Genomic DNA, 57,671 nt, shown 5'->3' with positions numbered 1-57,671 from the left:
TATTCACAGGGAGCCGATCACATGAGGAAGGTCATTCGCGCAGGGCACGTCGTCGCGTTTCAGGATGGTGGACACAAGAACCTGCGCAACGGCACGATCGTTATCGAGGATGATCGCATCGTTCATGTGGGCGGCGGCGAGTTCGAAGGGCAGGCAGACGAGTTCATCGACGCCAACGACAAGATCGTCACGCCGGGCTTCATCAATACCCATACCCATATCAGCGAGGGCTTTTTCGACCGCTCCTTCGTCGAGGATCGCGGACCGCGCAATTTCTATCTCTCGGGCCTCTTCGAATTCCTGACTGCCCGCAATGGCGCGATTACTGAGGAGGCGCGGGAGGCTTCGATCCGCGCCTCGATGCCGGAGCTGATCCGCACCGGCACGACGACGGTGGTCGAGATGGGCCTGAGCGGCCGCTACGTCGCCGAACAGGCGGAGAAGGCGGGATTGCGCGCCTATATCGGCGAATTCTACCGCTCCGGCCGCTGGTACACGGACGATGGCCGAAGCGTGAAATACGAATGGCTGGAAGACGATGGTGCCGCCGCGATGAAGAAGGCGGTCGATTTCGTCAAGGAGATCGACGGGCGCGCCAATGGCAGGATCAAGGGGTTTCTTACGCCCGCGCAGGTCGACACCTGCTCGGAGGCGCTTCTTCGCCGTTCCCGCGAAGTAGCCGAAGAACTGAAGGTGCCGATGGCGCTGCATGTGTCGCAGTCGGTGCCGGAATTCCAGGAAATGGTCCGCCGGAACGGCTGCTCGCCGATCGAGTGGCTGGAAAAGATCGGCTTCCTCGGCAATGACGTCATTCTCGGCCATGCCATCATGCCGGGCGGCTCGAGCTGGGTGAACTACTATGCCGACGATCTCAGCATTCTCGCGGATACCGGTACCAACGTTGCCCATGCCGTCTGGGTCTTTGCCCGCCGCGGCATCGCCATGGAAAGCTATTCGAAATATCTCGCACGTGGCATCAACATGACACTTGCAACCGACACCAGCCCGCAGAGCATGATCGAGGCTTTGCGCTGGACGGCGGTCATTTCCAAGATCATGGACCGGCGCACCGAAGTGGCGACCGCCGCCGACGTGTTCAACTCGGCAACGCTTGCCGGGGCGAAATCGCTGGGTCGCGACGATCTCGGGCGTATCACCCCCGGCGCCAAGGCCGATCTGCTCTTCTGGGAAGGCGCCAGCCTGTTCATGACGCCGATGCGCGATCCCGTGCGCAACATCGTCTACTCGGCGCAGCCGGAGGACCTGAACGCAACGATGGTGGACGGCGCCTTCATCATGAAGGACCGCATCGTGCCGGGCTTTGACATCAAGGCGATCACGGCGGACCTGCAGAAGGGTGCCGAGCATATGTGGGCGAACATGCACCACCAGGACTGGGCGCATCGCGACATCAATGCCCTGTCGCCGGACAGTTATCAGGAATTCCGGGTCTAGCCGCGGATCGGCGGCGCGTAATGCTGCCGCCGGATTTCTGCGCGCCTGGTCTGACCCATGGGTCACCTCCTCCGAGTACGGAGGAATGATACTGCAGGCCATCGGTTTATTCATTCGCTTCGGCAGGAAGCAAGCGCTCGCAATTGGCGATTGTGGGCGCCTCAGCGATGTTGCCGTGAACAACCAACTGGTGAATGCGCAATAAAACCCCGAGATCCGAGGGATGTCGGCAATAAAAGATTACGCCTGAGTCTCATTTACATACCGATTGATATGTATGTAATAGCATGATTATGAAAAAGGCACAGACATCCCGTCGCTCACAAATTGAGCGCACTGCTGAAACCCAGTCGGTGCTGATCCAGGCTGCTGTCCGGCTGTTGGCAACGGCCGGCTACGGCAAGACCACGACCCAGTCGATCGCCAAGGAAGCGGGCGTCACCACCGGCGCCCTGCACCATCATTTCCCGACCAAGGACGATCTGATGCTTGCCGTGCTGGACCAGTCGGCCATCACCGTCGAGGCGAAACTGGAGGCCGAGAACGCCATGCCGTTCACCGGCAAGGCGAGCATCCGCGATGTCGTCGATCACCTCTGGCAGATCTACGGCCAACCGGATTACTGGGCGGTCTGGGAAATCATCATCGGCACGCGTGTCGATGCCGGCGTGCACCAGCGGGTTCTGGAGCATCGCGCCCAGTCGATGGCCAATGTGATGTTGCCGTGGCTGAAGCGCGTCGACAGCCTGACCGGTTCCGTCACGCGCAGCGCCGCCGCCGGGATCTTCGAATTCATGCTGATCACCATTCGCGGCCTCAGCCTCGAGCGCTTCATGGACAAGGACGCCGCCTATTTCGAGCGGCACCTCTCCATGCTGGCGGATTTCGTGAGCTTCCGTCTCCAAAGCCTGGAGCAGCAGCTCGCTCACCAACAAACCAAACTTTGAGATCCATATAAGAGGGGACTTCAAGACCATGCATTCCAGCATCGACCATACGGCGGGCGCACCCGCCGGCGTCAACGGGCGTCTCAAGACGCTTGTCGGCGGCTCCATCGGCCACTTCATCGAATGGTTCGATTGGGCCATTTATGGCCTCATGGCCGGCGTCATCGCCCACCAGATGTTCCCGGCCGACGATCCGGCTGTCTCGCTGATCGCCAGCCTTTCCGCTTTCGCAATCGGCTTCATCGGCCGCCCGATCGGCGCGATCATCCTGTCGCCGATGGCCGACAAATACGGCCGCCGCACCCTGCTGGCGGCAACGATCATCATGGCCGGCATCGGCAGCTTTGTGATCGGTATCATGCCCAACTATGATCAGATCGGCATTCTCGCTCCGATCCTGATCGTCTGCGCCCGTCTTCTGCAGGGCCTTGCAGGTGGTGCCGAGTATCAGATCTCCGCGACCTTCCTGAACGAGCATGCCTCGGTGAAGAACCGCGCCTTCAACGCCTCGCCGCAGCAGATCGCGATCGGTCTCTCGGTTCTCGCCGCCACCGGTGTCGCCACTGCAACGACGACGTTCTTCACGCCTGAGACGCTTGAGGCCTGGGGCTGGCGCGTGCCGTATCTGCTTGGTGCCGCGATGTCCGTCTACGGTTTCTTCATGCGCCGCGGTCTCGACGAGACGCCGTCCTTCGAAGCCAATGCCAAGAAGATGGCCAACCGTTCGCTTGGCTCCATCCTGGCGGCTGTCGCCAAGTATCCGAAGGAAACCTTCATCGTCTTCGTCCTGCAGATGAACGGCGTCATGTATTACCTGTGGCTGATCTTCCTGCCGACCTATGCCAACATGATCGGTGGCCTCAGCCGCTCGGAAGGTTTCGCCGGCAACATGTTCTCGACGGTCGTCTACATTCTCGGCGTTCCGACCTTCGCCTATATTTCCGACCGCATCGGTCGCAAGCCGCTGCTGTTCGCGACGGCCATCCTGTTCCTGCTGTTCGTCTATCCGCTGCTTTCCCTGCTCAATGGACAGGTCTCGTTTTGGACCTTCACCTTCGTGTCCGCCGTCGGCGCTCTCTTCCTGTCGATGAACAATGGCGTTCTCGGCACGGTGCTGTCGGAACTCTTCCCGACGGAAGTCCGCACCTCGGGCATCGGCATCCCTTATGCCATCTGCGCGGCTCTCTTCGGCGGCACGGCTCCGCTCGTCGCAACCTGGCTGCACGGCCAGGGTGGCGTTCTCTATGTGTCGCTCTATGCCATGCTGATCTGCGTCATCAGCATTCTGACGCACTTCTTCCTGACGCCGGAAACCCGGGGCCGGTCGCTCGATTGAGCGGCCGTTCCCAAACCGCAGCATTGTAAAGACTGCGCATCCTAAAGGCCGAAAGCCGATCGCGGCTTTCGGCTCGATGTGCGGGTGACGGGAGTAATCTGATGAAGACCCTTCTCAAGGCCGACCGCGTCATCGTCGGCGATGGCAGTGCGCCGCTTACCGGCGCTACCGTTGCCATCGAAGACGGAAAGATCACCGGCGTCTACCAGGGCGACGTGCCGGAAAGCGCTGCTGCGGGTGCCACGACACGCGAGTTCGCCGGCGCGACGATCATGCCGGGCATGATCGATACCCATGTCCATCTCAACCTACCCGGTGATGGCACCTCGCTCGAGGATGCCGTCACGGAAGACGAAGGGGTTCTTGTCGCCACCGCGACCTTTACCGCCGGACGGGCACTTGCCGCGGGCATCACCACGGTGCGCGATCTCGGCGCGATGAATTCCACCGTCTTCAACCTGAAGCGGGCGCTCGCTCTCGGCCACGGCACGGGACCGCGCATCGTTGCCTGCGGCCAGCCGATCACCATCACCGGCGGTCACACCTGGTATCTCGGCGGCGAGGCAGACGGCGTCGATGGACTGCGCAAGAAAGTGCGCGGCATGGTCAAGCAGGGTGCCGACTTCATCAAGGTCATGGGATCGGGCGGCGGCACCGTCGGCACGCTTTCCTGGCGCGCTGCCTTCACGCGTGAGGAAATGCAGGCGCTTGTCGACCAGGCTCATGCGCTCGATCGCAAGATCGCCGTTCATTGTCTCTGCGCCGAATCCACCGAACAGGCCATTGATGCCGGCGTCGACCATATCGAACACGCTGGCTTCCTGACCGACGGCAAGGGCAACCAGAAATTCGATCCGCGCGTTGCTGAAAAGCTGGCGAAGTCCGGCATTCCGGTCACCGGCACGCTGGCCGTCTCCGGCGCCGTCGTGAAGATGATGTCGGCCAGGGAAGACCTAACGGAAGCCGAGCAGGCCTTCCTTACCCGCTGGCGCGGCATGATGGCCGATAATATCGAACAGTTCCGCAAGCTGCGCGAAGCGGGCGTGCGGTTCGTCGCCGGTACCGATGCCGGCTGGCGTTTCACGCCTTTCGACGGCCTGCCGCTCGAAATGGAAATGATGCAGCAGGGCGGCATGTCCACCCTTGAGGCGATCACCGCAGGGACCGGCTTTGCCGCCAAGGCAATCGGCATCGACGGCAAGGTCGGAACGCTGACAGCGGGTCTCGCCGCCGACGTCATCGTCGTCAGAGGCAATCCGCTCGATGATCTCGATCGCCTGCGCCATCTCGAACTGGTTCTGCAGGCCGGCATCGTCCGGCCTCATGCCTAGGCTCCGGCCGCCTGAGGGCGACCGGGCTACTTTCCAATTCCATGAATGAAAGGCAGAGCCGGTGAAAATCTCCGACTGCAACTGGCAGCAAATCGAAGCCTATCTGAAGACCGATGATCGCGTGATCCTGCCGCTCGGCAGCACCGAGCAGCATGCGCAGCTTTCGCTCTCGGTCGATTCCATCCTCTCCGAACGCGTCGCCGTGGAAGCCGCCGAGCCCTTCGGCATTCCGGTCTTTCCGGTGCTTGCCTATGGCATCACGCCCTATTTTATGGCCTATCCCGGCACGATCAGCCTGCGGATGGAAACCTATGCGGCGATCATCCGCGACATTCTCGACGGCCTGAAGCGCCAGGGCTTTCGCCGCATCCTGATTGTCAACGGTCATGGCGGAAACCAGCCGGGCGGCAGCCTGGCGGTCGAATGGATGACCGATAATCCGGGCGTGGCGGTCAAGTTTCATAACTGGTGGAACGCGCCGAAGACCTTCGCCAAGGTGCAGGAGATCGACAAGGTCGCCTCGCATGCATCCTGGATGGAAAACTTCCCTGGACGCGTCTCGCCGGTCAGGTCCTGCCGAGCGAGCAGAAGCCGATGATCGATTTCGGCCGCATGCGCGTCATGGATCCGGATGCGGTCAAGGCCTATGTCGGTGACGGCAATTTCGGCGGCTATTACCAGCGGCCGGATGACGAGATGCAGGCGATCTGGGATGTCGCCATCAGTGAAACCCGCGAATTGCTGGAAGGACCGTGGAAATGACCTCTCCCATCGTCATCTGGGGCGCCGGCGCCATCGGCGGCACGCTTGGGGCCGCCTTCATTCGCGCCGGTCATGAGGTCGTCTTTGTCGACAATGTGAAAGAGCATGTCGACGCGATCAACGCTCGCGGCCTGCAGATCAAGGGACCGATCTTCGAAGACACGGTCAAGGCCAGGGCCTATCTGCCGGAAGAGATCGAAGGCGTCTATGAGCGCATCTTCCTCTGCGTCAAGGGGCACCATACCGAGGCCGCCGCAAAGACGCTGGCGCCGCATCTGGCAGAAGACGGTTATGTCGTCTCGGCGCAGAACGGTTTGAACGAGGCAGTCATCGGCCGCGTGGTCGGTGATGAGAGGGTCATCGGCTGCTTCGTGAATTTCGGTGCCGACTATCTGGAGCCGGGCATCATCAACTACGGCGGCCGCGCAGCAGTCGTCGTCGGCGAGATGGACGGCAAGACCACCGAGCGGATCAAGGCGATCCACGCGATGATGCTGCAGTTCGAGGAACGGGCGGTGTTGACCGACAATATCTCCGGCTATCTCTGGGGCAAGCTGATCTACGGTGCGCTGCTGTTCGCGACAGCCGTCACCAATGACAGCATTGCCGATGTCTTCGCCAACCCGGCCTATCGCCCGGTGCTGACACGGCTTGCCCATGAGGTCGGCCACGTCGCCAAGGCCAGCAATGTCCGTCCGGAAGCCTTTGACGGTTTTGATCCGGCCGCCTTCGCGCCGACGGCGCCGGCTGAAGAAACCGGGCGTTCCTTCGACGGAATGGTCGCCCATAATCGCCGTTCGACCAAGTCCCATACCGGCGTCTGGCGCGACCTTGCCGTGCGCAAGCGCAAGACCGAGGTGGACGCGCAAATCCTGCCGATCGCCGAGACCGGCAAAGCGCTTGGCATTGCCACCCCGGTGACGTTCAAGCTGGTCGAACTGATCCATGAAATCGAAGAGGGCAAGCGCCCGCTCGATACCGCAAATCTCGACGAACTGGTGAGGATCCCCGCATGAATATCGACTTTATCGGCAAGACCGTCATCGTGACCGGTGCGGCTCACGGCTTCGGCCGGGCGATCGCGCTCGGTTTCGCGGAGCGCGGTGCCACCGTACATGCCTGCGACGTCAACGAGGAAGGTCTGGCGGAAACCGTGCGGCTCTGCGGCGACAAGGCCAAGGCGCACAGGCTCGATGTCGGCGACCGCAGCGCGGTGCAGGCGACGGTCGCCTCGATCGGCGATGTGGACATCCTGATCAACAATGCCGGCGGCGTGCGCGGACAGGTCGGCCGCCCGATCGAGGAAATTTCGGAAGAGGACTGGAAGGCGATCTTCGACGTCAACCTCTCCGGCGCATTCTTCGTATCCCAGGCCGTCGCGCCGGGCATGAAGGCCAAGAAATCCGGCCGCATCATCAACATTTCGAGCGGTGCGGGCCTCGGTATCTCGCTGACCGGCATTCAGGCTTATGCCAGCGCCAAGGCGGGGCAGATCGGCCTGACACGCCAGCTCGCCCACGAACTCGGCCCGTTCAACATCACCGTCAACAACGTCGCCCCGGGCTTCGTTCTCTCCAACCCCGCGACCGAACGGCAATATGAGGCCATGGGTGCGGAAGGTCAGGCAAGGTTGCTGCAGAACATCGCCCTGAAGCGCCTCGGCGCGCCGGAAGATATCGCCGCGATGGTGATGTTTTTCGCTTCGGATTTTGCAGGCTGGGTGACCGGCCAGGTCATCAGCGTGGACGGCGGCAAGTAACTGCCTTCTGCCCCAGGCAGGAGGTCGAGGGCGTTGCCGCCGACCGATTAGGCCCGTGCCCTAACGTGTTATAACTTCCATATTCGGACCCGCGCATGCTCATAGCCATGCGCGGGTTCTGCCGTTTCAGCGAGCTTTATGCTTCCAGCGACTTCGTCGGACGGGCCTTGCGCTTGCGAAGCCAGAACATGGCGGCCAGCAGGACGATCACCGCGGCGGCGGCACCAACACCCATGCCTATGCGGGCCATCTGGATCAGATTGGACTTGGGCCCGCCTTCGCGGATCACCTGTACGTCCTCCGGCGTCACCTTCAGCTTGTCGTTGCCGTATTGCGCCAGCAGATAGGTGGACAACGAGGCGACCTCGACATTGGAAAGCTGCACGACGGCATTCGTCTGGTCGCCGAAGGGCGGCATGAAGACGTGGCCCGCTTCCGTGTGGCGGTCGACGCCGTTGAGGATCGCCGAGATGACGTTGACCGAATTGTCGCCGGCCGTCGCGGCATTGTGGAACAGGCTCGGGTAATAACCATCCTTTGTGCCTTGCGCGTTTGCGCCGTGGCAGGAGGCGCAGTTGGCGGCAAAGATCTGCGCACCGGCGTGATCGCCTGCGAGACCATTCGCATACTTTCCGCCGCGGAAGGCAGCCATGTCGTTGCCGGCAGCACCCTTGTCGAAACGGGTGGTGCCGGTTGCCCCCGCGGCCTTGGTCGAGGAGACGCTTCGCACATAGGTGGCGATCGCGTTGAGATCAGCATCTGTCAGGTGCTGGAAGGAATAGCTGATTGCCTCCGCCATGCTGCCGGCCGCCTGCGCCCGGTTATCGAGCTTGCCAGTCTTCAGATAGGTGACGAGATCCTGCTGGCTCCACGAGCCGATGCCGTGCACCGGATCATTGGTGATATCGGGCGCATACCAGGCGCCGACCTGACCGCCGGTCAGGTTGAGGCTCTTGTCTTCCTGCATGAAGACGCCGCGTGGCGTATGGCAGGTGCTGCAATGGGCTGCACCTTCCGCCAGATATTTGCCGCGGTTCCATTCGGCGGACTGTGCCGGATCATCCTTGTGCATTTCGTTCGGGCGGAACAGCATGTTCCAGCCCATCATCGAGGCGCGGATGTTCATCGGAAAGGAAGCTTGGTTTCCGGCGCCTTCTCGTCGATCTGCTGCACGCCCTGCATGAAATAGGCATAGAGCGCGTGAATGTCCTCATCCGTCATGTTGGAATAGGAGACGTAGGGCATGGCGGGGTAGAGGTTGGCGCCATCGCCGCGAATGCCCTTGCGCACCGCATCGGCGAACTGGGCTTCGGAATAGTTGCCGATGCCGAATTCCTTCGACGGGGTGATGTTGGTCGACATGATCGTGCCGACCGGGGAGGCCATGGGCAGGCCTCCAGCCATGGGCTTTCCACCGGCATGGTTGGTATGACAGGCGACGCAGTCGGATGCGGTCGCCAGATAACGGCCCTTCTCGATCAGTTCTTTCGAGAATTGGCCGGATGCTTCCTGGGCCGATGCCGGAGCGAGGGCTGCAAGTGCGAGCGGTGCCGCGAGGACAAAGGTTTTTATGGTCTTCATGATCATGCGCCCCGCATCTGGTCGACCATCGCGTCGCCGGCCTTGAGGGCGAGCGCGACCATGGTGATGGTGCTGTTGCCGCAGGCGCCGGCGGCCATTGCACCGCCGCCCGGGATGAACAGGTTCTCGTGGTCATGGGCGCGGCAATCCACGTCGACAACCGAGTTTGCGGCATCCGTGCCCATGATGGTGCCGCCCATGATGTGCTTGCTGTTGTTGAATTTCGGCGAGATCTTGATGTCTGTCGCACCCATTGCCTCGGCGAGCTGCTTGCCGATCGGCTGGGAATAGGCCTCCCAGGATTTGCGGACGTAATCGCCGACGTCATAGTGGATCGACGGCCGGGGCAAGCCGAGCCAATCCTTCTTGTCCGACAGGGTAAGGCGGTTATTCGGATCCGCGAGGATTTCGTGCGCTGCTACGATATCGGCCGTGCAGGCCGTCATGCGGCGGATTTCCTCGTCCAGCGCCTTGCCGACGAGGCCCTTCTTCAGTGCCGCGAAGGTGATGTAGCGGTTGCGCGCGAAATTGTTGTAGCGGAAATAGGCGCCGGCATGTTCGGAGCGGAAATCGCCTTGCGAAGTCTGCATGATGCCCGAATTGACCACCGGGCCGACGCCCGACCAGAAAGGCTCCTTGGTGGTGACGGTAAAGGTGCGGGCCGGATGGTCCATCATGTTGCGGCCGACCTGATCCGACGAGTTGGCAACCCCGTTCGGGTTGCGGTCGTCGGTCGACATCAGGAGCAGTTTCGGGTTTTCGAGACCGTTGCAGGCGAGCACGAAAAGCTTGCCGGTGATCCGGTGTGTTTCCTTGTGCTGGTCGTAGAAGTGGACGGCCTCGATCTTGTTCTGTGCGGATGTCTCCACCTTGTAGACGACGGAATCGACGAGCAACGTTGCGCCCTTCTTTTCCAGGCGATGCAGGGCGGTTTCCGCATCATACTTGGCGGCAACGGGACAGACGGGCACGCAGTTGTTGTTGGCGCAGCAGGCCGGGCGGCCATCATAGGGCATGCCGCTGTTGCGGGCCTGCGAGACGGGAATGTTGTTGTAGCCGAGCGTCTTTACGACCTCGGTGAATTTTACCTCGCCCGGCGAAAACGGCAGGGCCGGCATCGGATAGGGAGCGGAGCGGGCACCGGTTTGCGGCCATTGCTGGGCGCGGTCGGAGGGGCCGCAGATGCCGAGCTTGTGCTCGGTGCGGACGTAATAGGGCTCCAGTGTATCGTAGTCGAAGGCCCAGTCGCGGCCGACGCCATAAAGCGAGTTGATGCGCATGTCTTCCGGCGTCAGGCGCCAGGACGTGCCGGCCCAGTGCCAGGTAGAGCCACCGGCATAACGGATGTAGGTCTGGTCGTAGGCGTCGGGGCCGCTGAATTGCAGATAGGCGTCCTCGGGCTTTTCGCCGCCCATCGGATGCGGCGCCCAGGGGCGGATGGGGTAGGCGACGGAAGTGTCGCCCTTGACGCCGAGCGGCGCGTTGCGCCAGTTCTCGACCACTTCGGCGCGAGTAACCCGCGGGCCGGCCTCGATCATGAGGACGGAATGGCCTGCATCGAGCATCTGTTCGGCGATCACGACGCCGACGACGCCCGTTCCGACGATGACGACGTCGGCACTAGTCTTGGTAACCATGGGAAAGCTTTTCTTCGCTGGGTTTCGTCAGAAGGTCGGCATCGGAGCCGAGAGCGGCAGGTTCGGACGCATCCACTGGTTCGGGCCGGAAATGCCGTAGGAGGGGATGGTGAGGATGTCGCTGGTGGGCTTGAAAACGAGCGCTTCTTCATAGGTGAAGACGGTGGCGTTGCGCTTTTCGGAGGAACAGCCGGAATACCAGGCGAAGATCACCCAATGGGCGAAGTCCTTCAGTTCCCCATCCGGGATGTCGGTGAAGAAGGCCTCGACTTCGGTTGCTTTCTTCGTCTGCGCAATCTTGATGATCGCGTCGAGCATCTGGGGCAGGTTCTGGTACTGGCCGGATGCCGTTTCGGCGATCTTTGCGCCCACTGCCGGGTTGAGCTGGTGGTTGATCAGCAGGTTCGACAGTTCCATGAAGCGGGCCGCCAAACCGCTGTCGACTGCCGCCAGCGACGGGGTGGGACAGAGCGATGCGACCATGCCGGCGCCAAGCACAATGGCGCTGCCGAGCAGCAGTCCGCGTCGCGACATCAATAGTTTTTCGTTGGGATCTCTCGTCCGTCCGCTCATATCATCTACCTGACAGGAAGGAGGCATCTGCCTCGGGGGTGGGGTCCGGCAATGCCGGCATGCTGCATGGGCAAGAGATGCCGGCCGGAAATTCCTTTTGTGCCCGCCGGTGACCCGGCAGGGTTTTCCGATGCGGAAAAGGAAGATAGAAGGGGCGTCTCAGGCATGGGTGTCACCATGGCGCAAGCGACAGCGTTTGCGCCCTGTCGCATGACGATGAGCACATTCTGCCTCCGCACCATAATAGTTGGATAGCTGATTATCAGCTATCCAACTAATTGACCCTTGTCAATTAGCCAAGAGGAAGCACCCGCCTGTGGCCCTGACTGCCGATTGGATGTTGAACACGCATGGAATTCTGCTGAGGCGCTGCCAGCAGGTCGCCCTCGCGCTTTTTACCGAAGAAGCCGCCGAACTCGGCTTTTCGCCGACCCAATTCAGCGCGCTCGCTTTCATCCAGATCGAGCCCGGCATCCATCAGAACATGCTGGGAGAACGGATCGCTCTGGACCGCTCATCCGTCACCAAATGCGTCGAAAATCTCGAAGCACGCGGTATGATCTCGCCGCGAGGTCGACAAGAACGACAAGCGTGCTAGGCTGCTTTACATCACTGCCGATGGCGAGACGATGCTCGAACAGGTCGCTGCAGCTGCGGCGCGGGCGAGGGCACGTATCGAACAGTCGCTGGGCCGGGAACGCTTCCTGAATTTCGTCAAAGACATGAAGGCCTTCAGCTCTATCCTCGACAAGGAAAGCTGAGCTCGCGCCGCATCAACCATGCGGCGCCTCATTCCATTGCTCCAGCGCGCGGGCAAGCGCCGAGAAGCTGCCGTCTTCCATGTCCATCGGCATCGAGGCCAGCAGGCTGTCGGAGAAGAGTGTCGGCGCATATTCGGTGCGCTGGTCGCTGACATGGTCGATGACCGCGCCCGTATGCAGGTCGATACGGATCGTGTCGGAGATCACGCCGTCCGACGACGTACCGTAGATGCGAAGATCAATGAACTGCAGACCGACCGGCGGACGGCCGATGACGAGCCCCTGTCGTGTCGGCTTCAGCCAATCCGGCAGCGGGCTGCCGTCGGCCAGCGTCACCCCGAAGGATGCTTCTTCGACTCCGCCCTGGGACGACGGCATGATGTAGAGGTAATCGTTGTAGACCATCGTATCGATCTGGAACCAGGTGCTTTCCGCCCCTTCGCGGGCTAGGTGGATGTTCGAACCACCCTTGAAGAAGCCGGCGGTCAGTTCATCGATGATGTAGCCACTCTCCTTCCAGTCGCCGATCTGGCTCGCGACATAGAGCACGGCGCCCTGTTCCGGCAGGTAGCCCATGCCGTTCAGCGAGCGGATCGAGTTCACCACATTGACGATCGGACCCTGAGCAGTCAGATCGGCGATGCCGTCCAGGTCGTCCATGATCGATGAGATCGGCGACGGAGATCCGGCCGGGATGCCATCGTACGTCGATGGCGGCTGCCCTGGATCTGTTGGCTCTGCGGTGATCGGTGGTGGCGGATCGACCTCCAGCGGCGGCCGGGGCTCTTCCGGCGGCTCGGCCGGGTCGATCGTGATGCTGACCGTATAGGTCGCGACACTGGTGCCGTCGCTGATCGTGTAGGTGAAGCTGTCGGAACCGCTGTAACCATCGGCCGGCGTGTAGGTGTAGGTGCCGTCCGGGTTGATGGTCACCGTGCCGTGGCGCGGACCGGTTCCGAGACCGTAGACAATCGGCTGGCCTTCAGGATCGGTGGCGGGCGGCAGTGCCCCCGTGATCGTTTCGCCTTCCGGTACCGAGACCGACGTATCGGAGCCGACTGGCGGGTCGTTGACCGGATCAACCGTGATCGTGACGGTATAGGTCGAGGTCGAGCGGCCGTCGCTGACGGTATAGATGAATGTGTCGGTGCCGTTGTAGTTCAGCGTCGGTACATAGGTGTAGGTACCGTCGCGATTGACGGTGACCGTGCCGTGAACCGCCTGCGCGCCGAGGCCATAGGTCAGCGCGTCGCCATCGGCATCGGTCGCAACCGGCAGTCGACCGTTGAGCGGCGTGTCCTCGAAGGCCACGACATTCGCGTCTGCACCCACCGGCGGCTGGTTGGCCGCGCCGACCGAGACGGTGACGGTGTAGGTCGAAGTCGCCTGGCCGTCGCTCACCGTATAGGTGAAGCTGTCGCTTCCTACATAGCCGGCTACCGGTGTATAGCTGTAGCTGCCATCGGCGTTGATGGTGACCGTGCCGTGCTGTGCCTGGGTTCCAAGACCATAGGTGACGGGTGAGCCTTCGGGATCGGTTGCCGACGGCAGGCTTCCTGTCGTCGTCGAGCCCGAGGTTGCCGAGATTGCCGTGTCGGAGCCGATCGGCGCGTCATTGACCGGTGTCACGGTGACGGTAACCGTATAGGTCGAGGTCGCCGTGCCATCGCTCACCGTATAGGTGAAGCTGTCGGTGCCGTTGAAATTCCGGTTCGGCGTGTAGCTGTACGTGCCATCCGCATTGACGACGACAGTGCCGTGGGTCGCCGCAGCGCCGAGACCGTAGGTCAGCGTGTCTCCATCCGCATCCGTTGCGACCGGCAGGCGACCCGTCGTTACCGTGTCTTCCGGCGTAGTAATCGCGGCATTCTCGCCAACCGGCGCATCATTGACCGGAACGACCGTGATAGCGATCGTATAGGCGACCGTCGTCGTTCCATCGCTCACGGTGTAAGTGAAACTGTCGGTGCCGGAGAAGTTCGCGGCCGGGACATAGCGATAGGTGCCATCGGCATTGATCACCACTGCGCCATTGCTTGCCTGGCTGCCGAGGCCGTAGACGAGCGTATCGCCATCCGCATCGGTCGCGACCGGCAGGCGGCCGTTGAAGGCCGTGTCCTCGTTGGTGGTGATCGCGCCGTCCGAACCGACAGGCGCATCCTGAACGGGATTGACGATGATCGTGACCGTATAGCTGACGATCGTCGTGCCGTCGTCGACGGTATAGGTGAATGTGTCCGTACCGTTGAAATTGGCGTTCGGAACGTAGCTATAGCTGCCATCGGCATTGACGGTTGCCGTGCCGTTTCCGGCCTGGGTGCCGAGCCCGTAGGTCAGCGCATCGCCGTCCGGATCGGTCGCCTGCGGCAATTGTCCCTGCGCCCTGCCGTCTTCATCGATCGTGACGTCGAGGTTCGCTCCGACCGGAGGATCGTTTTCGCCACCGACCGTGACGGTGACGGTGTAGGTCCGCGTCGCCGTGCCATCGGTAACGGTGTAGGTAAATGTATCGGTGCCGTTGAAGTTGGCGTTCGGAGTGTAGGTGTAGCTGCCGCTTGCATTGACCGTGACGTTCCCGTTGGCGGGGTCGCTGCCTTTCGCATAGATGAGCGCATCGCCATCGGCGTCGGTGGCAGCCGGAAGCTGGCCGTTGATCGGTGTATCCTCATTGGTAGAGGCAGTGCCATCGCTGCCGACCGGCGGATCGTTGACCGCACCAACCGTTACGGTGACTGCGTAGCTGACGGTCGTCGTTCCATCGCTGACGGTATAGGTGAAGCTGTCCATGCCGTTGAAGTTGGCATTCGGTACGTAGCTGTAGCTGCCGTCTGGATTGACGGTCACGGTGCCGTTTCCGGCCTGGGTTCCGAGACCGTAGGTCAGCGCATCGCCATCCGGGTCCGATGCCGTTGGCAGCTGGCCGTTGAAGGTCACATCCTCGCTGGTCGAAACCGCATCATTGCGACCGACCGGCGCGTCGTTGACCGGCGCGACGGTGACCGTGATCGTATAGGTCTGCGTCGCTGCGCCATCACTCACAGTATAGGTGAAGCTATCCGTGCCGTTGAAATTGGCGTTCGGCGTGTAGGTGTAGGTGCCGTCCGCATTGACGATCACCGTGCCGTTCGCCGGATCGCTGCCCTTGGCGTAGATGAGTTGGTTGCCGTCGGCGTCGGTTGCGGCGGGCAGCTGGCCTTCAAAGGGGTGTCTTCAATGGCCGAGGCCGTCCCGTCCTGGCCGACCGGTGGGTCGTTGACGGCGCCGACGGTAACGGTGACGGTATAGCTGACGGTTGCCGCGCCATCGCTGACGATGTAGGTGAAGCTGTCGGCACCATTGAAGTTGGCGTTCGGCGTATAGGTATAAGTGCCGTCCGTGTTGACGACGACCGAGCCGTGCTCGGGCAGCGTTGTGCCGAGACCGTAGGTAACTGGCTGGCCTTCCGGATCGGTCGCCGGCGGCAGCGTGCCGCTCGCCGGTACATCCTCGGTCACCGAAATGCTGATGTCCGAACCGACCGGCGCGTCGTTTACCTCGGCGACATTGATGGTGATCGTATAGACGGACGATGCCGAGCCATCGCTGACGCTATAGGTGAACGAGTCCGTGCCGCTGAAATTCGGGTTCGGGGTGTAGGTATAGGTTCCGTCCGCGTTGACGATGACCGAGCCGTTGATGGCATCCCGGCCGAGCGCATAGGTGACCGGCGATCCTTCAGGATCGGTCGCTACTGGAAGTTCGCCGGACAGCGGCTCGTCTTCTATCGCATCGACAGTGTCGTCGTCAGCGGTCGGTGGCTGGTTCGCCGGACCGACATTGACGGTGACCGTGTAGGTCGAGGTCTCGTCCCCGTCGCTGACCGTATAGGTAAACGTATCGGGACCGCTGAAGCCCGGAGGCGGCGTGTAGCTGTAGATACCGTCCGCATTGACGGTCACCAATGCACCCGGCGTTACTGTGCCGAGCGCATAGCTGACGGGCGAGCCCTCCGGATCTGTTGCCGGCGGCAGGGTGCCGGTCGCGGTTCCGTCATTCTCGACCGAGATCTCCAGGTCGGAGCCGACCGGCGCATCATTTACCGGATCGATCGTGATGTTGACGGTATAGGTCGCGGTCGCCGTTCCGTCGCTTACCGTGTAAGTGAAGGAGTCCGCGCCGTTGTAATTGGCGGCCGGCTGGTAGGTGTAGCTGCCATCCGCATTGACCGTGACGGTGCCGTGCAGAGGCTGGCTGCCGACAGCATAGGTTAGCGGGTCGCCATCGGCGTCGGTCGCCGTCGGAAGCTGGCCTTCGAAGGTCACGTCCTCGTCGGTTAAAATGTCGTCATCCTGGCCGACCGGTGGATCATTGACCGCGCCGACAGTGACGGTGACGGTATAGCTGACGGTCTCGGTTCCGTCCGTGACGGTGTAGGTGAAGGTGTCGGTGCCGGCGAAATCGGCGTTTGGCACGTAGCTGTAGCTGCCGTCCGCATTGACCGTAACGGTGCCGTTTTCGGCCTGTTCGCCCAGACCGTAAGTCAGCGTATCGCCATCCACATCGGTCGCGACCGGCAACTGACCATCGAGAGGCGTATCCTCGGCCGTCGAGACGGCATCGTTTCTGCCGACGGGCGCATCATTGACCGGCCGAACGGTGATGGTGACGGTGTAGGTCGATGTCGAGGCACCGTCACTTACGGTATAGGTGAACGAGTCGCTGCCGTTGAAAACGGCATTCGGCGTGTAGGTATAGCTGCCGTCTTCATTGACGGTGACGGTACCGTTTTCTGGGTCCCTGCCCTTGCCATATACCAGGGCATCGCCATCGGCGTCGGTCGCTGTCGGAAGCTGGCCGTCAAAGGCCGTGTCTTCGTCCGTTGCGACCGCATCGTCCTGGCCGACCGGCGGATCGTTGACCGCGCCGACGGTGATGGTGACCGTGTAGGTGACGGTCGTGGTGCCGTCGGTCACTGTATAGTCGAAGCTGTCCGTGCCGTTGAAATTGGCATCCGGCACATAGGTGTAGCTGCCATCGGTGTTGACTGTGACGGTGCCGTTCGCCGCCTGCTCGCCGAGGCCGTAGGTTAGGGTCTCGCCATCAACGTCGGTCGCAGCCGGAAGCTGGCCGTCATAGGCTGTATCCTCATTCGTCTCGACCGCATCGTCGCGGCCGACCGGGGCATCGTTCTCCGGCGTCACCGTCACGGTGACGGTATAGGTGCGGATCACCGTGCCGTCGCTGACGGCATAGGTGAACGCATCGGTGCCATTGAAATTGGCGTCGGGCGTGTAGCTATAGCTGCCGTCGGCATTGATCGCGACGATGCCGTTTCCGGCCTGGACGGCAAGGCTGTAGCGCAGCGTATCGCCATCCGGATCGGTCGCAACCGGCAGCACGCCTTCGAACGGCGTGTCCTCGGCCGTCGTGATCGCATCGTCGGCGCCGGTGGGCGGGTCGTTGACGGCATTGACGGTGATTGTGACGGTGTAGCTGACCGTTACGGTGCCATCGGTCACCGTATAGGTGAACGTGTCTGTGCCGTTGAAGTTGGCATTCGGCACATAGGTATAGCTGCCGTCTTCGTTGACGGTGGCCGTGCCATTGCCGGCCTGCGTACCGAGGCCGTAGGTCAGCGGGTCGCCGTCCGGATCCGTTGCCTGAGGCAGCTGGCCCGCCGCCGTGCCATCCTCATCGATCGCGATATCCAAGTCTTCGCCGACCGGCGGATCGTTCTCCGCGCCGACCGTGACGGTGATCGTGTAGGTGCGTTCGATCCGGCCGTCGCTCACCGTATAGGTGAAGCTGTCCGTTCCGTTGAAGTCGGCATTCGGCGTGTAGGTATAGCTGCCGTCGAGATTGATCGAGACGGCACCGTTTTCTGCCTGCGTTGCAAGGCGGTAGGACAGCGGATCGCCGTCCTGGTCGGTGGCGGTCGGCAGCTGTCCGGTGAACGGCGTATCCTCGTCCGTGCTGATCGCGCCATCCGAACCGCTCGGGGCATCGTTGACGGCATTGACGGTGACCGTGACGGTGTAGCTGCGTGTCGCGATGCCGTCCGAGACGGTGTAGGTAAAGCTGTCCGTGCCGTTGAAATTGGCGTTAGGCACATAGGCATAGCTGCCGTTCGCATTGACCGTGAGCGTGCCGTTCGCCGGATCACTGGCCTTGGCATAGGTCAGCGCATCGCCATCGGCATCGGTCGCCGTCGGAAGCTGGCCGTTATAGGCCGTGTCCTCGTCGGTCGAGACGGCGTCATTGCTGCCGACCGGCGCGTCGTTGACCGCACCCACCGTTACCGTGACCGTATAGGTTGAGGTCGCTGTGCCATCGGTGACGGTATAGGTGAACGTGTCGGTGCCGTTGTAGTTGGCAGCCGGCGTATAGGTATAGGTGCCGTCGGCGTTGACGGTGACCGTGCCATGGGCCGGTAGAGTGGTGCCGAGGCCGTAGGTGAGGGGCTGGCCTTCCGGGTCGGTGGCGCGGGGCAGGGTGCCGTTCGCAGGCACGTCCTCGGTCACGGAAATGCTGGTATCGGATCCGATCGGCGCGTCATTCACCTCCGTGACATTGATCGTGACGGTGTACGTGGACGAGGCCAGGCCATCGCTGACCGTATAGGTGAAGGAGTCGCTGCCGCTGAAATTCGGGTTCGGGACGTAGCGATAGATGCCGTCCGCATTGACGGTGACGGTGCCGTTCACCGCCTGGGTGCCGAGTTCATAGGTAAGCGGATCGTTTTCCGCGTCGCTTGCAGGCGGCAGCTCGCCGTCGAACGGAGTATCCTCGACGACCGTGATCGCATCGTTCGAGCCGACCGGCGCATCGTTGACCGCGTTGACGGTGATGCTGATCGTGTAGGTGGATGTCTCAGCACCGTCGCTGACGGTATAGGTGAAGACATCCGATCCGTTGAAATTTGCATTCGGCGTGTAGGTATAGGTGCCGTCCTCATTGAGCACGATCGTGCCGTTGGCGGGGGCCGTCTCTAGGCTGTAGCTGACCGGATTGCCTTCCGGATCGGTGGCAGCCGGCAGCGCGCCGTTGAAGGGCACGTCTTCGGTGACGGTGATCGCGCCGTCCGAGCCGATCGGTGCATCGTCGACCGCCGTGACGGTGATCGTCACCGTATAGGTCGAGGTCGCTACGCCATCGGAGACGGTATAGGTAAAGCTGTCGGAGCCGTTGAAATTGGCGTTCGGCACGTAGCGATAGCTGCCGTCGGCATTCACGGTGACCGTGCCATTGGTCGCGGCGCTTCCCAGCGCGTAGTCGAGATCGTCGCCATCGGCGTCGGTGGCCGCAGGAAGCTGGCCGTCGAAGGGTACATCCTCGGTGACAGTGATCGCATCACCCGAGCCGACGGGCGCGTCATTGACCGGCGTGACGGTGATCGCGACGGTATAGACCGCCGAGGTCCCGGCGCCATCCGTCACGGTATAGGTGAAGCTGTCCGTGCCGTTGAAATTGGCATTCGGCGTATAGGCGTATGTCCCGTCGGCGTTGAGCACGAGGGTGCCATTGGAAGGTCCGTCGCCCAGGACGTAGGTGACGTCGTCGCCCTCGACATCGGTCGCCTGGGGAAGCGAGCCGGCGAAAGGCGTGTCCTCGGTGACCGAGATCGCCGTATCGGATGCGACCGGCGCATCGTTGACCGCATTGACGGTAATCGTCACCGTATAGGTGCTCGTCGCCGTGCCGTCGCTCACCGTGTAAGTGAAGCCGTCGGTACCATTGAAATTGGCGTCCGGGACGTAGGAGTACGTGCCGTTCGCGTTGACCGTGACGGTGCCGTTCAGGGTATCGCGGCCGAGCCCGTAAGTGACGGGCGATCCTTCCGGATCGGTGGCGGCCGGCAGCACGCCATTGGTGATCGGCGTGTCTTCATCGGTGGTCGCCGTCGCGTTGTCAGCTATCGGTGCGTCGTTCACCGCGCCGACCGAGATGGTCACGGTATAGATGTTCGAATCCACCCCATCGCTCACCGTATAGGTAAAGCTGTCCGGGCCATTATAGTCGGCATTCGGCGTGTAGGTGTAGGAGCCGTCGGCGTTGACAACGATCGTGCCGTTCGTCGGGCCGGTGCCAAGCGCGTAGGTAACATCGTTGCCTTCGACATCGGTTGCCCGCGGCAGGTCGCCCGCGAACGGCGTGTCTTCGGTGACCGAGATTGCCGCATCGGCCGCGACCGGTGCATCGTTGATCGCATTGACCGTGATCGTCACCGTGTAGGTGCTCGTCGCCGTGCCGTCAGTCACCGTGTAGGTGAACGAGTCGGTGCCGTTGAAATTGGCGTCCGGCACGTAGGAATAGGTGCCGTCCTCATTGACTGTCACGCTACCGTTCAGTGCATCGCGGCCAAGCCCGTAGGTGACGGGCGATCCTTCTGGATCTGTCGCGACCGGCAGCACGCCATTGGTGATCGGTGTGTCTTCATCTGTCGTTGTCGTCGCGTTATCGGCGATCGGCGCGTCATTCTCCGGTCCGACAGTGACGGTCACCGTATAGGTGTTGAAGGAGACGCCGTCGCTGACGGTATAGGTGAAGCTGTCGGGCCCGTTATAATCGGCATCCGGCGTATAGGTGTAGGAACCGTCCGCGTTGACGACGACCGTTCCATTCGCCGGACCGGTGCCGAGCGCGTAGCTGATGTCGTCATTTTCGACATCGGTTGCCGGCGGCAGTTGGCCATCGAGCGGCGTGTCTTCGGTGACCGAGATCGGCGTATCCGAGGCGACCGGCGCATCGTTGATTGGATTGACCGTGATAGTGACCGTGTAGGTGGCGGTGGCGGTGCCGTCGCTCACGGTATAGGTGAATGTATCGGTGCCGTTGAAATTGGCGTTCGGCACATAGCTATAAGTGCCATTGCCGTTGACGACGACCGTGCCGTTGGCGGCCTGGCTTCCGAGTGCATAGGAAATCGTATTGCCATCCGCATCGGTCGCGGCCGGCAATGTGCCGTTGGTGATCGCGGTGTCCTCGTCGATCGTGACCGAGGTATCGGATGCGACCGGTGCATCGTTCACCGCACCGACGGAGATGGTAACCGTATAAGTGTTGGAATCGATGCCATCGCTTACCGTGTAGCTGAAGCTGTCCGGGCCGTTGTAGTTGGCGTTCGGCGTGTAGGTATAGGAGCCGTCGGGATTGATGCTGACGGTGCCGTTGGTTGCCTGGCCGGCGATCGAATAGACGACATCGTCGCCTTCGGCATCGGTTGCCGTCGGGAGGTTGCCAGTGAACGGAACGTCTTCGGTGACCGAGATCGATGTATTGGAGGCGACCGGCGCATCGTTGATCGGGTTGACGGTGATCGTCACCGTGTAGGTGTTCGAAGCCGTACCGTCGCTGACCGTGTAGGTGAACGTATCCGTGCCATTGAAATTGGCGTTCGGGACATAACTGTAGGTGCCATTGCCGTTGACGACGACCGTGCCGTGGGCGGCCTGGCTTCTGAGCGCGTAGGAAACCGTGTCACCATCCGCATCGGTGGCGGCGGGCAGGGCGGCATTGGTGATCGACGTATCCTCGTCGATCGTGACAGAGGCGTCGGATGCGACCGGTGCATCGTTCACCGCGCCGACCGAGATGGTGACGGTATAGGTGTTGGAATCGACACCGTCGCTCACCGTATAAGTAAAGCTGTCCGGACCGTTGTAGTTGCCGTTCGGTGTGTAGGTGTAGGAACCATCGGGATTGATGCTCACGGTGCCATTGGTTGCCTGGTCGGCGACCGCATAGACGACGTCGTCGCCTTCGACATCGGTTGCCGTCGGCAGGTTGCCATTGAACGGAACGTCCTCCGTGACGGAGATCGACGCGTTGGGCGCCACCGGCGCGTCATTGACCGGATCGACGGTAATGGTGACCGTATAGGTGTTCGAGGCTGCGCCGTCGCTGACGGTATAGGTGAAGGTATCGGTGCCGTTGAAATTGGCGTTTGGCGTGTAGCTGTAAGTGCCGTCAGGATTGACGGTGACGCTGCCGTTCAGCGGGCTGTTGCCGAGCGCATAGGTGATGTCGTCGCCTTCCGCATCGGTGGCTTCCGGCAAGGTGCCGTTCACGATCGGCGTGTCTTCGTCGATCGTCACCGCGAGGTCGTCGGCGATCGGCGCGTCATTCACGGCACCGACATTGATCGTCACCGTATAGGTGTTGGAAGCCGCACCGTCGCTGACCGTGTATGTGAAGCTGTCGGTGCCGTTGAAATTGGCATTCGGCGTGTAGCTGTAGCTGCCGTCGGCATTGACGGTGACGGTGCCGTTCGCGGCCGTAGTCGCCAGCGCGTAGGTGATGGCATCGCTCTCGGCATCGGTCGCCGTCGGTAGCTGGCCGGTGAAGGGCGTGTCCTCGTTGATCGAGATCGATGTATTCGAGCCGACCGGCGCGTCGTTGACCGCAGTGACGGTGATCGCGATCGTGTAGGTGGTCGTCGCCGTTCCGTCACTCACCGTAAAGGTGAACGAGTCAGCGCCATTGTAGTTGGCGGCCGGGCTGTAGCTGTAGCTGCCATCGGCATTGACCGTCACCGTCCCATGCGCCGGCTGGCTGCCGACCGCGTAGGTGATCGGTGATCCTTCCGGATCTGTCGCTGCCGGCAACTGTCCGGTGAAAGGCACGTCTTCCATTACCGTGATCGCACCATCGGACCCGATCGGCGCGTCGTTGACCGGCGAGACATCGATCGTGACGGTGGCCGTGGTCGTGCCGCCCTGGCCGTCGGAGATGGTGACGGTGAAGCTGTCGGTGCCGTTGAAATCGGTGTTCGGCGTGTAGAGATAGGCGCCGGAGGCATCGATCGTCACGCGGCCATTGGCCGGCTGGCTGGTGACGACATAGGTCAGCGGATCGCCATCCACGTCGGATGCGGCAATCGTCCCGGCGATCGGTGTGTCTTCCGGCGTCGAGATCAGCTGGTCGGTTGCAACGGGCGCATCATTGACCGGATCGATCAGGATCGAGGCCGTGCTGGTGGCGGAAAGGGCACCGCCCGCGCCGCTATTGCCGCCGTCATCGGTCGTCATCGTCAGCGCGACTGCGGCGCTGCTGTTGGCGACCGGCCGATAGACCGGAGCCGTCGGGCCCGCGAGCCAGGCGTTGATGTTTGCGACCGATCCGGTGAGCGTGATGCTCGCCGAGCCGCTGCCGGCAACCGTGACGCCGCCTCCCGAAAATGCGATCAGCGAACCGGCATCGACGCCAAGCGTCACCGTAACCGGCGCATTTCCAGCGTCGACATCGGTGATCTGGATGCCTGTGAGGGCCAAGTCCGTGTCTTCGGAACCGGCAAAGCTGCCAGGCAGCGTGTTGACCGGCGCGTCGTTGATGGCGCGGACGATGCCGGAGACGATCGCGTCGCGGCTGACTGTGTCGTCCGACACCGTGTAGCTGAAGGACGGGCTGCCGTTGTAGTTCGCTGCCGCGGTGAAGGTCAGCGTGCCATCGGCGTTGAGCGAGACACTGCCACCGGTGACCGAGACCGGATTGCCGGCTGAGATCGCCTGGCCGTTGATGGCGGTGACTGTCAGCGTGTCGTTGTCGGGATCGCTGTCATTGCCGAGCACGTCGATGACGGCGCTGCCATCTTCGTCGATGGCGAACGTATCGTCGGCCGGGACCGGCGGATCGTTGACCGCGCCGATATTGATGGTCACCGTCGCGGTATTTACACCGCCATTGCCGTCATCGACCTGATAGGTGAAGCTGTCCGTGCCGTTGAAGAAGGCATTCGGCTGGTAGGTGAAGGTGCCGTCGGCATTCAGCGTCAGGGTGCCGTTGGCCGGGCCGTTGACCAGCGAGACGGTCAGCGGATCTTCGTCCGCATCGGCGCCGTTGCCATTGTTGGCCAGCACGTTGCCTTCAAGCGTATCGCCTTCGTCGATCGCAAACGTGTCGTCTTGTGCCACCGGAACCGGGTTGGTGACGGTCCAGGTGAAGCTGCGCTCCACCGAGCCGCCATTGCCGTCGCTTGCCGTCATGGTGACGGTGAAGGCGAAGGTGCCGGTCGGACCGGAGGCGGAGGGATCGATCGTGCCGGTGATCGCGCCGGCTGCGGGGTCGTAGGTCAGGCCGGTCGGCAGGCCGGTGACGGTATAGGACAGCGTGTCGCCATCAATGTCGGAGAACTGGCTGCCAAGATCGAGATTGATCGTGGCGCCGTCGATATTGCTGCGCGGCGGCAGGGTGGGCGCGGTCGGGGCATCGTTGACACCGGTAACGGTGACGGTCAGCGTCGCGGTGGCCGTGCCGCCATTGCCGTCGGAAATCGTGTAGGCGATCGACGTCGTGCGGCTTTCGCCGGCCTGCAGGTCCTGGAAGGCCGCGCCCGGGTCGAAGCTGTATGAGCCGTCGGCGAGAATGACGAAGCTGCCGCCATTCGAGCCGGCAAGCGTTGCGCCAACTCCATTCGGGCCGGCACCGACCTCGATCACCGTCAGCGTATCGCCATCCGGATCACTGTCGCTGCCGATGATGACATTGCCTTCGATCGCGGTGTTCTCATCGGTCGTCGCTGCATCATCCACCGCAACAGGCGTGTCGTTGACCGCATCAACCTGGCCGGAGACCGTCGCCGTCGAGGTCGTCGTGCCATCCGAGACGGTGTAGGTGAAGGTCAGCGGGCCGTTGAAATTCGCAGCCGCCGCGAATGTCAGCGTGCCATCCGCATTGAGCGTGATCGTGCCGCCGGTGACAGGCACGGTCCCGCCCACACCGATCGCCTGGCCGTCGATCGCGGTGATCGTCAGCGGGTCGTTGTCGGCATCGCTGTCGTTGGCAAGAACGTCGATCGTGGTGCTGTCGTCTTCATCCAGCGTGAACGTATCGTTGCCGAGTACCGGTGCGTCGTTGACCGCGCCGACATTGACGGTGATCGTATAGGTGACGGTCGCGGTGCCATCGGAGACGGTATAGGTGAACGAGTCCTCGCCGTTGAAGTTCGGGTCGGGCGTATAGGTATAGGTGCCATCGGCATTGACGACGACGCGGCCATTGTCGGGCTGGCTGCCGGCGGCATAGGTCAGCGGCTGGCCTTCCGCATCGGTGGCAACGGGCAGGGTGCCGCTGAAGGGCGTATCCTCGGTCACGTCGATCGTGGCGTCAGCACCGATCGGCGCGTCGTTTGCGCCAGTGACCGTGACCGTGAAGGTCGCCGTCGAGGTGCCACCCTGGCCGTCAGAGATCGTGTAGGTCACGCTTGTCGTGCGGCTTTCGCCGGCGGCAAGATCGTCGAAATCCGTACCCGGATTGAACGTGTAGCCGCCGCCTGCCGCAATGGTGAAGCTGCCGCCGGCGGTGCCGATGATGCTCGTACCGACACCGGAGGCATTGCCGTTCACAGCGGAGACGGTGATCGTATCGCCATCCGGGTCGCTGTCGGTGCCGGAGCCGTTATTGGCAAAGACCGAGCCGGTGGCGGGCGTGTTTTCTCCGGTCGTGATCGCGTCGTTCTGGGCGACCGGGGCCGGGTTGGACACGGTGATGGTGAAATCGCGGGTGATCGTTCCGCCAGTCTGGCCGTCGCTGACGGTCACGGTGACGACATAGACACCGCCCGCTACCTGCGACGCATCGCTTTCGAGCGTGCCGGTGATGGTGCCATCGGCGGCCATCGTCAGGCCTTCCGGCAGACCGGTCTGGCTGAAGGTCAGTGTGTCGCCGTCGGCATCGGTGAAGAACTGCGAGACGTCGAGCGAGACGTCCTCTGCATCGTCATAGGTTTGGTTCGGGATTTCGCCGACCGGCGGGTCCTCGACGTTTTCTACATTGACGGTAACCGTGAAGGTCACGGTCGTGCGGCCATCATTGACCGTATAGGTGAAGCTGTCCGCGCCGGAGAAATTGGCGGCCGGGACATAGGTATAGCTGCCATCCGTGCCGATCGTAATCGTGCCGTTGGCCGGCTGGCCGGTCACCGCATAGGTGAGCGGACCGCCATCGATATCGGTAACGGGCAGGAAGCCGGTCGCGGTCGTGTCCTCGGTGGCGTCGAGCGTGAAATCGCCGCCGACCGGCGCATCGTTTTCGCCCGTCACGGTGATGGTGAGAGTCGCGGTTGCGGTGCCACCCTGGCCGTCGGAGATCGTGTAGGTCACGCTCGTGGTGCGGCTCTCGCCCACCTGCAGGTCGTCGAACTCGGTGCCGGGATCGAACGTATAGGTGCCGTCGGCGGCGATCACGAAGCTGCCGCCGTCAGAGCCGTCGATCGCGTCGCCCGGATTGCCCGCGCCGACCGCGATCACCGTCAGTGTCGTGCCTTCCGCATCGCTGTCATTGCCGAGCACGCTCGGGCCGCTGGTGATCGGCGTGTTCTCGCCCGTCGTGGCATTGTCGTTCACTGCGACCGGCGGATCGTTGACCGCGCCGACGCTGACCGTCGCCACAGCTTGCGTCGTGGCGTTCTGGTTGTCGGTCACCGAGATCGTCAGCGTACGGTCGCCGGCCGTCAGATTGTCGTCGCGGTTTTCGTATTGCAGGGCGCGCAGCAAGGCGCTCGCAGCGGCATCCGGCATGGGAACGGACGGACCTGCAGCGTTTTCGAAATGCAGCGCGTTGCTGCCATTGTAGCTGTAGAAGAAGGTCGTGCCGCCGAAGGCGATCGTGCCGCTGGACGCCGTGCCGACGATGATGTCGACGGCGCCGTTCAGATGGATGATCTCGCTGCCGCCATCGGCAAAGCCCGCTAGGTTAACGTCGAGCGAAACGACGCCGCCCTCGATATCGGAGACGATCGCATCCGGCGTGACGATCTGAACCGGCGCGTCCCCTTCGATGAAGGAGACCTGATTGCCGGTGCCGCCGGTTGCCGTGCCGTTCAGATCGACGACCGGAACGTCGTTGACGGCGGCGATGTTGAGCGTCACCGAGGCATCGGAGAAGCCGCCATTGCCGTCGCTGACGCGGTAGGTGAAGCCGACCGTGCCGTTGAAGTTCAGCGTCGGAGTGAAGGTCAGGTTGCCGTCCGCGTCGGCGAGCGTAACGCTGCCGCCGGCGACTGCGATCGTCTGGCCGACTGCGATCGCCTGTCCGTCGATCTGGGTGATGGTCAGCGGATCGCCGTCCGGATCGATATCCTCGCCGGCATCGCCACTCGCCGTGCCTTCGCCGGTGATAGGGTTGAAGGTGACGGGCGTGTCTTCGGTCGCATCGACCGTGTCGTTTGCAGCGCCGGGCGCCGGATTGGTGACGGTGAAGACGAAGCTGTCGGAAACCGAGGCAGTGCCGTCACTCGCCGTGACGGTGATCGTATAGGGGCTCCCCTGCGATGCACTCGCGTCAAGCGTGCCGCTGATCAGGCCGGTTGCCGGATCGAACGTGAGGCCGGGCGGAAGCGCACCAACCGTGTAGGTGAGCGTCTGGCCGTCGACATCGCTGAAATAGGGACGGACATCGAGGCTGAAGGCAGAGCCGTCGACCTGCGTGCGGTCCGGAATGGGCGTCGCCACCGGCGCATCGTTGACGGGCGTGACGGTCACCGTGACAGTCGCGCTGTCGGTGCCACCATTGCCGTCGCCGATCGTATAGGCGAAGGATTCCGTCCCGTTGAAATTGGCGTTGGGCGTGAAGCGCAGCACTTCGCGGCCGGCCGCATTGAGCACCAGTTGGACGGAACCGTTGGCGGTCATGACAGCCGGACCGCCGATCGTCAGATTGACGCCTTCCACCCGAATGACCGTGTCGGTATCGCCGTCCCCATCCGTGTCATTGGCAAGGATGTCGATATCGACCGGTGTGTCTTCATTGGTCGTGACCGCGTCGTTCTCGGCATTCGGCGCGACATTCCTGATCGTGTAGGTGAAGGTCTCGGAGACGCTGCCTTCGTCCGGGTCTGTCGCGGTGATGGTCACGACGAAGCTGCTGATACCGTTCGGGCCGGAGGCGCCGGGGTCGATCCTGCCGGAAATGACGCCGGTTTCGGGATCGATCGAAAGGCCCGGCGGCAGGCCGGTCGCGGTATAGGTCAGCGGCTCGCCTTCGGGATCGACGAAATTGCCGGAGACGTCGAAGCTGATCGTCTCGCCGTCATTGCGCTCGACATCGGCGATCGGCGAGGAGATCGGCGGATCGTTCTCGGCATCGACGGAGACGGTGATGATGCCGGTGCTGACCCCGCCCTGGTCGTCGGTAACGCGATAGACGATCGTGTCGGTGCCGTTGTAATTGGCATTCGGTGTGTAGGTCAGCGTGCCGTCCGGATTTACGACGACCGTGCCGTTGCCGGCGACGGGCGCAAAATCCGGGTCGATGGACAGCGTGTCGCCATCCGGGTCGGTATCGGCTCCCAAGGCACCGCTCGTCGTGCCATCGCCGGTGATCGGGTCGAAGGTGACGGGCTCGTCTTCGCCGGTCACGACCGTATCGTTGCCGGCCGTTGGGGCAGGATTGGTGACGGTGAAGCTGAAGGTCTGGATTACCGTTCCGCCTCGACCGTCGGAGGCGGTGATGGTGACCGTATAGACGCCGTCGCCCTCCGGTCCGCCCTGGCTGGCATCGTTTGCGATCTCGCCGGTGATCGTACCGTCGGCGGCCATTGTCAGGCCCTGCGGCAGACCGTTCTGCGTGAAGGTCAGCGTGTCGTTGGCATCGATATCCTGGAAGAAGGCGCCGAGATGCAGGGGATGGTCGGTCAGCGACTGGCCGTCCGCGCGCGTATAGTTCGGGATCGTATCGGCAGTCGGGGCGTCGTTGACGCCGTTGATGGTGACGGTGATCGTCGCGGTATCGACATTCGTGCCGTCGGTGACGCGATAGGTGATCGTCGTCGTGCGCGGCGGATCGCCGACGGACATGTCGTCGAAGTCGGTGCCCGGGTTGAACGTGTATGTGCCGTTGGCGTTGATGACGAACGTGCCGCCATTTGAGCCTTCCACGGCCACGCCGACATTGACGCTCGCGCCTTCGACCTGGTCGACGCTCAGGGGATCGTTGTCCGGATCCTGGTCATTGCTCAGGACATTACCGCTGCCGGATGCGTTTTCGCCTAACGTCAGCGTGTCGTTGAAGGCCTTCGGCGGCAGGTTGGTGACGTACCAGGTGATGGTGCGGATAGTGGTGCCGCCATTGCCGTCCGATGCGGTGATCTCGACGGTGTAGGGATCGGTATTGGAAGCGTTGGCGGCCAGCGTTCCGGTAATACGGCCGGCAGCGTCCATCGAGAGGCCCGGCGGTAGGCCTTGCGCGGTAAAGCTCAATGCCTCGCCGTCGATATCGTCGAAATACGGGCTGACATCATAGCTGACCGTCTGGCCGTCGCTGTCATACTGGTCGGGGATCGGGTCCGAGGTCGGATTGTCGTTGACCGGGGTCACCGTGACCCGGATCGTTGCCGTCGAGACGCCGCCGTCGCCATCGGAGATCGTGTAGACGATCGTGTCGACGCCGTTGAAGTTCAGTTGCGGAACATAGGTGATCGTGCCGTCGGCGTTGATCGTGACGCTGCCATTGCCGGCACTTGCGGCCGTAATCGTCAGCGTATCGCCGTCGGGATCGGTGTCGTTGGCGAGCGGATTGATGGTGATCGACGTGTCTTCGTTGACGGTTGCCGTATCGTTGTTTGCCGTCGGGCCGGGATTGGTGACGGTCAGCTCGAACGTTTGCGCCGGGGTCGACGTCGTGCCGTCGGTGGCGGTGATCGTGATCGTATAGACCCCGTTATTGCCGCCCTGGCTGGCATTGCGGTCGATATTGCCGAAGATCAGGCCGGTCGCGGCATTGTATGACAGGCCAGCCGGTAGGCCGGTAATGGTGAAGGTCAGGTCGTCGCCGTCCGGATCGGTGAAGAAATCGGCGACATCATAGGTGAAGGACTGGCCATCGGCGCGCACCCGGTCGGGGATCGGCTGGGTCGGGGTAGGGGTGTCGTTGACCGGCAGAACGGTGACGGTCACCGTTGCCGTATCCAAGCCGCCATTGCCGTCGTCGATCGTGTAGCTGAAGCTCTCCTGGCCGTTATAGTCGGCGTCGGGCGTGAAGCGCAGGAACTGGCTGCCGTCCGGGTTCTCGATCAGCCGCACCGATCCATGGGTGGTCTCGACCGCAGCACCATTGGGTGTCAGGACCTGATTGTTGACGCGGATCACCTCGGCCGCATCGCCATCCGGATCCGTGTCGTTGTCGAGAATATCGATATCGACCGGCGTGTCTTCGTTGGTCGTCACCGCGTCGTCATTGGCGACCGGTGGAATGTTGAGAACGGTATAGCTGAACGTGATCACGGCGGTGCCGCCGGCACCATCGGATGCCGTGACGCGAACGGTATAGACACGCTCGCCGGTCGGCCCGGAGGCATCGGCGGCGATGTCGCCGGAGATCGTGCTGCCGCTCAGCGTCAGGCCGGCTGGAAGACCCTCGACGGTATAGGTCAGCGCGCCGCCTTCGGGATCGGAGAAGAAGGCGGATAGGTCGAGGCTGTCGGTGTCGCCGTCATTGCGGGTACGGTCGGCGATCGGGCTGCCGACTGGGTCGTCGTTGACCGGGGTGACGGTCACCGTCACCGTACCGGTTGCCGTGCCGCCATTGCCGTCGGAGATCGTGTAGGTGATCGTATCCGTGCCGTTATAGTTGGCCGAAGGCAGGTAGGAAATCTGGCCATTGGCAAGGATCGTCACAGATCCGTGCGCCGCCGTCGCCGAGGTGATGGTCAGCGGGTCGCCGTCCGGATCGCTGTCATTCGCCAGCACATTGATGGTGACGGCCGTGTCTTCTGCCGTCGTCGCGGTATCGTTGACCGCGATCGGTGCCGGGTTCGACACCGTCAGCGTGAATGTCTGCTGTGCAGTTCCGCCGTTTCCGTCGGAGACCGTGACCGTCACCGTGTAGACGCCGTTCACGCCGCCCTGGCTCGCCTGGTTGTCGATCGTGCCGGTGATGACGCCGGCGGCGGTGATGCTGAGCCCGCTCGGCAGGCCGGTCTGAGCATAGGTCAGCGTGTCGTTATCGGCATCGGAGAAGAAGCTGGAGACGTCGAAATTGACGCTGGCGCCGTCATTGGCGGTCCGGTTGGGCAGCGGCGTGCCGACCGGCGCATCGTTCTCACCTGTGACAGTGACGGTGACCGTATACTCGTTGCGTCCGCCGTTCGGGTCGGTCACGACGAAGCTGAACGTGTCGCTGCCGTTGTAATTGGCGTTCGGCGTATAGGTATAGGTGCCGTTGGCATTGATGGTCACGGAGCCGTTGGCGGGCGTCGTGGTGCCGGCCGCGAAGGTGATCGTATCGCCATCGACATCGGTGGCCGAAAGCGTGCCGCTGAACGGCGTATCCTCGGCCGTCGAGATGCTGACATTGGACGAGACCGGTGCGTCATTGACCGCCGTCACGGTGCCGTTGACGGTTGCCGTGGCAGTGCCTCCATTGCCGTCAGAGACGGTGTAGCTGAAGCTGACCGCGCCGTTGAAATTGGCGTTCGGCGTGAAGCTCAGTCTTCCATCCGCATCGAGGCGAATGTAGCCGCCGGTGATCGCGATGGACTGGCCGGTCGCAATCGCGGTGCCGTTGATGGCCGTCACCGTCAGGGCATCGCCATCCACGTCACTGTCATTGGCGCGTACGTCGATGGTGATCGCCGTGTCTTCCGGCGTGGTGAACGTATCATTGGTCGCGACCGGTGCGTCGTTGACCGGCGTCACTGTGCCGTTGACGGTTGCGGTCGCTGTGCCACCGTTGCCGTCCGAGACCGTATAGGTGAAGCTCGGGCTGCCGTTGTAGTTCGCGGCCGGGGTGAAGGTCAGCGTGCCGTTGGCATTGAGCGTCACCGTGCCGCCGGTGACGGAAACCGTCGCACCGGACACGATCGCAGTGCCGTTGATCTGCGTGATCGTCAGCGTGTCGCCGTCGACATCGGAATCGTTGGCGCGGACGTTGATGTTGACCGCCGTATCCTCGGCGGTCGTGAATGTGTCATTGCCGGCAACCGGGGCATCATTGATCGGTGTAACCGTGCCGTTGACGGTTGCGGTCGCCGTGCCTCCGTTTCCGTCCGAGATCGTATAGGTGAAGCTAGGGCTGCCATTGTAGTTGGCTGTCGGCGTGAAGGTGAGCGTGCCATTTGCATTCAGCGTCACCGCGCCGCCGGTGACGGAAACCGTTGCGCCGGAGGTGATCGCCGTGCCGTTGACGGCAGTGATCGTCAGCGCGTCGCCGTCCGGATCGCTGTCATTGCCGAGAACGGAGATCGTCGTCGGAGTGTCTTCGGCGGTGGTGAACGCGTCGTTGCCGGCGACCGGCGGATCCTGCACCGGACTGACCGTGCCATTGACCGTTGCCGTCGCGGTTCCACCCTGGCCGTCGGAGATCGTGTAGGTGAAGGTCGGGCTGCCATTGTAGTTGGCAGCCGGCGTGAAAGTCAGCGTGCCATTGGCATTCAGCGTCACCGTGCCGCCGGTCACGGCGACCGAGCCGCCGGAGGAGATCGCCGTGCCGTTGATGCGCGTTACCGTCAGCGGATCGCCGTCGACATCCGAGATCGTTGGACCGTACGTCGAATGTGACGGCTGTGTCCTCATTGGTGGTGAATGTGTCATCGGTCGCGACCGGCGGGTCCTGTACCGGATTGACCGTGCCGTTGACAGTCGCCGTGGTCGCACCGCCCTGGCCGTCGGAGACGGTATAGGTGAAGCTCGGGCTGCCGTTGTAATTGGCGGCGGGTGTGAAGGTCAGCGTGCCATTGGCATTGAGCGATACCACGCCGCCCGTTACCGTCACTGGGTTGCCGGCCGAGATCGCGGTGCCGTTGATTGCCGTGACAGAAAGCGTGCCGCCATCGACATCCGAGTCGTTCGCCAGCACGTTGAAGGTGACGGCGGTATCCTCGTTGGTGGTGAACGTGTCGTTGACCGCGACCGGCGCATCGTTCTGACCGGTCACCGTAACGGTCACGGTTGCGGTTGCCGTGCCGCCCTGGCCGTCGGAGATAGTGTAGGTCACTGCGGTCGTACGGGTCTGGCCCGCTGCGAGGTTGTCGAATGCGGTGCCCGGGTTAAAGGCGTAGGTACCATCGGCATTGATGGTGAAAGTGCCGCCGTTGGAGCCGGCGACCGCCGCACCGACGCCGGCGCCACTTCCGCCGACGGCCGACACGGTGATCGGATCGCCATCCGGGTCGCTGTCATTGGTCAGCACCGAGCCGTTGATCGAGGCATTTTCGGTGGTGGCGAAGGAATCGTTTCCGGCGATCGGCGCCGGGTTGGCGACGGCCCATGTGAAGCTGCGGCTCGACTGCGCACCTGCGCTGTCGGTCGCGGTCACGGTGACCGAATAGGGGCCGGTGAGGCTGGCGCTGCGGTTGATCGTGCCGGTGATCACGCCGGCTGCGCTGATCGACAGGCCGGGCGGCAGGCTGGTTGCGGTAAAGGTCAGGCTGTCGCCGGCATCCGGATCGCTGAAATTGCCGGAAACATTGAGCGAGATCGCCTGGGCGTCACTGGAATTCTGGTTGGCGATCGGGGTCGAGACGGGCGCATCGTTGATGCCCGTGACGGTGACGGTAAAGGTCGCGGTGGCCGTGCCGCCATTGCCGTCCGAGACCTGGTAGGTGATGGAGCTCGTGCGCGTCTGGCCCGCGGCGAGATCGACGAAAGCGGTGCCCGGATTGAAGACCGCCGCGCCATTGGCGCCGATCGTGAACGTGCCGCCATTGGAGCCCGCGACTGCAACGCCGACATTGCCGGCAACGCCATTGACCTGCGAGACCGTCAGCGTGTCGCCGTCGACATCAGAGTCGTTTGTCAGGACATTGGCCGCGATATTGTTGTTGGCGGCCGTCTGGGCGCTGTCATTGGCCGCAACAGGTGCGTCGTTTACGGCGTTTACCGTGACCGAGACCGTGTATTCGACTGTCGCGGTGCCGTCGCTGACGCGATAGGTGAAGGTGTCGGTGCCATTGAAATTCGCTGCGGGTGCGTAGGTATATGTGCCGTTGGCGTTGACGACCACGATACCATGCGAGGGACCGGTCGAGCCGGCGGAATAGGTCAGCGCATCGCCGTCCACGTCAGTCGCGACCGGCAGCGTGCCGGAGAACACGGTGTCCTCATTGGTGCTGATCGCGGTATTGGAGCCGACCGGGGCATCGTTGACCGGTGCGATCGAGATCGTCGCCGTATCGGTGTCCGAGAGCGCGCCGCCCGTGCCGGTATTGCCGCCATCGTTGGTGACCATGGTCAGCGTCACCGCGCCATTGGCATTGGCGACCGGCGTATAGACCGGCCGCGAAGCACCGCCGAGGAAGGCGTTGATATTGGCGACCGTGCCGGTGAGCGTGATGCTGCCGGTGCCCGAACCGGAGACCGCGACACTGCCGCCGGCCGTAGCGGCGAGCGTGCCGGAGCCGACCGATAGTGTCACCGTGACATTGCCGTTGCCGGCATCGACATCCGATACCGACAGACCGGTGAGGGCGAGCGCCGTATCCTCATTGGTGGCGAAGCTGCCGGGCAGGGTGTTGACCGGCGCGTCGTTGACCGCCGTGACATTGAAGGTGATCGTGTTCGGCGTCTGGTCCGTGTCGATGCCGCCATTGGTGGTACCGCCGTTGTCGCGCACCTGGAAGGTGAAGGAGGCGAGGGCTGTGCCGTTCGCATTGGCGGTCGGCGTGAAGGTGAGGCTGCCGATGCTGGCCGCATTGACGACCTGGCCGGCCGTGACCGGCACGCCGCCGAGCGACAGCACGCCATTGGTCGGCAGCGTGTTGATGACGACGGCAGAAAGCGTGTTGGTCGGGCTGTCGTTCGGGTCGGTAAAGCCGAAATCGGCGGCTGTGAACGTGTAGCTGCCGTCTTCCGTCAGCGTGATCGTCTTGTCGGTGCCGGCCGGGGCATCGTTGACCGGCGTGATCGAGATGCTGGCCGTATCGATATCCGTCAGCGACGGGCCACCGGTATTGCCATTGTCGTTGGTCGTCATCGTCAGTGTGACGCCGGCGACGGAATTGGCGGCGGGCGTGAAGCTCGGCCGGGAGGCGCCCGAAAGATAGGCGTTGATGGCGGAGATCGTGCCTGACAGCACGACCTGGCCGGAGCCGCTGCCGGAGACCGTGACACCAGCGGCATTGGCGGCGGTCAGGATGCCGCTATCGACGGCGAGCGTGACGGAAACCGTCCCCGAACCGGCGTCTGCATCGGATATGGACAAGCCGGTGAGGCCGAGCGCCGTGTCTTCCAGCGTCGTGTAGCTCGTCGGAATGGTGTTGACCGGCGGCGTGTTGATCGAGGCGACCGCGACCGTGACGGTTCCCGTCTCGGTGACGCCGCCCGAGGTGACGGTATAGGTGAAGGTGGTGACGCCGTTATAGTCGAGCGTCGGAGTGAAAACGAGCTGACCGCCCTCCGTCAGCTGCACGCTGCCATTGCTGACGGCAACCGTGCCGCCGGCGGCAATCGCCGTGCCGTTGATGGCGGTGATCGTGCGGCCCGGATTGTCGAACGTGTCGTTGGCGAGAACCGGGATGGTGACCGCGACATCTTCGTCAGTCGAGACGGAATCGTTGGCGATATCGGCGACTGCGGTGACGGTGACGGCGATCGTGTCGCTGTCGGTGAGCGTTCCGTCCGAGGTGCTGAGCGAGATCTGCGCCGGGCCGTTATAGTCGCGGGTCGGCACATAGGTCGCACCGGCCAGCGCCGCGTTGATCGCGGCAGCCGTGCCGGAGAAGGTCATGGTCGCATCGGACGTGCCGTCGCCGGTCGTGAAGGTCAGGCCGGTGATGCCGGACAGCGAGAAGGCGCCGTTGGTGACATTGAGCGTCACCGTCAGTGTGCCGCTATCGATATCGGCAACCGAGATCGCATTGCCGGCGGCAGTCGAAAAGGTGATCGTGCCGTCCTCGGCGATCGTCTGGGCGCCGGGTACGGTGTTGACGGGCGCATCGTTGACGGGCGTGACATTGACGGTAACGGTTGCCGTCTCGGTGACGCCGCCGGAGGTAACGGCATAGGTGAAGGTCGTCTGCCCGTTATAGTCGGCAGCCGGCGTGAAGGTGATCGTGCCGTCGGCATTCAGACGCGCAGTGCCGTTGGCGACCGCGATCGTGCCGTTGACGGAGACTGCCGTCCCATTGATCGCGGTGATCTGGTGGCCAGCATTTTCGAACGTGTCGTTCGCGTTGACGGTGATCGTCACCGCCGTGTCCTCGTTGGTCGTCACCGTGTCGTTGGCGATATCGGCGACCGGGGTCACGGTGATGGCGATGCCGTCGGTATCGGAGAGCGCGCCGTCGGAGGTGACGACGGTCAGCTGAGCCGAGCCGTTATAATCGGCTGTCGGCGTATACGAGAGGCCGGCAAGTGCTGCATTGATCTGCGCTGCCGTACCGGAGATCGTGACCGTGCCGGTGCCGTTGTTGCTGATCGTCGCGCCGCCTCCGGCCGTAACCGAGAGCGCACCATTGGTGACGCTGACGGTCGTGGTCAGCGAGCCGCCATCGACATCCGAAACGCTGACGCCGCTGATCGACAGGGCCGAGTCCTCGGCCGTCGTCTGCGCGCTCGGCACGGCGTTGACAGGCGCATCGTTCACGGCGGTGACATTGACGGTCACGGTCGCCGTCTCGGTGACGCCGCCTGATGTCACGGTGTAGGTGAAGGTCGTCTGGCCATTGTAGTCGGCCGCCGGGGTGAAGGTCAGCGTGCCGTCGGCGTTGAGGCGGACGGTGCCGTTCGTAACAGCCACAACGCCATTGGAGACGATCGAGCTGCCATTGATCGCGGTGATCGTGTGACCGGCATTTTCGAATGTGTCGTTCGCGTTGACGGTGATCACCGTCGCCGTGTCTTCGTTGGTCGTCACCGTATCGTTGGTGATGTCCGCCATCGGTGTCACGGTGATCGTGCGGCTGTCGGTATCGGTGAGCGAGCCGTCGCTGCTCGTCATGGTCAGGGTCACGGCGCCGTTGAAATCGGCGACCGGCGTATAGACCGGCTGGCTGGCGCCTGCCGCCAGATAGGCGTTGATATTGGCAAGCGTGCCGGACAGCGTGATCGTGCCGGTGCCCGAGCCAGAGACCGTGACGCCGCCGCTGCTGGTCGCGGCGATCGTGCCGGAATTGACGCCGAGCGAGACCGTCATCGTCACGGTGCCGGAATCCGGATCGGCGACTGAAAGACCGCTCAGGGCAAGCGTACCGTCCTCGGCCAGCGAATAGCTTGCCGGCAGCGTGTTGACAGGCGGGTCGTTGACCGGGATGACCGAGACGGTCGCGACGGCAGTGTTGGAATTCGCCGCGCCATCGTTGACGAAGATGTTGATCGTACGTGCTGTCGAACCTGGGTCGTCGGAGCTCGACGAATACCGGATCTGCTGCAGCGCCGTCTGGTAATCCGCCTTGCTGGCCGAACCGGAGAGCGTCAGGGTGAAGGTCGCGACATTGTAGCTGAAGGAAATCCCGGTCGGCAGCGTACCCGAAACGGAGAGAGCGTCGCCCGCTTGGCCGTTGGCGATGACGATCGTGGCCGAGGTCATGTTGACATTGTCGACATCGGTTACCAGCACATCGGTATCGACGATCGCGACACCCGTGCCGTTTTCCGTATAGCTGGTCGTAAAGCCCGTGCCCGCGCCGGATGCGTCGAGATCGAGTACCGGTGCATCGTTGACAGCGGTGACCGTAATCGTCGACGTATCGACATCTGTCAGCGCGCCACCGGAGCCGGTATTGCCGCCGTCATTGGTGGTCATGGTCAAGGTTACGGCGCCGTTGAAATCGGCGACGGGCGTGAAGGTCGGGCGGGATGCGCCGGCGAGGAAGGTATTGATGTTGGCGAGCGTGCCGGTGAGCGTGATCGTGCCCGTGCCGGAACCCGATATCGTGACGCCGCCGGCGGCACTGGCCGTCAGGAGGCCGGAATTGACGCCGAGCGTCACCGTCATCGTGCCGGTCGCGGCATCGACATCGGAGATCTGGATGCCGGTGAGGCCGACGGACGTGTCTTCCGCCGTCGAGTAACTGCCGGGCAAGGTGTTGACCGGGGCATCGTTGACGGCAGAGATGGTGATGGGCCGCGTATCGACATCGGTCAGCGTGCCGCCCGTGCCGGTATTGCCGCCGTCGCTGGTGGTCATGGTCAGCGTCACGCTGCCGCTGGCATTGGCGACCGGCGTATAGACGGGGGCTGCGGCGGAGGCGAGATAGGCGTTGATATTGGCAAGCGTGCCGGTGAGCGTAATCGTGGCGGTTCCCGAACCAGAAACGGTTACGCTGCCGCCCGAAGTGGCCGTGATGCTGCCGGCGGTGACGGCCAGCTGCACGGTCATCGTGCCGGTGCCGGCATCGACGTCGGTGATCGACAGGCCGCTCAATGCGACGCTGGCATCTTCATTCGTCGCCCAGCCGGAAGCGGGGAGCGCGTTGACAGGCGCATCGTTGACGGCCGTGACATTGACCGTGACGGTCGCCGTCTCGGTCACGCCGCCGGATGTGACCGTATAGGTGAAGCTTGTCTGGCCGTTGAAATTGGCGGTCGGCGTGTAGGTGATCGTGCCGTCGGCATTGAATGTGACGGTGCCCTGGCCGGCAGGCGGCTGGGTGACGGAGGTCAGCGTCCGGCCGGAATTTTCGAAATTGTCGGCGGATGCGCCGTTGGTGCCGGTGATGACGTTGAAGCTTGCCGGCGTGTCTTCCGTCGTCGTCACAGTGTCGGCCACGATATCTGCGACCGGCGTCACGGTGATCGCGACGGTATCGGTGTCGGAAAGAGAGCCGTCCGAGGTCACCATGGTCAGCGTGTCGGAGCCGTTGTAATCGGCATTGCCCTGGTAGCGCAGCGAGGCGAGAACGCTGTTCACCTGCGCCTGGGTGCCCGAGACCGTCACCGTCCCGGTGCCGGATCCGGTCACCGTGCCGGCCGTGGTCGACGGCGAGAGGATGCCGTTCGCCACCGTCAGGGTAACGGTGACATTGGTGCTGTCGACATCGGTCACCGAGAGGCCGGTGATCGCCGTCAGCACGTCTTCCTGAACTGTCGCCGGGCCGGGCACGGTGTTGACCGGCGCATCGTTGACCGCGATCACGTTGACCGTCGCGACCGCCGTATTGGAATTGGCGGCACCGTCATTGGTGGTGACGTTGATGGTGCGTGCGATGGTCGACGGGTTTTCCGACGTAGAGGAATAGCGGACCGCCTGCAGCGCCGTCTGATAATCCGCCTTGGTGGCGGAGCCGGTCAGTGTGAGGGTGAAGGTTGCCGCATTGTAGCTGGCGGTGATGCCGGGCACCGCGCTGCTCAGCGCCAGCACGTCGCCCGCCTGGCCGTTGGCGATCACCACCGTCAGCGAGCTCATGTTTGCGTTGTCGACGTCGGTGATCAGGCTGGCCGTACCGGTGATCGCGACGCCCGTGCCGTTTTCGGTGTAGCTCGTCGAATAGCCCGTGCCGCCGCTTGCCGTATCGAGGTCGAGGATCGGCGCGTCGTTGACGGCGGCGATCGTGATCGAACGCGTGTCGATATCCGTCAGCGTCCCGCCGGTGCCGGTATTGCCGCCGTCGCTGGTGGTCATGGTCAATGTGACCGAGCCATTGGCATCGGCGACGGGGATGTAGATCGGTGCAGAGGCGGAGGCGAGATAGGCGTTGATATTGGCGAGCGTACCGGTCAGCGCCAGGGTGGCGGTGCCCGAGCCCGAAACGGTGACGCTGCCGCCCGACGTGGCGGTGAGCGTGCCGGTGCCGACATTGAGCGTCACCGTCATCGTGCCGCCTGCGGCATCGAGATCGGCGATGGAGAGGCCGGTCAACGCGATGCTGGTATCCTCATTGGTCGACCAGCCAGCGGCCGGCAGCGTGTTGACCGGGGCGTCGTTGACGGCGGTCACGGCAACCGTGGTCACGGCGGTATTCGACGCAAGCGCGCCGTCATTGACTGTAACGCTGATATTGCGACCGGCTGCCGTGCCGCCAATGGTCGGATTGTCCGAGGTGGAGGAATAGAGGATCTGTGCCAGCGCGGTCTGATAGGCGGCTTTGGTGGCCGATCCCGTCAGCGTCAGCGTGTAGGTCGCAGAATTGTAGCTCGCGGTGATGCCGGTCGGCAGTGCGCCGTTGGCGGCAAGCACGTCGCCCGCCTGACCGTTGGTGATCACGATCGTGGCCGAGGCTATGTTAGTGTTGTCGACGTCGATGACGGAATTGTTGGTATTGGCGATCGCCACGCCCGCAGCGTTTTCCGTATAGCCGATCGAATAGCCGGTACCAGCGCTCGAGCCGTCGAGGTCGATGACAGGCGCGTCGTTGACCGCATTGATGGTGATGGTGCGGGTATCGACATCCGTCAGCGGGCCGCCTGTGCCGCTATTGCCGTTGTCGTTCGTCGTCATGGTCAACACGACGGTGCCATTGGCATCGGCGACGGGTACGTAGATCGGCGCGGCCGCGGAGGCGAGATAGGCGTTGATATTGGCGAGCGTGCCGGAAAGCGTGATCGTGCTTGTCCCGGAGCCGGCCACCGTGACGCTGCCGCCTGATGTGGCGGTGATCGTGCCGGTCGCGACATTCAGCGTCACCGTCATCGCGCCGGTTCCGGCATCGACATCGGCGATCGACAGGCCGGAGAGCGCGACGCTGGCGTCCTCGTTGGTCGTCCAGCCGGATGCTGGCAGTGTGTTCACCGGCGCGTCATCGACGGCGATGACGCTGATCGTCGATGTGGCGACGGCCGATGTCAGGCCACCATCGCTGACCGTGACATTGATCACGCGTGCGGTCGTGCCGGGATTGTCGCCGCTGTTGGAAAAGGTGATGCCGCGGATTGCGGCCGCATAATTTGCCTTGGTCGCCGCGCCGGTCAGCGTGACCGTGACCTGTCCGGCGACGGACGTGTCGACCGAACCGGTAATGCCGCTTGGCAGCGTGCCTAAAGTCAGCAGGTCGCCTGCCTGGGCATTGGTCAGTACGATTGTGGCGGAGCGGATGGTCGTGCTGTCGAGGTCGCGCACGTCGGTGGCCGCGGCACCGATTGAAACCGCCGCACCGTTCTCGGTATAGGTGGTCGTGTAGTTCACGCCGGCCACGGTATCGACGTTGCGGAAGGCGCTGACATTGTCGATGAATATGTCGTCGGTGCTCGGGTTGAGCAGGCCGCCGGCGGCGGAGTAGCTGAAGACTAGGTTGCCGGTCGCGGCTACCGTCGATGGCAGATTGATGGTGATCGGCGTCCGGGTCCAGCTTGTCGTCCCCGCCGGCAGGCTGGAAGCAACGGTCGCAGGCGACCCGCTGGCTCCGTTCAGATAGGTTATGGTTGCGGTATTGGGCGTGCCATTCGTGGTGCCAGTCGTGATGCGTGCATACACGACCCCGCCGATGGATATCTCCAGCGTTGCCGGTGTGGTGTTGTCAGCAGAGAGGCCAAGCAGAGTGACGTCGTTACTCCAGCCGAAATCAAAAGTCAGCTGGGCCGCGCCGGAAGGGGCAAGACCATCCCTCCAACCAGAGAGGTTCGCTTGGGTCAGTGTGCCCGTTCCGCCGGCGTCCCGCCAAGCGAAGCCATCATTTGCAATTGCGCCGCTGCCGCCCACGGTCCAGCCGGTCGTACCCGGCGTGCCGCCATTGGTAACGATCTGCGTCGGGGTGGTGCCGGAATTCAGGTCGACGACCGGTGCCTGGGCGTTATAGCCAAAATCGGCGGCGACATTTGCCGCGCCGACAAGCGTGAGGGCGGCGGATTGGGTCGTGGCCGTCGTCGCCGTCGCACCGCCGAGCACACCATTCGCGTCGGTGACGCGGACGACATACTGGCCGGGCAGCACGCCGGTGAACAGATAGGTGCCGTTCGCATTCGTCGTGTCGGTCGCCAGAACCCGCTCGCCAGCATCGGCGACGCCGTTGCCGTTCACGTCATCGACCAGCTGCACCGTGACATTGGCGATGCCGACGTCACCGCTATCGAACGTACCGTTCGTGTTGTTGTCGTCGTAGATCTGGTCACCGATCGAACCCGTCGGGGGCACCCAACGGGCGCCATCGGCAACGGTGCCGATCGCGGTCGTGCCATTGGTGGTGATGGCGATCGCCGAGCCGATGGCGGCTCCCGTCGTTATATTGACCTGCTGGATCGAGGAGCCGACGAGATAGGTATTGCCGTTCAGGTCGCCACCGCCCTGTACCAGGGTCGTGCCGGTCGGGTTGGTGAAGCTGCTGACGATCGCGCCGGTCGAGAGATTATAGCGCGTGATGGTGTTGGCCGCGCCGTTGATGCTGAGAAGATAATTGTTCGTCGTGTCGATCGCGAAATCGCCCCAGTCATTGCTGCCGGGTATCGCCACACCGAACGTTTGCGCGCTCGCGATCGTACGTCCATTGCCGCTGAATGTAAGGCGCCAGATCTGGTCGTCCGTGCCGCTGACATTCTCGATGCCGAGATAGAGCGAGCCGTTATAGTAGGTCGCTGCTCCACCCCCAACGCCGCTCGTGCCGGTGGTGATGCTGAGCCCCGCACCGTTGTTGGTCAGGTCATTGTCGATCAGGATATGGGTATTGCCGACGAAGTCATAGGCGAACAGCGCGCGGTTCGTGCTCGTCGCATTGCTATCCATGTAATAGATGAGGCCGTTCGTCTGATCCACGGCGAGCGAGTTCAGCGTATCGCCCACGGTCACGCCACCCACCGTGGTCGGCGCCACCGTGATTGCCGTCGCCTTGCCGGTCGTCACATCGACGCTGTAGATGGTCCGGCCGGATACGACCAGCAATGCGCCGTTTCCGACAGAGGCCTGCACGTTCATCAGTTCGACATAGTCGCGCTGGGCATCCAGTGTCGGCGCTACCTTCGTGTCGACCTCGCCGGTGCGGTATTCGAGATCCCAATCGCCGCCGAGGTCCGAGGCACCGGTCGCGTCGGTCGATGCCGCGATGTCGGCACCGGTCATGTAGCCCATCATCCGGGCTGCGTTCTGGCCAAGCTCGCCGCGGGCGAAATCGCAGCCATAGATCATGATGTCGGCGTCGTCTGTCAGGGCACCTTTCAGGCTCTCCAGTTCGTCGGCATATTCGCCGGCCATGGACTCGATCGTCAGCTCGGCCGAGCCGAGATAGAGCCTGCCTTCGTCGCCGTGGGAGATGATGTGGACGGCGTCGATGTCCTTCATGTGGGACAGCGCTTCGGCCAGCTGCTCGACCCCGTCGCGGCCCTTTTCCAGGACGATGACCTCGAAGTCTCCGTCAATTCCCTGCAGCAGTGATTCGTAGTCGGGCACCGAGCTGTCGACGACCACGACCTGTCTTGCGGGCTCGTCTAACGGTTGCGTTTCCGTCTGGCCCTGTTCCGGAACGGCGGCAAGCGCCGCCGACAGGGCGTCGCTTTCCTTCGTCCCGGCATCCTGGTGATGGGAGGCATCACCGCCGTCATCAGGCGTCGCGGAATGCTCATCCTTGGTGTGTTCTACGGTTGCGGCACCGGCGGCGTCGAAGGCAATGCGCTGCTCGAGTTCCATCAGAGAGGAGGCGAACCGATCCTGCGTCCCCCGCTTCGACTTCGTCTTTTTCTTATCTTTCTTGCCTGCCGAAAGCGTTTTCCCGGGACGAGAAAAGTGCTCATTCATGCGCATTGCCTCCCGCTCTGCTACGCTGACAGGTCGCGCGGATTGGACGCTCAACCTCCAACGAAAAAGTCGAGCAACGGCCTGTCCGATTAACAGTTCCGAGAATGGAGCCTGGTTTGTTTACAAAAGGCTAATTCTCATATCGAAAATTTAGCAAATAATCATATATGTGTAAATGCGCAGGAAAATGAGACATTTCGGGCGATCGAAAGAGGGTATGCAGCTACCGCGGGAGGTGGAATTCGGGCTCACACGTTAGCTTTCGCTAACTCTTTAGGCCGTTGTTAATCATATTTGTAAATGATCATGAAGCCCTGGGTTTCCGAACAGCGTAGCGCCCCATCTGTGGGTTGATGGAGCGATTTGGTTCGGAAGCACGCGTTGTCTTGTATCGCTTACCGCGAGGGCTTCGTTGCAATTGCTTACGAGGTGACGCAGTGAAGTTTCCGCTTATCTGGACCTTGCCGGCCGTGTTGCTTGCAACCGGCTGCACGGTCAAAACGGAGCCGTTCACGCCCCAGGCGAACGCTGCCTTCGCGAACGAGAAACTGATGAGGGCGACCGCCAACCAGGAGCCGATCGTCGGCTCCATCGACCTCTACGAGGCGATGGCCAGGGCATTGAAATACAACCTGGACACGAAAGTCGAGATCATGCAGGCCGCGCTGAAGATGCGCGAAGCGGACCTCGTCAGTTATAGCGCGCTTCCCAAGCTTGTCGCCGGCGCGGGTTATGCCGGCCGCAACGAGGCCGACGCATCGACACCTTCCACCCGTGACGACAGCATCTATACGAGCGACCTCACCTTCTCGTGGAACATCCTAGATTTCGGTCTTTCCTATGTTCGCGCCAAGCAGGCGGCGGATGAGACGCTGATCCAGGAGGAGATGAAACGGCGCATCGTCAACAAGGTGATAGAAGACGTCCGCACCGCCTATTGGCGCGCTGTCAGTTACCAGCGTCTGGTCGGCCGCATGCGGGCACTTGAAGGTCGCGTCGCACGGGCATTGCGCGATACGCGCGGTCTTTCCTCGGGCGGTGAAAGCTCGCCGCTTGTCGCTCTCACCTATGAGCGCGAGCTGATCGAGGTGAAGCGCGAGGTCGAGATGCTGGAGGGCGAGCTGATGGTCGCCAAGAGCCAGCTCGCGGCGCTGATGAACGTCACACCCGGCACCAGTTTCACGCTGACGGTGCCGAAGCGTACCAGAACCAAGCTCTCGGTGCCGGACAGCATGCCGGAAATGTTCCGCGTCGCCGCCGAAAACCGGCCCGAAATGCGTGAGGTCGCCTACCGCATGCGGATCAACGAGAAGGAGGTCAATGCCGCCCTTCTCGATATCCTGCCGGGCTTCAACGTCTATGCCGGCTCGAACTATGATTCCAACGAGTTCATCGCCACCAATGACTGGCTGTCCTGGGGCGCCAAGGTCAGCTTCAATGCGATGAAGCTCGCGGCCCTGCCGGCCGTCAACAAGAAGATCGATGCGCAGAGCGAAGTGCTCGACGCGCGGTCCCTGTCAGTGGCGATGGCGGTCATGACCCAGGTCCATATCAGCCGCACCCGCTATGCGCATCTCAACAAGTCCTATGGCACGGCGGCGGCGCTTTCCAACGTCTCGCACCGCATCCTGAAGCAGGTGCGCGACGAGACGGTGGCGCAGAAGACCAGCGAGCAGATCCTCATCCGCGAGGAGATGAATGCGCTCCTCGCCGACGCCAAGCTGGATATGGCCTATGCCGACCTGCAGAACGCCTATGCCAATATCTACGCATCGCTCGGCGTCGATCCGTTCCCGACCGGGCTCACCACGACGCAGAGCGTGGACAATATCGCGACGCAGCTGAGGACGATGTGGACCGATAACGGCGGCCCGGCAAAGATCGAGGTGGTCGCCACCAAATAAGCGAAGGAGTGGGACGTGCAAGCATGCGATGGAAAGGGGCTGGTTCTTGCGGTGCTTCTGGCGGCGTTCGCGAGTCCCGGGTCACTATACGCGCAGGAGGGCGGAGAAGCCCTGCGCGGCATCGTCAAGTCGGCGAACGAGGCGATGATCGGGACCGACCTGATCTTTCCCATTGCATCCCTCCCTTTCCGGGAGGGGCAGCATTTTTCCAAGGGTGACGTGCTCGTCGCCTTCAACTGTGCCGACCTTGCGGCGCAGGTAAAATCCGCCGAAGCCGTGCTGAGGGCGGAACGCATCACGCAGGAAAATACCGCGAGGCTGGCGCGATCCAAGGCGGTCGGTGCCTTCGAGGTCGACATGGCGCGTGCCAAGATGGATCAGGCCGCTGCAGAACTGGAAGCCTACCAGAGCAAGATGTCGCGCTGCGTGGTCCGGGCTCCCTATGACGGGCGGATCGCCTTCATGCGGGCGCATGAACATGAAATCCCCGAACCCAACCAGCCATTGATGCAGATCGTCAGCGAGGGCGAGCTTGAAATCGAGGCGCTGCTGCCGTCAAGCTGGCTTCGCTGGTTGAAGCCCGGCAGCCGGTTCTCGATCACCATCGACGAGACCGGCGAGAGGAAACAGGCCGAGGTCGTCCGGATCGCGGCCGTTGTCGATCCCGTCAGCCAGACCGTGAAGGTGACGGGACGGTTTTCGGACGATACGATAGGCATTCTCCCGGGCATGAGCGGCCCGACCGAATTCAACCCCGCATCGGGGGATAAAGCATGGCTCGAGACGTCAAGCTTACGGCCAGACCACCGCAGGGAGCGCCAGTTCCGGATCCGGGTGGGGCAGTGAAAGCCTATGATCTTCTCCTGAGGGTGGAAGCTGAAGCGAGGCAGGCGCAGACGGTCGGCGAGCTTGCCTTCCTCATCGCCAACGAGACGATCCGCATCGCCAAGTGCCGGCAGGTCTTCGTGCTGGCGGGGCGAAACGATAACCTTCTGGTGAAGGCGGTCACCTCGGTCGGCAGCGTCGACAGGAACTCGCCGCGAGATCCGCTGGATCGAGGCGATCGTGAAGGCGATCTCCCGCAGCGAGAAGGGGCTCGGGTCAGCCCTTGATTTCGCGCTGCCGGCCTTCTGCCCGCCCGGCGACGAGGAGCACAAGGATTTTCCCTATGGTTTCATCGCCTGGCTTCCCTTCAAGCTGCGTGGCGGCACGGTGTTCGGCGGCATGCTGCTTGCCCGCGACGTGCCGTGGAACGAGCAGGATCTGCTGATTGCCCGGCGGCTGTCCGAAACCTATTCCCACGCCTGGGCGGCCCTTGCCGGCGAGCGCAGGCTGAAGCGCCGCATCAAGATAAAGCCGCTCATCGTGATGGCTGCGGTGGCGACGATCGCGCTCGGCTTCTATCCGGTGCCGATGATGGTCCTGGCGCCGGTCGAGGTCGCGCCGATCGCACCGCGCATCATCGCGGCACCGATTGACGGCGTCATAGAGAGTATCGCCGTCAATCCTGACCAGGCGGTGAAACAGGGCGATCCGCTGCTCAAAATGTCGGATGTGACGCTGCGCAACGAGCTGGCGGTGGCCGAGCAGGACGTGCGCGTTGCCGAAGCCAAGTTGATGCAGGTGACGCAAGGCGCGGTGTCCGACCCTAAGCTGCGTGCCGATCTTGCGATCACCCGCAGCGAGTTGACCGTCGCCGCCGCCAAGCGCAACTATGCCCGCGACATGCTGCAGCGTTCCGACGTGCGGGCGCCATCCGACGGGATCGCGATCTATACCGATCGGCGCGACTGGATCGGCCGGCCGGTAACGACCGGCGAGCGGATCATGGAAGTGGCCGATCCGACGCGCATGCAGCTCAGGATCGATGTGCCCGTTGCCGACGCAATCGCCGTTGCGCCTGGCGCCAAGGTGCGTGCCTTCCTCGATTCCGACCCGCTCAAGCCGGCAAGCGCCGAGGTGGTCGCGGCATCCTTCGAGGCACGCCTTATCGAAGGCGATGTCCTTGCCTATCGCATCTATGCCCGGCTTGACGAACAGCCGCGCGGCATGCGGCTCGGGATCCGCGGGACGGCGCAGATCAGCGGCCAGAAGGTGGCGCTCGCCTATTACCTGTTCCGCAAGCCGATTTCCGTCATCCGCCAGCGGTTCGGCCTATGAGGATCGCCCAACCTCAGATCGGTAATGTGCAGATTGGTCCTGCTCAGGTGGGCCAGCCACAGATGATACAGCCTCGCGACGCGCCATTGCCGGCGCTGCGCGAGGACCTGCAGATCATGCGCGTCGGCGCGAGCTATTCCGGGGCCCCTACCTGGGTCGTCTTCGATCCGATCCGCAATCGCTTCTTCCGCATCACCTATGAAATGTTCCAGGTGCTGAGCTCCTGGCGGATCAGCGGTACGGTCGGCAATCTCCTGAAGACCGTCGACAGCCGCTTCGGCAATCTCCTGACGGTCGAGGATATCGGCACGATCGTGCGTATGCTGGAGCATAACCTCCTGCTCGTTCAGCCGACCCGCGGTGCCTGGCGGGCGCTGCACCAGAAGTCCCAGCCGCGCCATTCCTGGTTCATGCGGCTCATTCACAACTATCTCTTCTTCAAGATCCCGCTTGTGCGGCCGGAAAGCTTCATCCGGCGGACATGGCCCTATGTAGCCTTCCTGTTCAGCAAGGTCTTCTGGTTCATCTCGGCGCTAGCGGGGCTGGCCGGCCTCTATCTCGTCTCGCGGCAGTGGGATGCCTTTGTCGGCACCTTTCCTTCGTTTTCTCCTGGGAAGGCGCAACGATCTCGATCCTGTCGATCATCTTCATCAAGTGCCTGCACGAGCTCGGCCATGCCTATGTGGCGCATCGCTTCGGTTGTCGCATTCCGACCATGGGTGTCGCCTTCATGGTCATGGTGCCGCTGCTCTATACGGATGTCAGCGATGCCTGGAAGCTGAAGTCCCGCTGGCAGCGGCTCAGGATCGATTCCGCCGGCATGCTGGTGGAGCTGACGGTTGCCGCCTATGCGCTGCTCGCCTGGGCCTTCGTGCCGGACGGGCCGATCAGAAGCGCCATCTTCGTGCTGGCCGCCACCGGCGTGGTGCTAAGCCTGCTGGTCAATCTCAACCCGTTCATGCGCTTCGACGGCTATTACATCCTGGCCGACCTGCTGGGGGTCGAAAACCTCCAGCCCCGCAGCTTTCGCCACATGCGCTGGCGGCTGCGCGAGCTTCTGTTCCGTCCCGGCTACCCGGCGCCGGAAGCGTTTCCGCTGCGGCTCGACGTGATCCTGACACTCTATGCGATCGCGACCGCGATCTACCGCGTGATGCTTTATCTCGGCATCGCGCTTCTCGTCTATCACTTCACGATCAAGCTTATCGGCATCCTGTTGTTCATCGTGGAGATCGGATTTTTCATTCTTCGCCCCGTCATCATGGAAGTGAAGGAGTGGTGGGCCATGCGCAGCGATATCGTCAGAAGCCGCCGGACCTATGTGACCGCGTCGATCCTTCTCGTGCTTCTAGTTCTTGCCTTCCTGCCGATCTCGACACGGGTCTCGGCGCCGGCAGTGATCTATCCACAGCAGTTCGCGCGGTTCTATCCGAGGGAACCCGGGCGGGTCGAAAAGATCGAGGTTACGGCAGGACAGAAGGTCAAGACGGGCGACGTCCTGTTCGTCATCGAAGCGCCGGAGATCCGCGAGGAAATCGGCATCGTCAATGTCGAGATCGAACTTGCGCGGCTGAGGCTCGCCCGCATCGTCGCCAATGCCGAGGATCTGGCACAGCGCAGCAGTATTGCGAGTGAACTCAACGGCCTGCTGGCCAGACGGCAGGGGTTGGAGGAAAGGCGGGCGGCGCTCGTCGTCACCGCGCCCTTCGACGGCACGATCACCGACGTCAATCCGGAAGTCCTGCCCGGACAATGGGTCGGACGCGGGGAACAGATCGCCTTCCTGTCAGCGGGCGCGGGCTCGATCGCGAGGGGATATGTGGCGGGCAATGACAGTTCCAGGCTTGCCGCGAATGCGCACGGCTGGTTCATACCGGACGATCTGTCGCTGTCGAAATCGCCGGTGACCCTGCTGTCGATCGCCGAAACCGGCGCGCAGGAAATCGACGTGCCGCAGCTAACCTCGCATTATCATGGAGCGATCGCGGTCCATCCATCTGCTGCCGGCCAGCGCCAGCGTCTCGCACCGGTGTCTGCGCAATATGCGGTCATGGCGCGGGTCGGCGACGAAAGCTTCGCGCCCGGCCGATCGGTGCAGGGCGTGCTGCTCATCGATGGCGAAGGCGTCAGCCTTGCGGCCCGCGCCTGGCGTAGAGTTCTGATGGTGCTATTCCGCGAGGCGGATTTTGAAGCGTCCGCCTCGGCAGGCGAACGCTTCTCTTTATCAGGCGGCGGCCTCGTAGGCGGAAGCTATGGCGGCGATCTGCTCGGAACTCATCGCCTGCATCTGGGTCGGGGTTATCGCCTGCAGCTGAGCCTTGCTGAAGGCCCTGATCTGCGTGGTGGACAGGCCGGGCAAAGCACTCGTGCTGATCGACGCTATGTCGGTCGGCGAGAACTGGGCGAGTTGCGTGGTACTGAATGCGGCGATCTGCGAGGAATTCAGCGCTGCGACCTGTGCGGAGGTCAAGGCCGCCGACTGTGCGGGCGTCAGTGCCGAAACCTGGGCGGTGGTAAGGCCGACGATGGATTTTGCGCTGAAGGACGCCACCGCTTCCGGTGACAGGAGCGCCAGCTTGTCGGTGCCGAAGGCCGCGATCTGGATCGGGTTGAAGGCACCGAGCTGCGTGCCGGTCAGCACACCCACCTGCAGGTCGCTCAGGCCCTGGATCTGGTAGAAGCTGAAGCCTGCGACCTGGGCCGCGGTCAGGGCGCTCGTCTGTTCGGCATCCAGCGTTGCCAGCGTTACCGGCGACATGCCCGTCATCGCGGTGGCGCTGATCGCGGCGATATGGGCCGGCGTCAGCTGGTCAATATCTTCCGGGTCGAGCGCTGCAACCTGCGTCGCCGTAAGCGCCGCCACCTGGGTGGTTGTGAAGGTGCCGACCTGGGCCGGACTGAGAGCCGAAATCTGGCTAGCGGTCAGGCTCGATATCGCGGTGGCTCCGAGTGCGCCGATCTGCGCGACCGTCAGGCCGGCGATCTTATCCGTCGACAGGCTGGCAATCTGGGTGCCGGTCAACGCCGCAAACTGGGTCGTCGTGAGTGCACCGAATTGCGCCGGGGTCAGTGCCGCGATCTGTGCCGGCTTCAATGCGGCGATCTGAGCGGTCGTCAGGGCACCGATCTGTTCGAGGGAAAGTCCGGCAATGGTCGCGGGCTTCAATTCGGCGAGTGCGGTCGGGCTCAGCGCGGCGATCTTGGCCGGTGTAAGCGACGAGACCTGGTCCACCGTCAGGGCAGGGGTCTGTTTCGACGTCAGTGCGGCGACCTGTGCGTTGGTCAGTGCATTGAGCTGCGCGGATGAGAGTAGCTCGACCTGACCCGGTGTCAGACCAGCCAGAGCGCTGGCGCTGAGTGCCGTGATCTGCTCGGAAGACAGGGCAGCGATGCGGTCTGACGGAAGGCCCGCGATCTGCGTTCCTGTCAGCGCGCCGATTTGCGTCGTGGTCAGCAGCGAAAATTGCGTGGGGCTCAGTGCCGCGAGCTGCGCTGAAGTCAGGCTACCGACTTGACCTGTGGTCATCGCGGCAAGCTGTTCGCCGGACATGGACAGGAAGGTTTCAGGTGCCATTCCGGCAAGCGCCGCGGGTGTCAGCATCGCTATCTCGGATGCGGAGAATGTTGCCAACTGAACCGGCGTCAGGGCGCCTACCTGGGTGGCGGTGAGGGCCGCGAGTTGAGCGGATGAGAAGGTATCGATCTGGCTCGGTGCAAGTCCCTTGATCTGATCGCCCGTCAGTCCGGTGATTCCTGCCGTGGTAATGGCGGCCAGCTGTTCGGAGGATAGCCCGCCGATGGAGGACACCGGCAAGGCGCCGATCTGCGCCTTCGTGAGCGCGGCGATTTGCGTCGTCGAGAGAGCCTGGACCTGAGGCAAGGTCAGCGCCTGCAGCTGGGTCGACGTGAGTGCGCCGATCTGTGCGGCATTCAGTGCCGAGATCTGGGCGACCGTGAGGCTGGCGATATTCTCCGCTGTCAAACCCGACATGGCGTTCGCGCTTATCGCGGCGATTTCTTCCGGTGTGAATGTCGCCAGTTCGTCGGCCGTCAACGCCGCAATCTGGGACGAGCCGAGGCCGCTGATCTGGGCGCCCGTCAGGGCTTCGGCCTGGGCTAGGCTTAGTCCCTTTATCTGGGCGCTGGTCAGTCCGGAAATACCCTTCGCGCTGATGGCGCTGATCTGGTCCGGAGTGAGCTTGGCCAGGCTGTCCGTCGACAAGGCTGCCACCTGGGTGGAGGTGAGTGCCCTGATCTGCTCAGAGCTCAGTGCTTCCGTTTGGGTTGGAGAGAAAGTATTGATTTGGTTGGCAGAAAGGGCCGCGACCTGGGTTGAGGTCAGCGCTGCGATCTGTTCGCTCGACAGGGCAGCGATATTTTCCGACGACAGGCCGGAGATCGCCTTGGCGCTTATGGCGGCGATATCCGCAGTCGAGAATTCGGCCAGTTCCTCAGGCGTGAGCACCGAAAGCTGGGCTGACGTGAGAGTGCCGACCTGTGCAGAGGTCAGGGCCTCGACCTGTTCCGTACTGAGTGCTGCAACCTGTGTCGTGGTGAGGCCCGCGACTGCCTTGATGCTTAAGGCTGCAATCTGCTCGCCCGACATGGCGGCAAGGTTGCCCACGGTGATTGCTGCGGTCTGGCTGGCACTCAGAAGCTTGATTTGCGCAGTCGTCAGACTTCCAATCTGGGACGGTGTCATCGCAGCGATTTGCGCCGGCGTCAGGGCCGTGATCTGGGCATTGGTCAAGGCGGCGACCTGATCGTCGCTCAATGTCGGGATGTTGCCGGTCGGGATGCCGGGTATCGTCTTGGCGTTGATTACCGCAATCTCTTCCGGTGAAAATGTAGCCAGCTGTTCCGGCGAGAGTGCAGACACCTGCGCAAGCGTCAGCGCACCGATTTGTGCCTTGGTGAACGCGTCCACCTGGTTAGGGTCGAGCGCGGCAATCTGATCCTTGGTCAGGCCGGCTATGGCCTTGGTACTCAAGGCTGCGATCTGGCTACCGGTCAGCGCAGAAAGCTTGTCTGGGGTGATCGTCGCGACCTGCGCAGCGCCAAGGCTGGCGATCTGGCTCGTCGTCAATGCTGCAAGCTGGACGTCGGTGAATGCGGCGACCTGGGCGGGTTTGAGAACAGAAATCTGCGGCGGCTTCAGTGCTGCGACCTGTTCTGGGGTGAGCGAAGCGATCGTCTGCGGTGTCACCCCTGCCATGGCAGTGGGGGTGATCGCGCCGATTTGTGCAGGAGAAAGCGATTCAAATTGGGCAGGGGTGAGCGTTGCCGTCTGCCTTGCGCTTAGTGCACCCATCTGCGCTGTCGTCAATGCGCCGATCTGGCTGGGATCCAGTATCGCGAGCTGTGCTGCTGTCAGGCCGGCTATGCCTCTGGTGCTGATCGACGAAATCTGTTCCGGTGAAAAGGCCGCCAGGCTTTCCGGTGGCAATGCGCCGATCTGTGATGCATTGAGCACCCCGATCTGCGCCGGCTTGAGGATATCGATTTGCTCAGGTGTGAGCGCACTGAACTGAGGCGATTTCATCGCGGTCAGCTGAGCCAGAGTCAGTGCGGCGGTCTGTTCGAGTGTCAGGCTCGCGGTCGACTGCGCCGAAAGGCCGGCGATGGCCGAAGGGGTCATCGCTGCGATCTGGGTGGCCGAGATCGCCCTCAGCTGTTCAACGCTCATCGCTGCGGTCTGCTTGGACGTCAGGACTGCGACCTGCTGCGTTGTAAAGGCTGCGATCTGCGATGTGCTGAGAGCGCCGATCTGCGCGGATGTCAGGCCGGATATGGCCTTGGGATTGATGCCTGCAAGCTGCTGATTGGTGAAGCCGGCGACATTGGTCGGCGCGAAGGATGCGAGCTGAGAGGACGTCAGCACGGCAAGCTGCGTCGTGGTGAGCGCCGCTGTCTGGGCGGCGGTCATAGCACCAATCTGTGCCGGTTTCAACGCCTTGATCTGGGTCGGGGTCAACGCCGCAACCTGTTCCGGTGTCAGGTCCGCGATCTTGCTGGCCGGTATGCTGGACAGGGCGAGGAGCTGATCGACGCGATATCCGACGGCGAGAAGGCGGCGAGGATGGTCTCGCTGACCGACGCCATCTGGCGGGCGGTGAGAGCGGCGATTTGCGTCGTGGTGAGCGCTTCTGCCTGCTCGCTGCTCAGAGCCGCCATATGGGCGGTCGTCAGGCCGCTGATCGCCTTGGCGCTGATTGCGGCAACCTGAGCGGGGGTGAGAGCTTCTATAGCGCCGACGGTCAGGCCGGACACCTGAGTGGCCGTCAAGGCCGCGATCTGCGTTGTATTCCAGGCGCCGAGCTGCTCGTGAGAGAGCGAAGCCACCTGTATGCTGGACAGGGCCGATATCTGGGCCGGCTTCATCGCCCCAATCTGCTCCGTCGTCAGGATCGCCAGCTGGCTTGTGGTGAGGCCCCGGATCGCAGAGGGTGTTATGGCGGCGATATCTTCGCGCGAAAAGGTGGCGAGATCCTCCGGCGACAGCGCGCCGATCTGCGCGGAACTCATCTTGGCAATCTGCGCCGGCGTCAGTGCTTCCACCTGCTCGACGCTGAAGCCGCTCAACTGAGACGTCGTCAAGGCGCCGATCTGAGACGAACCCATGCCTGCGATCTTCTCGGCGGAAAGCGTGGCGATCTGGTCGAGGCTCAATCCGACGACCGACCGCGACGCTATCGACGAGATCTGGGAAGTGGAGAGCACGGCAATGTTGCCGGACGACAAGGCTTTTACCTGTGACGAGGAAAGCGCACCGATCTGTGCGGAAGAGAGAGCCTTAACGTCCTCGGTGGTCCATGCTGCAATGGTGGATGCTGAAAGGGATTTGATCTGAATAGTGCTCAGCGAGGGAATGGTCGTCGTCATAAAAATACTCCTCCTCGATAGCTGAAACAGCGTCGATTCTCGAGCGAGACCGAATCGCGCCTATGCTCGATGTCCTCTACCTTTGCTTGCTTGCCTCAGACTGGCTTTTCTCAAAGCTGCACGCAGGGGTGGGTGGACCGCTCCTATGGGGCGGCATGTCGAGATCTATCCGAAGTGGGGAATTGGCGATTGGTGATCAGGCCAGATTAGCCGGCACCAGTTGCTGCCTGTGCCGCAGTTCGGCGCAGCTGGGACGGAATCTGCATCCCGTTCATTGATCTGTCGGCGAGGTGTCTGCCTCAGCTCCAATAGGCGGCGGCCGTGAAGTCTTTCTTGGCGAAGCCGCGCTCCGTCAGATGGGCACGCGCAGCCTTGGCCTTGTCGGCATGACCGGCGAACCAGACGTAGGAGCCGTCGGTGATCTCGGCCTCTTCCAGGGCCTTGCCCATATCCTCGACCATCGTGACGCGTGGGTCGTCGGCAAGTTCGCAGAGATCTTGCTGGCGAACCTGGAGGAAGGCGCGGACTTCACCGGGGGCTTCCTGCAGCATGCGGATGATGGCCGGCATGGCAGTCTCGTCGCCGAAGAGAACGAGATTATCGTTTTCGGGGCAGGCGCCGCCGCCGGGGCCGATAATGCCGACGGTGCGGCCGACCGGCTCTTCCGCGGCCCAGTCGGAGGTCGGGCTGCCGTCATGGCGGAAGATGTCGAATTCCAGCCAGTTCTCGCCATAGGCGACGGTCGTGTAGCAGGGGCGGTTCAGAGCGTCTTCGCCTTCCGGCCATACCGTGCGGCCGGACGCGGCGATGCGCGGCCAGCATGGCGGGCGGCCCTTACGGGGAATCAACAGGCGGAAATGATAGCTGCCGGCGCCGAAGCGCTCGGCATCATGGCCTTCCAGGCGAACGCGGGTAAAGCCCTCGGAGCGCTTCGTCACGGCCGTGACCTGCATCAGCGACATGCCCGGCGCCAGCGCGCCTTCGGCCACTTCGTCCCACTTGGGGCAGAGAAGGCATTCCTCGAAAAGCTCGGTCAGGCTGCCCTGCAGGGTCTGCAGCAGGCGCTGCTCGGGCGAGGATATCTCGATCGAGACACCGCTCTCGTCGGGAATGAGCGTCGCCTTGGAATTCCAGACATGGAAGCAGAAACCCTTGGCTTCCTCCGTCAACGGCACATCCCATTCCAGCGCGCGCTTCTTCAGCGCATTGATCGCTGCGCCGTTGTCACGGGTGATGCGGCCTCTGGTCTGGTGGAGCATGGTGGTCGTCCGGAAAGTCGTTCTGTGCCCGGACTAAAATCATTCATGACTTGTGAAGTCAAGATTGATGATGGCGGGACCGAAATGCCGATCCCGCCATGCTTTGCTACAGCAGTTCCTTCAGGCGGATGACAAAGCCGTGACCGGATCCCGAAAGCGTTGCCGTCGTGCCGATAGGCAGGATCGCGCAATCGAGTTCCGCGAGTGCTTCGGCGCACTCCCCATCCGCCACCTGCATCTCGCCGCGATGGCAGAGGAGAAGCGTCAGGGCATCCGTGGCTTCGATCTTCGCCGGCGCCGAGATCGTCTCGACCACATGCGAAAAACGTCCGCGGCGGGTCATGACGTTGAGGTCGGTGATCGTGCCGCCCGTCAGCCGGGCCGTGGTCGGGGCATCGGCGGGGAACGGATAGGGCGCAGAGGCCTTCGTCAGCAGCGCCGCGTCGCGGCCTTCGATCGCCAGGTCCATACCATGACCTTCAAGGATCGATAGCGTACGGTCGATGCCGGGGAAGACGGAGAACGCGCCATCCTCGGCCACCGCCGCCATGCTGACGCGCCAGTCGAACGTATCGACGGTTGCGCCCGGCGGAAAGACGGCGATCTCCACCGTCTCGCCGCGTCCGTTCTTCCACGGCATGCGCTTGTGGTTGCCGGCACGAAGGATTTTCATGAGGCTCAATTCCCCAATATCGCCGGCAGTCTTAGGCCCTTGTCCTTTGCGCAGTCGATGGCGATGTCGTAGCCCGCATCGGCATGGCGCATTACGCCGGTGGCCGGGTCGTTCCAGAGCACACGCTCGAGACGGCGGTCGGCATCTTCCGAACCGTCGGCGCAGATGACCATGCCGGAATGCTGCGAATAGCCCATGCCGACACCGCCGCCATGATGCAGCGACACCCAGGTGGCGCCGGATGCGGTGTTGAGCAGCGCATTCAAGAGCGGCCAGTCGGAGACGGCGTCGGACCCGTCCTTCATCGCCTCCGTCTCGCGGTTGGGCGAGGCGACCGAGCCACTGTCGAGATGATCGCGGCCGATGACGATCGGGGCAGAAAGCTCGCCGTTCCTGACCATCTCGTTGAAGGCGAGGCCGAGCTTGTGGCGGTCGCCGAGACCGACCCAGCAGATGCGCGCCGGCAGGCCCTGGAAGGCGATGCGCTCGCGGGCCATGTCCAGCCAGTTGTGCAGGTGCTTGTTGTCCGGCAGCAGTTCCTTCACCTTGGCATCGGTCTTGTAGATATCCTCCGGATCACCGGATAGCGCCGCCCAGCGGAACGGGCCGATGCCGCGGCAGAAGAGCGGGCGGATATAGGCCGGCACGAAACCTGGGAAGGCGAAGGCGTTTTCTAATCCTTCGTCCTTGGCGACCTGGCGAATGTTGTTGCCATAGTCGAGGGTCGGCACGCCGGCATCCCAGAAGGCGACCATGGCTTCGACATGCGCCTTCATCGAGGCGCGGGCGGCAGTCTCGACCGACTTCGGATCGCTTTCGCGCTTGGCCTTGGCTTCCTCGACGGTCCAGCCGACCGGCAGGTAGCCGTTCCTCGGATCATGCGCAGACGTCTGGTCGGTGACGATATCGGGGCGCGGGCCACCGGCCTGCATGCGCTTGACCAGTTCCGGGAAGACTTCCGCGGCATTGCCGAGCAGGCCTACGGACTTTGCCTCGCCCTTGGCTGTCCACTCCTCGATCATGGCCAGTGCTTCATCCAGCGTCTTGGCTTTCGCGTCGACGTAACGAGTGCGCAGGCGAAAATCGATGCGGGTCTCGTCGCATTCGACGGCCAGGCAGCAGGCGCCGGCCATGACGGCGGCGAGCGG

General features: G+C 62.9%; 27 protein-coding genes and 2 pseudogenes (1 of these 29 only partly in view). 16 read left to right on the top strand and 13 right to left on the bottom strand.

All coding sequences use genetic code 11. The features are described from left to right. Positions 1–21 precede the first annotated feature (21 nt). From N7E02_RS13975 to N7E02_RS13945, 8 genes are all read left to right on the top strand, one after another. Positions 22–1,455 (top strand): amidohydrolase family protein, encoded by a 1,434-nt coding sequence (locus N7E02_RS13975; protein ID WP_286582605.1) that lies wholly within the window; start codon positions 22–24, stop codon positions 1,453–1,455. Positions 1,456–1,742: 287 nt separating this feature from the next. Beyond that, positions 1,743–2,402, top strand: coding sequence for a TetR/AcrR family transcriptional regulator (locus tag N7E02_RS13970; protein WP_286582604.1), 660 nt, complete (start codon positions 1,743–1,745; stop codon positions 2,400–2,402). 28 nt (positions 2,403–2,430) lie between these two features. After that, on the top strand, positions 2,431–3,738 hold the full coding sequence (locus N7E02_RS13965; protein ID WP_286582602.1) for an MFS transporter: 1,308 nt from the start codon (positions 2,431–2,433) through the stop codon (positions 3,736–3,738). A 101-nt stretch (positions 3,739–3,839) separates the two neighbouring features. Further along, positions 3,840–5,069, top strand: a complete 1,230-nt coding sequence (locus tag N7E02_RS13960) for an amidohydrolase family protein (protein ID WP_286582599.1) — start codon at positions 3,840–3,842, stop codon at positions 5,067–5,069. Between the two features lie 61 nt (positions 5,070–5,130). Further along, a complete protein-coding gene (locus N7E02_RS13955) occupies positions 5,131–5,667 on the top strand; it encodes a creatininase family protein (RefSeq protein WP_353622886.1) in 537 nt (178 codons plus the stop codon). Further along, positions 5,664–5,831: a hypothetical protein gene (locus tag N7E02_RS29705; protein WP_353622885.1), complete on the top strand. Its 168-nt coding sequence runs from the start codon at positions 5,664–5,666 to the stop codon at positions 5,829–5,831. Before N7E02_RS13955 ends, N7E02_RS29705 begins: the two co-directional genes overlap by 4 nt. Next, positions 5,828–6,847 carry a ketopantoate reductase family protein gene (locus tag N7E02_RS13950; protein WP_286582597.1) on the top strand — a complete coding sequence of 340 codons (1,020 nt, stop codon included), beginning with the start codon at positions 5,828–5,830 and terminating at the stop codon, positions 6,845–6,847. Before N7E02_RS29705 ends, N7E02_RS13950 begins: the two co-directional genes overlap by 4 nt. After that, positions 6,844–7,590 carry an SDR family NAD(P)-dependent oxidoreductase gene (locus N7E02_RS13945; RefSeq protein WP_286582593.1) on the top strand — a complete coding sequence of 249 codons (747 nt, stop codon included), beginning with the start codon at positions 6,844–6,846 and terminating at the stop codon, positions 7,588–7,590. Before N7E02_RS13950 ends, N7E02_RS13945 begins: the two co-directional genes overlap by 4 nt. 136 nt (positions 7,591–7,726) lie before the next feature. Here the strand turns inward: N7E02_RS13945 and N7E02_RS13940 are convergent, their stop codons facing one another. From N7E02_RS13940 to N7E02_RS13920, 5 genes are all read right to left on the bottom strand, one after another. Continuing rightward, on the bottom strand, positions 7,727–8,716 hold the full coding sequence (locus N7E02_RS13940; RefSeq protein WP_286582592.1) for a c-type cytochrome: 990 nt from the start codon (positions 8,714–8,716) through the stop codon (positions 7,727–7,729). After that, positions 8,713–9,171: a c-type cytochrome gene (locus N7E02_RS13935; protein WP_286582590.1), complete on the bottom strand. Its 459-nt coding sequence runs from the start codon at positions 9,169–9,171 to the stop codon at positions 8,713–8,715. Before N7E02_RS13935 ends, N7E02_RS13940 begins: the two co-directional genes overlap by 4 nt. Positions 9,172–9,173: 2 nt before the next feature. Beyond that, positions 9,174–10,808 carry a GMC family oxidoreductase gene (locus tag N7E02_RS13930; RefSeq protein ID WP_286582588.1) on the bottom strand — a complete coding sequence of 545 codons (1,635 nt, stop codon included), beginning with the start codon at positions 10,806–10,808 and terminating at the stop codon, positions 9,174–9,176. A 27-nt stretch (positions 10,809–10,835) separates the two neighbouring features. Next, the gene (locus N7E02_RS13925; protein WP_286582587.1) at positions 10,836–11,342 is read right to left on the bottom strand and encodes a sugar dehydrogenase complex small subunit; all 507 of its coding nucleotides are present in this window, start codon (positions 11,340–11,342) and stop codon (positions 10,836–10,838) included. Between the two features lie 331 nt (positions 11,343–11,673). Then, positions 11,674–11,859, bottom strand: coding sequence for a hypothetical protein (locus tag N7E02_RS13920; RefSeq protein ID WP_286582586.1), 186 nt, complete (start codon positions 11,857–11,859; stop codon positions 11,674–11,676). On the opposite strand from N7E02_RS13920, the gene N7E02_RS29700 reads away from it, so the two are divergent. After that, on the top strand, positions 11,836–11,979 hold the full coding sequence (locus N7E02_RS29700; RefSeq protein WP_353622913.1) for a MarR family transcriptional regulator: 144 nt from the start codon (positions 11,836–11,838) through the stop codon (positions 11,977–11,979). The genes N7E02_RS13920 and N7E02_RS29700 overlap by 24 nt on opposite strands. A 31-nt stretch (positions 11,980–12,010) precedes the next feature. Continuing rightward, positions 12,011–12,142 carry a hypothetical protein gene (locus N7E02_RS13915; protein WP_286582585.1) on the top strand — a complete coding sequence of 44 codons (132 nt, stop codon included), beginning with the start codon at positions 12,011–12,013 and terminating at the stop codon, positions 12,140–12,142. Between the two features lie 12 nt (positions 12,143–12,154). Here N7E02_RS13915 and N7E02_RS13910 read toward each other — a convergent pair whose 3' ends face one another. From N7E02_RS13910 to N7E02_RS13900, 3 genes and pseudogenes are all read right to left on the bottom strand, one after another. Next, positions 12,155–15,295, bottom strand: coding sequence for a tandem-95 repeat protein (locus tag N7E02_RS13910; RefSeq protein ID WP_286583820.1), 3,141 nt, complete (start codon positions 15,293–15,295; stop codon positions 12,155–12,157). Next, positions 15,256–32,625, bottom strand: coding sequence for an Ig-like domain-containing protein (locus N7E02_RS13905; RefSeq protein ID WP_286582583.1), 17,370 nt, complete (start codon positions 32,623–32,625; stop codon positions 15,256–15,258). Before N7E02_RS13905 ends, N7E02_RS13910 begins: the two co-directional genes overlap by 40 nt. Positions 32,626–32,644: 19 nt before the next feature. Beyond that, a pseudogene (locus N7E02_RS13900) lies at positions 32,645–43,537 on the bottom strand (tandem-95 repeat protein); the annotation flags it as partial. 545 nt (positions 43,538–44,082) lie between these two features. Here N7E02_RS13900 and N7E02_RS13895 point away from each other — a divergent pair. The 6 genes and pseudogenes from N7E02_RS13895 to N7E02_RS30320 form a co-directional block, all read left to right on the top strand. After that, on the top strand, positions 44,083–45,549 hold the full coding sequence (locus N7E02_RS13895; RefSeq protein ID WP_286582582.1) for a TolC family protein: 1,467 nt from the start codon (positions 44,083–44,085) through the stop codon (positions 45,547–45,549). Positions 45,550–45,564: 15 nt separating this feature from the next. Beyond that, entirely contained in the window at positions 45,565–46,395 is an 831-nt protein-coding gene (locus N7E02_RS13890; RefSeq protein ID WP_286582581.1) for an efflux RND transporter periplasmic adaptor subunit, read from the top strand. Further along, entirely contained in the window at positions 46,392–46,661 is a 270-nt protein-coding gene (locus N7E02_RS13885) for a hypothetical protein (protein ID WP_286582580.1), read from the top strand. The genes N7E02_RS13890 and N7E02_RS13885 overlap by 4 nt, the downstream gene beginning before the upstream one ends. Continuing rightward, entirely contained in the window at positions 46,615–47,709 is a 1,095-nt protein-coding gene (locus tag N7E02_RS13880) for an efflux RND transporter periplasmic adaptor subunit (RefSeq protein ID WP_286582578.1), read from the top strand. The genes N7E02_RS13885 and N7E02_RS13880 overlap by 47 nt, the downstream gene beginning before the upstream one ends. A gap of 62 nt (positions 47,710–47,771) precedes the next feature. Further along, positions 47,772–48,491, top strand: a complete 720-nt coding sequence (locus N7E02_RS13875; protein ID WP_286582577.1) for a hypothetical protein — start codon at positions 47,772–47,774, stop codon at positions 48,489–48,491. Next, positions 48,392–49,426: pseudogene (locus N7E02_RS30320) on the top strand (efflux RND transporter periplasmic adaptor subunit); the annotation flags it as partial. The gene N7E02_RS13875 and the pseudogene N7E02_RS30320, both read left to right, overlap by 100 nt. A 507-nt stretch (positions 49,427–49,933) precedes the next feature. On the opposite strand, the gene N7E02_RS13870 reads toward N7E02_RS30320, so the two are convergent. The 5 genes from N7E02_RS13870 to hutU all read right to left on the bottom strand — a co-directional run. Beyond that, positions 49,934–53,683: a hypothetical protein gene (locus N7E02_RS13870; protein WP_286582575.1), complete on the bottom strand. Its 3,750-nt coding sequence runs from the start codon at positions 53,681–53,683 to the stop codon at positions 49,934–49,936. Between the two features lie 20 nt (positions 53,684–53,703). Then, a complete protein-coding gene (locus N7E02_RS13865) occupies positions 53,704–54,591 on the bottom strand; it encodes a hypothetical protein (RefSeq protein WP_286582573.1) in 888 nt (295 codons plus the stop codon). A gap of 299 nt (positions 54,592–54,890) precedes the next feature. Next, entirely contained in the window at positions 54,891–55,850 is a 960-nt protein-coding gene (locus N7E02_RS13860) for a siderophore-interacting protein (protein ID WP_286582570.1), read from the bottom strand. Positions 55,851–55,956: 106 nt separating this feature from the next. Next, positions 55,957–56,523: a HutD/Ves family protein gene (locus tag N7E02_RS13855; protein WP_286582569.1), complete on the bottom strand. Its 567-nt coding sequence runs from the start codon at positions 56,521–56,523 to the stop codon at positions 55,957–55,959. Between the two features lie 5 nt (positions 56,524–56,528). Continuing rightward, a protein-coding gene (gene hutU / locus N7E02_RS13850; RefSeq protein ID WP_286582567.1) for a urocanate hydratase crosses the window boundary here: on the bottom strand, positions 56,529–57,671 show its 3' portion. It continues 543 nt past the right edge of the window; the window shows 1,143 of its 1,686 coding nt (coding positions 544–1,686); the start codon falls outside the window, past its right edge; its stop codon occupies positions 56,529–56,531.

Origin of the sequence: Terrirhizobium terrae, assembly GCF_030323265.1 — a bacterium.
In the GTDB taxonomy this organism is placed as follows: domain Bacteria; phylum Pseudomonadota; class Alphaproteobacteria; order Rhizobiales; family Rhizobiaceae; genus Neorhizobium.
The sequence above is the reverse complement of the archived record's forward strand: the minus strand, read 5'-3'. Positions and strand labels throughout refer to the sequence as shown.

Excerpts from the sequence above, each read along its gene's own strand:
- N7E02_RS13975 (WP_286582605.1), top strand. The coding sequence starts at position 22 with ATGAGGAAGGTCATTCGCGCAGGGCACGTCGTCGCGTTTCAGGATGGT.
- N7E02_RS13970 (WP_286582604.1), top strand. The coding sequence starts at position 1,743 with ATGATTATGAAAAAGGCACAGACATCCCGTCGCTCACAAATTGAGCGC.
- N7E02_RS13965 (WP_286582602.1), top strand. The coding sequence starts at position 2,431 with ATGCATTCCAGCATCGACCATACGGCGGGCGCACCCGCCGGCGTCAAC.
- N7E02_RS13960 (WP_286582599.1), top strand. The coding sequence starts at position 3,840 with ATGAAGACCCTTCTCAAGGCCGACCGCGTCATCGTCGGCGATGGCAGT.
- N7E02_RS29705 (WP_353622885.1), top strand. The coding sequence starts at position 5,664 with ATGATCGATTTCGGCCGCATGCGCGTCATGGATCCGGATGCGGTCAAG.
- N7E02_RS13950 (WP_286582597.1), top strand. The coding sequence starts at position 5,828 with ATGACCTCTCCCATCGTCATCTGGGGCGCCGGCGCCATCGGCGGCACG.
- N7E02_RS13945 (WP_286582593.1), top strand. The coding sequence starts at position 6,844 with ATGAATATCGACTTTATCGGCAAGACCGTCATCGTGACCGGTGCGGCT.
- N7E02_RS13940 (WP_286582592.1), bottom strand. The coding sequence starts at position 8,716 with ATGAACATCCGCGCCTCGATGATGGGCTGGAACATGCTGTTCCGCCCG.
- N7E02_RS13935 (WP_286582590.1), bottom strand. The coding sequence starts at position 9,171 with ATGAAGACCATAAAAACCTTTGTCCTCGCGGCACCGCTCGCACTTGCA.
- N7E02_RS13930 (WP_286582588.1), bottom strand. The coding sequence starts at position 10,808 with ATGGTTACCAAGACTAGTGCCGACGTCGTCATCGTCGGAACGGGCGTC.
- N7E02_RS13925 (WP_286582587.1), bottom strand. The coding sequence starts at position 11,342 with ATGTCGCGACGCGGACTGCTGCTCGGCAGCGCCATTGTGCTTGGCGCC.
- N7E02_RS13920 (WP_286582586.1), bottom strand. The coding sequence starts at position 11,859 with ATGGATGCCGGGCTCGATCTGGATGAAAGCGAGCGCGCTGAATTGGGT.
- N7E02_RS13915 (WP_286582585.1), top strand. The coding sequence starts at position 12,011 with ATGCTCGAACAGGTCGCTGCAGCTGCGGCGCGGGCGAGGGCACGTATC.
- N7E02_RS13905 (WP_286582583.1), bottom strand. The coding sequence starts at position 32,625 with ATGAGGACACAGCCGTCACATTCGACGTACGGTCCAACGATCTCGGAT.
- N7E02_RS13875 (WP_286582577.1), top strand. The coding sequence starts at position 47,772 with ATGATACAGCCTCGCGACGCGCCATTGCCGGCGCTGCGCGAGGACCTG.
- N7E02_RS13865 (WP_286582573.1), bottom strand. The coding sequence starts at position 54,591 with ATGACGACGACCATTCCCTCGCTGAGCACTATTCAGATCAAATCCCTT.
- N7E02_RS13860 (WP_286582570.1), bottom strand. The coding sequence starts at position 55,850 with ATGCTCCACCAGACCAGAGGCCGCATCACCCGTGACAACGGCGCAGCG.
- N7E02_RS13855 (WP_286582569.1), bottom strand. The coding sequence starts at position 56,523 with ATGAAAATCCTTCGTGCCGGCAACCACAAGCGCATGCCGTGGAAGAAC.